The organism is Streptomyces sp. NPDC020597 (genome assembly GCF_044335095.1).
In the GTDB taxonomy this organism is placed as follows: domain Bacteria; phylum Actinomycetota; class Actinomycetes; order Streptomycetales; family Streptomycetaceae; genus Streptomyces.
In genome coordinates, this window is record NZ_JBIRUL010000023.1 from 57,531 (window position 1) to 112,757 (window position 55,227).

54 protein-coding genes (2 of these 54 running past the window's edge) are annotated in these 55,227 nt (G+C 73.0%); 32 read left to right on the forward strand and 22 right to left on the reverse strand.

Features of this window, described 5'->3' with window-relative positions:
- The 3 genes in view from pcaB to pcaH are tightly spaced (at most 6 nt apart) and all read right to left on the reverse strand, a layout consistent with a single transcriptional unit that may run on beyond the window.
- On the reverse strand, positions 1 to 11 hold the 5' portion of the coding sequence (gene pcaB, locus ACH4ZA_RS30400) for a 3-carboxy-cis,cis-muconate cycloisomerase (RefSeq protein WP_398432533.1). Its footprint begins 1,333 nt before the window's first position; the window shows 11 of its 1,344 coding nt (coding positions 1-11); its start codon is at positions 9 to 11; its stop codon lies off the left edge, out of view.
- Positions 8 to 613, reverse strand: coding sequence for a protocatechuate 3,4-dioxygenase subunit alpha (pcaG, locus tag ACH4ZA_RS30405; RefSeq protein WP_398432534.1), 606 nt, complete (start codon positions 611 to 613; stop codon positions 8 to 10). Before pcaG ends, pcaB begins: the two co-directional genes overlap by 4 nt.
- A gap of 6 nt (positions 614 to 619) precedes the next feature.
- On the reverse strand, positions 620 to 1,393 hold the full coding sequence (pcaH, locus tag ACH4ZA_RS30410; RefSeq protein WP_398432535.1) for a protocatechuate 3,4-dioxygenase subunit beta: 774 nt from the start codon (positions 1,391 to 1,393) through the stop codon (positions 620 to 622).
- 326 nt (positions 1,394 to 1,719) lie between these two features.
- Here pcaH and ACH4ZA_RS30415 point away from each other — a divergent pair, with 326 nt between their 5' ends.
- Positions 1,720 to 2,184 carry a MarR family winged helix-turn-helix transcriptional regulator gene (locus tag ACH4ZA_RS30415; protein ID WP_398432536.1) on the forward strand — a complete coding sequence of 155 codons (465 nt, stop codon included), beginning with the start codon at positions 1,720 to 1,722 and terminating at the stop codon, positions 2,182 to 2,184.
- Positions 2,185 to 2,354: 170 nt separating this feature from the next.
- On the opposite strand, the gene ACH4ZA_RS30420 is transcribed toward ACH4ZA_RS30415, so the two are convergent.
- Positions 2,355 to 3,506: a DUF3048 domain-containing protein gene (locus tag ACH4ZA_RS30420; RefSeq protein ID WP_398432537.1), complete on the reverse strand. Its 1,152-nt coding sequence runs from the start codon at positions 3,504 to 3,506 to the stop codon at positions 2,355 to 2,357.
- Positions 3,507 to 3,684: 178 nt separating this feature from the next.
- Between ACH4ZA_RS30420 and ACH4ZA_RS30425 the strand changes: the two genes are divergently transcribed.
- Positions 3,685 to 4,875, forward strand: a complete 1,191-nt coding sequence (locus tag ACH4ZA_RS30425) for a zinc-dependent alcohol dehydrogenase (RefSeq protein ID WP_319282183.1) — start codon at positions 3,685 to 3,687, stop codon at positions 4,873 to 4,875.
- Positions 4,876 to 4,984: 109 nt separating this feature from the next.
- Here ACH4ZA_RS30425 and ACH4ZA_RS30430 read toward each other — a convergent pair whose 3' ends face one another.
- The gene (locus tag ACH4ZA_RS30430; protein ID WP_319282186.1) at positions 4,985 to 6,061 is read right to left on the reverse strand and encodes an ATP-dependent DNA ligase; all 1,077 of its coding nucleotides are present in this window, start codon (positions 6,059 to 6,061) and stop codon (positions 4,985 to 4,987) included.
- A gap of 191 nt (positions 6,062 to 6,252) precedes the next feature.
- On the opposite strand from ACH4ZA_RS30430, the gene ligD reads away from it, so the two are divergent.
- The gene (gene ligD, locus ACH4ZA_RS30435) at positions 6,253 to 7,302 is read left to right on the forward strand and encodes a non-homologous end-joining DNA ligase (RefSeq protein ID WP_398432538.1); all 1,050 of its coding nucleotides are present in this window, start codon (positions 6,253 to 6,255) and stop codon (positions 7,300 to 7,302) included.
- A gap of 195 nt (positions 7,303 to 7,497) precedes the next feature.
- A complete protein-coding gene (locus ACH4ZA_RS30440) occupies positions 7,498 to 8,544 on the forward strand; it encodes a LacI family DNA-binding transcriptional regulator (protein ID WP_319282191.1) in 1,047 nt (348 codons plus the stop codon).
- A 144-nt stretch (positions 8,545 to 8,688) separates the two neighbouring features.
- On the opposite strand, the gene ACH4ZA_RS30445 is transcribed toward ACH4ZA_RS30440, so the two are convergent.
- The gene (locus tag ACH4ZA_RS30445; RefSeq protein ID WP_398432581.1) at positions 8,689 to 9,480 is read right to left on the reverse strand and encodes a VOC family protein; all 792 of its coding nucleotides are present in this window, start codon (positions 9,478 to 9,480) and stop codon (positions 8,689 to 8,691) included.
- 285 nt (positions 9,481 to 9,765) lie between these two features.
- Between ACH4ZA_RS30445 and ACH4ZA_RS30450 the strand changes: the two genes are divergently transcribed.
- Positions 9,766 to 10,011 carry a WhiB family transcriptional regulator gene (locus ACH4ZA_RS30450; RefSeq protein ID WP_173985792.1) on the forward strand — a complete coding sequence of 82 codons (246 nt, stop codon included), beginning with the start codon at positions 9,766 to 9,768 and terminating at the stop codon, positions 10,009 to 10,011.
- Between the two features lie 276 nt (positions 10,012 to 10,287).
- Complete coding sequence (locus ACH4ZA_RS30455) at positions 10,288 to 11,652, forward strand: SDR family oxidoreductase (RefSeq protein WP_319282194.1); 1,365 nt, start codon at positions 10,288 to 10,290, stop codon at positions 11,650 to 11,652.
- A gap of 145 nt (positions 11,653 to 11,797) precedes the next feature.
- Here ACH4ZA_RS30455 and ACH4ZA_RS30460 read toward each other — a convergent pair whose 3' ends face one another.
- From ACH4ZA_RS30460 to ACH4ZA_RS30475, 4 genes are all read right to left on the reverse strand, one after another.
- The gene (locus ACH4ZA_RS30460) at positions 11,798 to 12,772 is read right to left on the reverse strand and encodes an acyl-ACP desaturase (protein WP_319197257.1); all 975 of its coding nucleotides are present in this window, start codon (positions 12,770 to 12,772) and stop codon (positions 11,798 to 11,800) included.
- Positions 12,773 to 12,989: 217 nt separating this feature from the next.
- Positions 12,990 to 13,766: a dimethylargininase gene (ddaH, locus tag ACH4ZA_RS30465; protein WP_319282196.1), complete on the reverse strand. Its 777-nt coding sequence runs from the start codon at positions 13,764 to 13,766 to the stop codon at positions 12,990 to 12,992.
- Between the two features lie 139 nt (positions 13,767 to 13,905).
- The gene (locus ACH4ZA_RS30470) at positions 13,906 to 15,528 is read right to left on the reverse strand and encodes an ABC-F family ATP-binding cassette domain-containing protein (protein ID WP_398432539.1); all 1,623 of its coding nucleotides are present in this window, start codon (positions 15,526 to 15,528) and stop codon (positions 13,906 to 13,908) included.
- Between the two features lie 283 nt (positions 15,529 to 15,811).
- Positions 15,812 to 16,228, reverse strand: a complete 417-nt coding sequence (locus tag ACH4ZA_RS30475; RefSeq protein WP_398432540.1) for an SsgA family sporulation/cell division regulator — start codon at positions 16,226 to 16,228, stop codon at positions 15,812 to 15,814.
- A gap of 223 nt (positions 16,229 to 16,451) precedes the next feature.
- Between ACH4ZA_RS30475 and ACH4ZA_RS30480 the strand changes: the two genes are divergently transcribed.
- From ACH4ZA_RS30480 to ACH4ZA_RS30490, 3 genes are all read left to right on the forward strand, one after another.
- Positions 16,452 to 17,558: a WD40/YVTN/BNR-like repeat-containing protein gene (locus ACH4ZA_RS30480; protein ID WP_398432541.1), complete on the forward strand. Its 1,107-nt coding sequence runs from the start codon at positions 16,452 to 16,454 to the stop codon at positions 17,556 to 17,558.
- Between the two features lie 50 nt (positions 17,559 to 17,608).
- Positions 17,609 to 17,932 (forward strand): plasmid stabilization protein, encoded by a 324-nt coding sequence (locus ACH4ZA_RS30485; RefSeq protein WP_398432542.1) that lies wholly within the window; start codon positions 17,609 to 17,611, stop codon positions 17,930 to 17,932.
- A gap of 69 nt (positions 17,933 to 18,001) precedes the next feature.
- On the forward strand, positions 18,002 to 18,694 hold the full coding sequence (locus ACH4ZA_RS30490) for an endonuclease V (RefSeq protein ID WP_398432543.1): 693 nt from the start codon (positions 18,002 to 18,004) through the stop codon (positions 18,692 to 18,694).
- On the opposite strand, the gene ACH4ZA_RS30495 is transcribed toward ACH4ZA_RS30490, so the two are convergent.
- The gene (locus ACH4ZA_RS30495) at positions 18,670 to 18,858 is read right to left on the reverse strand and encodes a hypothetical protein (RefSeq protein ID WP_398432544.1); all 189 of its coding nucleotides are present in this window, start codon (positions 18,856 to 18,858) and stop codon (positions 18,670 to 18,672) included. The two genes, ACH4ZA_RS30490 and ACH4ZA_RS30495, sit on opposite strands and share 25 nt — an antisense overlap.
- 278 nt (positions 18,859 to 19,136) lie before the next feature.
- Between ACH4ZA_RS30495 and mmpA the strand changes: the two genes are divergently transcribed.
- On the forward strand, positions 19,137 to 19,283 hold the full coding sequence (gene mmpA, locus ACH4ZA_RS30500) for a morphogenic membrane protein MmpA (RefSeq protein WP_398432546.1): 147 nt from the start codon (positions 19,137 to 19,139) through the stop codon (positions 19,281 to 19,283).
- A 30-nt stretch (positions 19,284 to 19,313) separates the two neighbouring features.
- Here mmpA and ACH4ZA_RS30505 read toward each other — a convergent pair whose 3' ends face one another.
- Positions 19,314 to 20,486, reverse strand: a complete 1,173-nt coding sequence (locus ACH4ZA_RS30505) for a saccharopine dehydrogenase family protein (protein WP_398432547.1) — start codon at positions 20,484 to 20,486, stop codon at positions 19,314 to 19,316.
- A 91-nt stretch (positions 20,487 to 20,577) separates the two neighbouring features.
- Here ACH4ZA_RS30505 and ACH4ZA_RS30510 point away from each other — a divergent pair, with 91 nt between their 5' ends.
- The 4 genes from ACH4ZA_RS30510 to ACH4ZA_RS30525 all read left to right on the forward strand — a co-directional run bounded on the left by ACH4ZA_RS30510 (position 20,578) and on the right by ACH4ZA_RS30525 (position 25,720).
- Positions 20,578 to 20,958 (forward strand): MmcQ/YjbR family DNA-binding protein, encoded by a 381-nt coding sequence (locus tag ACH4ZA_RS30510; protein ID WP_398432549.1) that lies wholly within the window; start codon positions 20,578 to 20,580, stop codon positions 20,956 to 20,958.
- Positions 20,959 to 21,077: 119 nt separating this feature from the next.
- Complete coding sequence (locus tag ACH4ZA_RS30515) at positions 21,078 to 22,250, forward strand: CaiB/BaiF CoA transferase family protein (protein ID WP_398432550.1); 1,173 nt, start codon at positions 21,078 to 21,080, stop codon at positions 22,248 to 22,250.
- 37 nt (positions 22,251 to 22,287) lie between these two features.
- Positions 22,288 to 23,502 carry an acetyl-CoA C-acetyltransferase gene (locus ACH4ZA_RS30520; RefSeq protein WP_306947330.1) on the forward strand — a complete coding sequence of 405 codons (1,215 nt, stop codon included), beginning with the start codon at positions 22,288 to 22,290 and terminating at the stop codon, positions 23,500 to 23,502.
- Between the two features lie 40 nt (positions 23,503 to 23,542).
- Positions 23,543 to 25,720, forward strand: a complete 2,178-nt coding sequence (locus ACH4ZA_RS30525; protein WP_398432551.1) for a 3-hydroxyacyl-CoA dehydrogenase NAD-binding domain-containing protein — start codon at positions 23,543 to 23,545, stop codon at positions 25,718 to 25,720.
- Between the two features lie 12 nt (positions 25,721 to 25,732).
- On the opposite strand, the gene ACH4ZA_RS30530 is transcribed toward ACH4ZA_RS30525, so the two are convergent.
- Entirely contained in the window at positions 25,733 to 26,446 is a 714-nt protein-coding gene (locus ACH4ZA_RS30530) for a MerR family transcriptional regulator (protein WP_398432582.1), read from the reverse strand.
- Between the two features lie 127 nt (positions 26,447 to 26,573).
- Here ACH4ZA_RS30530 and ACH4ZA_RS30535 point away from each other — a divergent pair, with 127 nt between their 5' ends.
- Together ACH4ZA_RS30535 and ACH4ZA_RS30540 are read left to right on the forward strand one after the other, a co-directional pair.
- A complete protein-coding gene (locus tag ACH4ZA_RS30535; RefSeq protein WP_398432552.1) occupies positions 26,574 to 27,056 on the forward strand; it encodes a macro domain-containing protein in 483 nt (160 codons plus the stop codon).
- A 5-nt stretch (positions 27,057 to 27,061) separates the two neighbouring features.
- On the forward strand, positions 27,062 to 28,012 hold the full coding sequence (locus tag ACH4ZA_RS30540) for a PfkB family carbohydrate kinase (RefSeq protein ID WP_398432553.1): 951 nt from the start codon (positions 27,062 to 27,064) through the stop codon (positions 28,010 to 28,012).
- Between the two features lie 43 nt (positions 28,013 to 28,055).
- Here the strand turns inward: ACH4ZA_RS30540 and ACH4ZA_RS30545 are convergent, their stop codons facing one another.
- Entirely contained in the window at positions 28,056 to 28,235 is a 180-nt protein-coding gene (locus ACH4ZA_RS30545; protein WP_306947325.1) for a hypothetical protein, read from the reverse strand.
- Between the two features lie 115 nt (positions 28,236 to 28,350).
- A complete protein-coding gene (locus ACH4ZA_RS30550) occupies positions 28,351 to 29,844 on the reverse strand; it encodes a M1 family metallopeptidase (RefSeq protein WP_398432554.1) in 1,494 nt (497 codons plus the stop codon).
- Positions 29,845 to 30,077: 233 nt separating this feature from the next.
- On the opposite strand from ACH4ZA_RS30550, the gene ACH4ZA_RS30555 reads away from it, so the two are divergent.
- Positions 30,078 to 32,054, forward strand: coding sequence for a Xaa-Pro dipeptidyl-peptidase (locus ACH4ZA_RS30555; protein WP_398432555.1), 1,977 nt, complete (start codon positions 30,078 to 30,080; stop codon positions 32,052 to 32,054).
- 70 nt (positions 32,055 to 32,124) lie between these two features.
- On the opposite strand, the gene ACH4ZA_RS30560 is transcribed toward ACH4ZA_RS30555, so the two are convergent.
- A complete protein-coding gene (locus ACH4ZA_RS30560) occupies positions 32,125 to 33,081 on the reverse strand; it encodes an FAD-dependent oxidoreductase (protein WP_398432556.1) in 957 nt (318 codons plus the stop codon).
- A 122-nt stretch (positions 33,082 to 33,203) separates the two neighbouring features.
- Between ACH4ZA_RS30560 and ACH4ZA_RS30565 the strand changes: the two genes are divergently transcribed.
- Entirely contained in the window at positions 33,204 to 34,844 is a 1,641-nt protein-coding gene (locus ACH4ZA_RS30565; protein ID WP_398432557.1) for an ABC-F family ATP-binding cassette domain-containing protein, read from the forward strand.
- Between the two features lie 15 nt (positions 34,845 to 34,859).
- On the opposite strand, the gene ACH4ZA_RS30570 is transcribed toward ACH4ZA_RS30565, so the two are convergent.
- From ACH4ZA_RS30570 to ACH4ZA_RS30580, 3 genes are all read right to left on the reverse strand, one after another.
- Positions 34,860 to 35,426, reverse strand: a complete 567-nt coding sequence (locus tag ACH4ZA_RS30570; RefSeq protein WP_398432558.1) for a putative glycolipid-binding domain-containing protein — start codon at positions 35,424 to 35,426, stop codon at positions 34,860 to 34,862.
- Between the two features lie 72 nt (positions 35,427 to 35,498).
- Positions 35,499 to 37,898 carry a Tex family protein gene (locus ACH4ZA_RS30575; RefSeq protein ID WP_398432559.1) on the reverse strand — a complete coding sequence of 800 codons (2,400 nt, stop codon included), beginning with the start codon at positions 37,896 to 37,898 and terminating at the stop codon, positions 35,499 to 35,501.
- Positions 37,899 to 37,997: 99 nt separating this feature from the next.
- Complete coding sequence (locus ACH4ZA_RS30580; protein ID WP_398432560.1) at positions 37,998 to 38,747, reverse strand: enoyl-CoA hydratase/isomerase family protein; 750 nt, start codon at positions 38,745 to 38,747, stop codon at positions 37,998 to 38,000.
- A gap of 300 nt (positions 38,748 to 39,047) precedes the next feature.
- Between ACH4ZA_RS30580 and ACH4ZA_RS30585 the strand changes: the two genes are divergently transcribed.
- Entirely contained in the window at positions 39,048 to 39,566 is a 519-nt protein-coding gene (locus ACH4ZA_RS30585) for an ATP-binding protein (RefSeq protein ID WP_398432583.1), read from the forward strand.
- Positions 39,567 to 39,569: 3 nt separating this feature from the next.
- Here ACH4ZA_RS30585 and idi read toward each other — a convergent pair whose 3' ends face one another.
- From idi to galE, 3 genes are all read right to left on the reverse strand, one after another.
- Positions 39,570 to 40,163, reverse strand: a complete 594-nt coding sequence (idi, locus tag ACH4ZA_RS30590; RefSeq protein WP_351682360.1) for an isopentenyl-diphosphate Delta-isomerase — start codon at positions 40,161 to 40,163, stop codon at positions 39,570 to 39,572.
- A 201-nt stretch (positions 40,164 to 40,364) separates the two neighbouring features.
- Positions 40,365 to 41,306, reverse strand: a complete 942-nt coding sequence (locus ACH4ZA_RS30595) for a cation diffusion facilitator family transporter (protein ID WP_398432561.1) — start codon at positions 41,304 to 41,306, stop codon at positions 40,365 to 40,367.
- Between the two features lie 150 nt (positions 41,307 to 41,456).
- Positions 41,457 to 42,425, reverse strand: coding sequence for a UDP-glucose 4-epimerase GalE (galE, locus tag ACH4ZA_RS30600; RefSeq protein ID WP_398432562.1), 969 nt, complete (start codon positions 42,423 to 42,425; stop codon positions 41,457 to 41,459).
- 327 nt (positions 42,426 to 42,752) lie between these two features.
- Between galE and ACH4ZA_RS30605 the strand changes: the two genes are divergently transcribed.
- The 13 genes from ACH4ZA_RS30605 to shc form a co-directional block, all read left to right on the forward strand.
- Positions 42,753 to 44,555: a DUF5941 domain-containing protein gene (locus ACH4ZA_RS30605; RefSeq protein WP_398432563.1), complete on the forward strand. Its 1,803-nt coding sequence runs from the start codon at positions 42,753 to 42,755 to the stop codon at positions 44,553 to 44,555.
- Positions 44,552 to 45,304: a sugar phosphate nucleotidyltransferase gene (locus tag ACH4ZA_RS30610; RefSeq protein ID WP_398432564.1), complete on the forward strand. Its 753-nt coding sequence runs from the start codon at positions 44,552 to 44,554 to the stop codon at positions 45,302 to 45,304. Before ACH4ZA_RS30605 ends, ACH4ZA_RS30610 begins: the two co-directional genes overlap by 4 nt.
- Positions 45,292 to 46,353: an iron-containing alcohol dehydrogenase family protein gene (locus ACH4ZA_RS30615; RefSeq protein ID WP_398432565.1), complete on the forward strand. Its 1,062-nt coding sequence runs from the start codon at positions 45,292 to 45,294 to the stop codon at positions 46,351 to 46,353. The genes ACH4ZA_RS30610 and ACH4ZA_RS30615 overlap by 13 nt, the downstream gene beginning before the upstream one ends.
- Positions 46,331 to 47,110: a CDP-alcohol phosphatidyltransferase family protein gene (locus tag ACH4ZA_RS30620; RefSeq protein WP_398432566.1), complete on the forward strand. Its 780-nt coding sequence runs from the start codon at positions 46,331 to 46,333 to the stop codon at positions 47,108 to 47,110. The genes ACH4ZA_RS30615 and ACH4ZA_RS30620 overlap by 23 nt, the downstream gene beginning before the upstream one ends.
- Before the next feature lie 35 nt (positions 47,111 to 47,145).
- Positions 47,146 to 47,991, forward strand: coding sequence for a glycosyltransferase family 2 protein (locus ACH4ZA_RS30625; RefSeq protein ID WP_398432584.1), 846 nt, complete (start codon positions 47,146 to 47,148; stop codon positions 47,989 to 47,991).
- A gap of 95 nt (positions 47,992 to 48,086) precedes the next feature.
- Positions 48,087 to 49,016, forward strand: a complete 930-nt coding sequence (locus ACH4ZA_RS30630; protein WP_398432567.1) for an ABC transporter permease — start codon at positions 48,087 to 48,089, stop codon at positions 49,014 to 49,016.
- A complete protein-coding gene (locus tag ACH4ZA_RS30635) occupies positions 49,009 to 49,800 on the forward strand; it encodes an ABC transporter ATP-binding protein (protein ID WP_398432568.1) in 792 nt (263 codons plus the stop codon). The genes ACH4ZA_RS30630 and ACH4ZA_RS30635 overlap by 8 nt, the downstream gene beginning before the upstream one ends.
- 359 nt (positions 49,801 to 50,159) lie before the next feature.
- Positions 50,160 to 51,062: a squalene synthase HpnC gene (gene hpnC, locus ACH4ZA_RS30640; protein WP_398432569.1), complete on the forward strand. Its 903-nt coding sequence runs from the start codon at positions 50,160 to 50,162 to the stop codon at positions 51,060 to 51,062.
- Entirely contained in the window at positions 51,059 to 52,015 is a 957-nt protein-coding gene (gene hpnD, locus ACH4ZA_RS30645; RefSeq protein WP_398432571.1) for a presqualene diphosphate synthase HpnD, read from the forward strand. The genes hpnC and hpnD overlap by 4 nt, the downstream gene beginning before the upstream one ends.
- A complete protein-coding gene (locus tag ACH4ZA_RS30650; RefSeq protein WP_398432572.1) occupies positions 52,015 to 52,167 on the forward strand; it encodes a DUF6380 family protein in 153 nt (50 codons plus the stop codon). The genes hpnD and ACH4ZA_RS30650 overlap by 1 nt, the downstream gene beginning before the upstream one ends.
- A complete protein-coding gene (hpnE, locus tag ACH4ZA_RS30655) occupies positions 52,164 to 53,669 on the forward strand; it encodes a hydroxysqualene dehydroxylase HpnE (protein ID WP_398432573.1) in 1,506 nt (501 codons plus the stop codon). The genes ACH4ZA_RS30650 and hpnE overlap by 4 nt, the downstream gene beginning before the upstream one ends.
- A gap of 74 nt (positions 53,670 to 53,743) precedes the next feature.
- A complete protein-coding gene (locus ACH4ZA_RS30660; RefSeq protein WP_398432585.1) occupies positions 53,744 to 54,808 on the forward strand; it encodes a polyprenyl synthetase family protein in 1,065 nt (354 codons plus the stop codon).
- 119 nt (positions 54,809 to 54,927) lie between these two features.
- Positions 54,928 to 55,227, forward strand: partial view of a squalene--hopene cyclase gene (shc, locus tag ACH4ZA_RS30665; RefSeq protein WP_398432574.1) — the 5' portion only. It continues 1,725 nt past the right edge of the window; only the first 300 of its 2,025 coding nucleotides appear in the window; the start codon lies at positions 54,928 to 54,930; its stop codon lies off the right edge, out of view.

Consider the following 55,227-nt stretch of genomic DNA (forward strand, 5'->3'; position numbering starts at 1 on the left):
GCAGATGTCACTGGAACTCCAGGAAGACCGTCTCGCCCTCGCCCTGAAGGCGGATGTCGAAACGGTAGGCGCCGAGCGGGCCGTCCGTGGCGATCAGGGTGTCGCGCCGCGCCGGGTCCACCCGTCGCAGCAGCGGGTCGGCGGCCAGCGCGGCCTCGTCGCCGGGGAGGTAGATCCGGGTGTAGAGGTGCACGAGCAGGCCGCGCGCGAACACGCAGACGCTCAGGTACGGGGCGCTGAGCCCGCGCGCGCCGGGCCGCAGCGTGCGCGCCGACCAGTGGCCGTTCGCGTCCGTCTGGATCCGTCCCCAGCCGGTGAACTCCACGCCGTTGCGGCCGAGGAATCCGCCGCTCGACGGGTCGCGCCGCATCGAGCCGTCGACCTGCGGGACGTTGCCCTCGGGGTCCGCGCCCCACAGCTCGAGGAACGCGTCCGGCAACGGGTTGCCCTCACCGTCGTACACATACCCCTGGAGCGTGATGGTGTCCGGGTGGCCGGCCGGGGCGATGTCGCCGCCGCCGGGGAACGGCAGCGCGTGGCCGTAGAAGGGGCCGACCGTGTGCGACGGCGTGGGCAGCACGTTCTCCGGACGGCTCGTGTCGATCTTCGTCATGGCAGTTCAGCGTCCTTCTTCGATCCAGGTGGCGTGCGGCCCGTCGAGCACGATGTCCCAGTGGTAGCCCATGGAGAACTCGGGCACCGAGAGGCTGTGGTCGTAGGTGGCGACCAGTCGCTGCCGCGCCGCGTCGTCCGTGACCGACTGGATGATCGGGTCGTACGGGAACAGCGGGTCGCTCGGGAAGTACATCTGCGTCACGAGCCGCTGGGTGAACGCCGTGCCGAACAACGAGAAGTGGATGTGGGCCGGCCGCCACGCGTTGAGGTGCTGGCGCCACGGGTAGGGCCCGGGCTGGATCGTGGTGAAGCGGTAGAAACCGGTGTCGTCCGTCAGGGTGCGGCCGACGCCCGTGAAGTTCGGGTCCAGCGGCGCGTCGTGCTGCTCGCGCTGATGGGCGTACCGCCCCGCCGAGTTGGCCTGCCAGATCTCGACCAGCTGACCGCGGACCGGATGCCCGTCGCGGTCCAGCAACCGCCCGGAGACCGTGATCCGTTCGCCGACCGGTTCGCCGGTGTGCTGCCGGGTGAGGTCGTTGTCGATCTCCGTGATGTCCCGCTCGCCGAAGGCGGGGGAGGACAGCTCCACCAGCTCCGGGTCCTGCGTCACGTCGATGGTGACCGGCGGCTGCTGCGGGTGGCGCAGGACGGACGAGCGGTACGGCGCGTAGTCGCGCCGCGGCTGGTGCTCCACGGGCGCACCGTCGGCGAGCCGCTTCGCGTAGGCGGCATGCTCGGCCGCGATCTCCAGGTCGATGTCGGCTTGCGTGAGGGTCATGGCGTTCTTCCCGTGTTTCCTAGGGTGCGAGGACGACGACGAGGGCGGGGCCCCGGACCGCGCCGTTGCGCAGGAGGGCGACCACCTGGTCCATCCGGGAAGCCTCTCTCCGTGCGTCCGGGCCCTCAATTAATCAGGGTACTGATGATTATTTCGAGGATTCCCCTACGCTGCCATCGGGTGGTCACCTCGTCAAGAGGCCAGACGGGAGCGTTGAGTGGGAGCCGGCGGGATAGGAGATCCGGTCGACGAGGGCGGGTATTGTTCAGTGCACCGATGAATTCCCGGGACCGGGATGGACGTCGAACCCACGCAGAGGAGCGCACATGGCCGCGGTGGACCTCACCAGCCACCCCGGGCACCTGGCCCGGCGGCTGCAACAGGCGCACTACCTGTTGTGGAACACGATGGTCTCCGAGGAGATCACCTCCCCGCAGTTCGCGGTGCTCAACGCGCTCGTCGCCGAGCCCGGCCTCGACCAGCGCACGGTGGGGGAGCGGGTGGGGCTCGACCGCTCCACCGTCGCCGAGGTGATCAGCCGGCTCATCCGCCGGGGACTCCTCGACAAGGTCCGCGACCCGCAGGACGGCCGCCGCTACCTGCTGGGACTCACCGAGGAAGGGCTGCGCACCCACCGGAGACTCACCGTGCGCACGGCCCGGATGAACCAGGTCTTCCTCTCGCCCCTCTCGGCCGAGGAGCAGACGGTGTTCCTGGAACTCATCCAGCGGGTGTCGGACGCGGCCGAGGGGCTGCGCAACCCGGGGGAGCAGCAGACCGCCCCGTCCTGATCGGCCGGCACGTCCGTCCACGGCGGCACGTCCGTCCACGGCGGCACGTCCGTCCACGGCGGCACGTCCGTCCATGGCGATACATCCGTCCCCTGTGGGCTGCTCCGGGCTCCGCGCCCGCGCGCGCCGCCGCTCCGGGCGCGCCGCCGCGTCCCGGTCCGGCCGGGCGGTCACGGCGCGTGCGCGGCGTGCGGGTCGTCCGGTGACGCGTGCGCGGCCGGTGACGCGTGCGGCGCCGAGGCCGCGGAGGCCGGGGAGGAGGACGAGGCCGCGGACGAGGCCGTGGAGGCGTTCGCGAAGACCACCCACACCTGACCCCGGGCGAAGGCGACCGGTGCGCCGTCCGCCGTGGTGAAGTCGGTGCCCGCCGTCGCCTTGGCGCGCTTCCAGTTCACGTCGTAGGCACGCCCGCCCCGCAGCACCTGCGCCTTTCCCGAACCCACCGTCTCGGTGTACGGCGTGTTGTTGCCCAGGAAGTCGTGGAAGCGCGACGCGCGCACCTTGACGTACTGCACGACCACCGTGGCCGGCGCCAGGGGATGTCCGTCGCTCGTGCGGGTCGCCGCGCCGTCCGTCGAGACCAGCCAGCCCGCCCTGCTCGCGGACCAGGTGAAGGTGAAGCGGGCGGCCGGGAAGCGCACGGTGCGCGAGGCCGCCGCCGTGCCGCCCGAGGGCGGTGATCCGTACCGGAACCCCGTGGTCAGCGCGGCGGCGCCGGGAGCGGAGTGCAGCAGACCCCCCGGGCGCAGAAACAGGTTGTGCGGCGCCGCGCGGTCCGCCCCGCGGACGTACGCGCCGGACGCGTCGGAGGGCGTGACGGCGTCCAGTGGCGCCCTGTCGATCAGCGGCAGCAGCCTGCCCTGCGCCCCGGAGAACGCCAGCACCGGCTGGTGGAACTGGCGCAGCAGCTCCAGATCGGACTCGCGGGCGCTGCGCACCGGACCGACCGCCTTCGGCAGTCGCGTGGCGTACACCGCCATCAGCCGGCTCAGTCCGCCCTCGACCTGTTCCACGTACACGACGTCGGCCGCGTCGAGACCGGTCTGCGGGCGGGCTGCCGGCGCGTTGTCGATCTTCACGGCGAGCACGGGGGCGATGACGGCGCTCGGGCGGTCCCCGCCGGGGCTCGGACGGTGCGACGCGCTGCGCCCGTCGTCCCCCGAGGGCTCCCGGGACGTCGTGCAGCCCGCCGTGAGCGAGACCGCCAGAGCGGCGGCCAGCGCCGAGGCCAGCAGCGCCGCCGCGGCCGGGGGGCGTCCCGCGCGCACCGCGCGCGCGGGACGTCCGGAGCGTTTCGGACGACTCGGATCTCTCGCGCTCATCGTGTCCACCCCGTTCGGTGTCTCGATTGTGCGCTCGTCCGGCGACGGCGGCCATCCGTGACCGTGGGCGGCCGTCGCCGCGGTTCGGGGACGGCGGCTCGGGTACCCGGGCGGCAGCCAGGACCCGGAGCCCCCGGACCCGCCGGGACGGACCGGCCGGCGGAGGGAGTGCGGCACGATGAAGGCTGTGACCTGGCAGGGCAAGCGGGACGTGCGGGTGGACACCGTGCCCGACCCGACCATTCAGGAACCGACGGACGCCGTCATCCGCATCACGTCCACCGGACTGTGCGGCTCCGACCTGCACCTGTACGAGGTGCTCACCCCGTTCATGACCCCGGGCGACATCCTGGGTCACGAGCCCATGGGAATCGTCGAGGAGGTCGGCGCGGCCGTGCCCGACCTGAAGGCCGGCGACCGGGTCGTGGTGCCGTTCCAGATCGCCTGCGGCGACTGCTGGATGTGCCTGAACTCCCTGCCCACCCAGTGCGAGACCACCCAGGTCAGCGGCGAGGGCATGGGCGCCGCCCTGTTCGGCTACACCCGGCTGTACGGCGCGGTGCCGGGCGCCCAGGCCGAGTACCTGCGCGTGCCCCAGGCCCAGTTCGGCCCCATCAAGGTGCCCGAGGGCCCGTCCGACGACCGCTTCGTCTACCTCTCCGACGTCCTGCCCACCGCCTGGCAGGCGGTCGAGTACGCGGACGTGCCGGAGGGCGGCAGCGTCGCCGTGCTGGGGCTCGGCCCCATCGGCGACATGGCCTGCCGGGTGGCCCAGGTGCGCGGTGCGGGCCGGGTCTTCGGGGTGGACCTGGTCGGCGACCGGCTGCGCCGGGCCCGCGCACGGGGCGTGGAGACGTACGACCTGCGCAACTTCGACAGCGAGAAGGAACTGGTCGCCGCCATCCGCGACGAGACCGACGGCCGCGGCCCGGACGCCGTGATCGACGCCGTCGGCACCGAAGCGCACGGCAGCGCGGCCGCCCGGATGGTCCAGAACGCCTCCGCACTGCTGCCGCGGAAACTCAGCGGCCCGCTTTCCGAGCGTTTCAGCATCGACCGGCTCGCCGCCCTGCACACCGCCATCGAACTGGTGCGCCGAGGCGGCACGCTCTCCCTGGTCGGCGTCTACGGCGGCATGGCCGATCCGCTGCCGATGCTCACCATGTTCGACAAGCAGCTCCAGATCCGCATGGGGCAGGCGAACGTGCGCCGCTGGACCGACCGGATCCTGCCCTATCTCACCGACGACGACCCGCTCGGCGTCGACGACTTCGCCACCCACCGGCTGCCGCTGGCGGATGCACCGCACGCGTACGACATGTTCCAGCGCAAGCAGGACGGCGCGGTGAAGGTCCTGATGACGCCGTAGGCCGGGCCGCGCGGGACACCGCATGACGTGGGAGCCGTACGAGCCGTGAATCCGTCACGCGCCGCGCCGGCGCTTCCCGTGCCGGAGGCCCGAGACCGGGGGAGGCCGGTCAGGTGCGCGGCGGGGTCCCGAGGATCTCCGCCAGGTCGTAGCGCACCGGTTCCTCCAGCTGCGCGTAGGTGCAGCTCTCCGGGGTGCGGTCCGGGCGCCAGCGGCGGAATCGCGCCGTGTGGCGAAAGCGCGCCCCGTTCTCCATGTGGTCGTACGCCACCTCGACCACCCGCTCGGGCCGCAGCGGCACCCAGGACAGGTCCTTCCCGCCCGACCAGCGGCTCGGCGCCCCGGGCAGCCGGGCCGTCTCGTGCGCCGTCTCGTCCCCCCAGGCCGCCCACGGGTGACCGGCGGCCTCCGCCATCCGCAGCGGCTCCAGCTCCTCGATCAGCTCCGCCCGGCGCTTCATGGTGAAGGCGGCGCAGACCCCCACGTGCTGGAGGACGCCCGCGTCGTCGTGCAGGCCCAGCAGCAGCGACCCCACCACGGGCCCGCTCTTGTGGAAGCGGTATCCGGCGACCACGACGTCCGCGGTGCGCTCGTGCTTGACCTTGAACATCGCGCGCTCGTTCTGCAGGTACGGCAGACCCGGCGGCTTCGCGATCACCCCGTCGAGGCCCGCGCCCTCGTACTCCTCGAACCACCGCCGGGCCACCTCGACGTCGGTCGTCGCGGGCGCCACGTGCACCGGCGCCGTCACCGAGGCCAGCGCCCCGGTCAGCAGGTCCCGCCGGTCGCTCTGCGGCACGTCCAGGACCGCCTCGTCGGCCAGCGCCAGCAGGTCGAAGGCGACGAACGACGCCGGCGTCCGCTCGGCGAGCGTGCGCACCCGGGAGTCCGCCGGGTGGATGCGCTCCGTCAGCGCGTCGAAGTCGAGCCGTCCCTCCCGGGCGATCACGATCTCGCCGTCCAGCACGCACCGCGTCGGCACCCGCTCCCGCAACGCCTCCACCAGCTCAGGGAAGTACCTGGTCAGGGGCTTTCCGGTGCGGCTGCCCAGTTCGATCTCGTCCCCGTCCCGGAAGACGATCGCGCGGAACCCGTCCCACTTCGCCTCGTACTGCATGCCCGGCGGGATCGCCGCCACCGACTTGGCGAGCATCGGCTTCACGGGCGGCATCACGGGCAGATCCATGGTGCGATTCTGCGCGCCGATCGCCCGGTCCGCCCGGCGGGCGGACCGAGGGGCGGACGGGCGGGCGGACCGACAGACGGGCGGCTGGGCGGACCGACAGGCGGGCCGCCGGGTGGACCGAGGGGCGGGCACGCGAGCCGGCGGGGTGCGCGCGCATGCGAGTCGTCATGGGTGTGTCTACCGTGGCTCGCATGGGCGATGCGGTGGAACTGGAAGCAGCCGGCCGGACGGTGCGCCTGTCCAGCCCGGACAAGGTGTTCTTCCCGGAGCGCGGCTTCACGAAGCTGGACCTCGCCCGCTACTACCAGGCGGTCGCCCCGGGCATCCTGCGCGCCCTGCGCAACCGCCCCACCACCCTCGAGCGCTACCCCGACGGAGTGGGCGGGGAGTCCTTCTTCCAGAAGCGGGCGCCCAAGAACATGCCCGACTGGATCCCGACCGCCCACATCACCTTCCCCAGCGGACGCAGCGCCGACGAGATGTGCCCGACGGAGGAGGCGGCCGTCCTGTGGGCCGCCCAGTACGGCACCCTCACCTTCCACCCGTGGCCGGTGCGGCGCACCGACGTGGACCGCCCCGACGAACTGCGCATCGACCTCGACCCGCAGCCCGGCACCGACTACGACGACGCCGTCCGCGCCGCCCACGAACTGCGTGCGGTGCTGGACGAGTTCGGCGGACTGCGTGGCTGGCCCAAGACCTCCGGCGGGCGCGGCCTGCACGTGTTCGTGCCGATCGAGCCGCGCTGGACCTTCACCCAGGTCCGGCGCGCCGCCATCGCGGTGGGCAGGGAGATGGAGCGGCGGATGCCGGAACGGGTGACCATCCGCTGGTGGAAGGAGGAACGCGGCGAGCGCATCTTCGTCGACTACAACCAGACCGCCCGCGACCGCACCATCGCCTCCGCCTACTCCGTACGCCCGCGCCCGCACGCCCCCGTCTCGGCGCCGCTGCGCTGGGAGGAGGTGGGCGAGGCGCACCCTCGCGACTTCGACATCGCGACCATGCCCGCCCGCTACGCCGAACTCGGCGACGTCCACGCCGACATGGACGACCACGCCTTCTCCCTCGACGCCCTGCTCGAGCTGGCCCGGCGCGACGAGCACGACCACGGGCTCGGCGACCTGCCGTATCCGCCGGAGTACCCGAAGATGCCCGGCGAGCCGAAGCGGGTGCAGCCGAGCAGGGCGAAGAGGACTCCCGACGCCGGAGAGCCCCCGGCGGACACCACCGCACCCTGATCCCCACCGCTCCGGCCCGGATCGAGGAGCGGCGGAGATCCGGGCCCCACGGGCACGGCGCACGCCGTCGGGACGCGGAACCCGCCGGTGCCGCGTGCGGGGCCGGAGACCGGGACGAGAGCGCTCTCATCCGCGCCCGGCCGACTCGTGGTCCGGAGCTATCCTGATCCGCAGTCGGCCAGGAGGAGCCCCGAAGTGACCGAGACAGCGTCGCGCCCCACGCTGGAGGCCGTGGCCGAGCGGGCCGGGGTCTCCCGGGCGACCGTGTCGAGAGTCGTCAACGGCGGGGACGGCGTCCGGGAACCGCTCGTCGAACGGGTCCGGCAGGCCGTTGAGGAGCTCGGCTACGTGCCGAACCAGGCCGCGCGCAGCCTCGTGACGAAACGGCACGACGCTGTGGCCGTCGTCATCGCCGAGCCGGAGACCAGGGTCTTCGCCGACCCCTTCTTCGCGCTCCAGCTCCGTGGCATCAGCAAGGAGCTCACCGCCCACGACAACCAGCTGGTGCTGCTGCTCACCGAGGGCCGGGACGACCACGCCCGAGTCGCCCGCTACCTCGCCGGCGGTCATGTCGACGGGGCGCTGGTCTTCTCCCTGCACCTGGACGACCCGCTGCCGGGCCTGATCCAGGGCGCGGGGGTGCCGACCGTGTTCGGCGGGCGGCCCGGCTGGAGCGACGGCACCCGCGACGTGGTCTACGTGGACAGCGACAACCGCGGCGGCGCCCGCGACGCCGTACGCCTGCTGGCCGGTCTCGGCCGCACCCGCATCGCGCACATCACCGGACCGCTCGACCAGACCTCCGCGGCGGACCGGCTCGACGGGTACCGGGAGGTCATGGGCGACGTCGACCCGGGGCTGGTCGTCGAGAGCGACTTCACGCCCGGCGGCGGCGAACGCGCCATGCGCGCCCTCCTGGAGCGCCGCCCCGACGTCGACGCCGTGTTCGCCGCCAACGACCTCTCCGCCTCGGGCGCCGTGCGCGTGCTGCGGGAAGTGGGCAGGCGTGTGCCCGAGGACGTGGCCGTGGTCGGCTTCGACGACATGATGCCCGTCGCCGAGCAGACCGATCCGCCGCTGACGACGGTCCGTCAGGACATCGAGGAGATGGGCCGGATCATGGCCCGTCTCCTGCTGCGCCGCCTGGAGAGGCGTGCCCCGGAAGGGGATCCGGGCGGTGTGGGCGGCCGCGACGCCCCGGTGGTGCTGCCGACCACGCTGGTGCGCCGCGCGTCGGCCTAGACCGACGCACCGACAGACACGCGGTCGCGCCGGACCGACCACCGTGCGCCGGGCCGTACGCCGGACCGGTGTGGCGCGCTCGAAGTCCCGCCCTCGACGCCGTGCTCGCCTCCGCTGCCTTCACCGTGCGGTCGGGCCCTCGCGTCAGGTCTCCCCCGGGATGCTCCTGATCACCGCGAAGCGAGCGCCGTAGGGGTCGGCGAGCTTGGCGATACGGCCGACGTCCGCCACGTCCGTGGCGGGCATCCGCACGCTTCCGCCCCGGTCCACGGCCTCGGCGACGACCGTGTCGACGTCGGTGACCTCGAAGTACGGCAGCCAGTACGGATCCGACCCGCTCTCCGCGGGATCGTCGGCCAGCGGGACGATCCCGCCGAACATCGCCTCCTCCCCGCCCTCGGCCGGGTTGACGCAGGTGTACGTGCCGCCGGGGAAGGCGGCGGCCGAGGTCTCCAGGCCGAGTGCGGTGTGGTAGAAAGCCGCCGCTGCGGCGACGTCGGGCGTGTACAGCTCGACCCAGCACAGGGAGCCGGGTTCGTCCGCCACGTCCACGCCCTTCGTCAGGGCCGGCTCCCAGAGGCCGAACGTGACGCCCGCCTGGTCGGCGAGGACCGCCATCGTGCCCTTGCCCATCACGTCCATCGGGGGCAGGAGCACTCTGCCGTGGGCCTGCTCGGCGGTCTTGACGGTGGCCTGCGCGTCGCTCGTCCGGAAGTAGACCGTCCAGGACGGCGGCCCCTGCGCGGGGGTGGTCTGCATGCCGCCCGCCACGGTCCTGCCGTCCAGCTGGAAGAAGCCGTAGCCGCCGGCGTCGGGTCCCGCCGACCGGAACCGCCAGCCGAAGAGCGCCCCGTAGAAGGAGGTGGCGCCGTCGATGTCGGGCGTGCCGACGTCGATCCAGTTCGGAGCGCCGTCGACGAAACGGGTGGTGAGCATCATCGCCCTCCTCGCAAGGGTCCCGTTCTCTGTTCTGCCGAGTCTGGCACCGCCCACTGACAACCGCTGCCCGAGCGGACCCGTCGTCCGCGGCGTCCGGCGGCGGCCCCCGTGGACACCGCGGGTCTGCGCCGGTCAGGCGGATGAGGGCGACGGCGACGCCGGCATCGGGACGACGGCGGGACGGCGCCGGGGCAGCGCGGCCGGCCGGTCACGGGGCCCGGCGCGCCGCACGTATACCCGGCGTTGATCGAACGTTTTGCGCCGCCGGGCACTGTTCGGGCCATGTACACCGACACGATTCCGACGCCCGACCTCTCCTGGCAGCGGGAGGCGCTGTGCGCGCAGACGGGGGCGGACTTCTTCTTCCCCGAACCAGGCAGCTCCGTGCGCGAGGCCAAGCGCATCTGCGGCATGTGCGAGATGCGCCCCGCGTGCCTGGACTACGCCCTGGCCCACGACGAGCGCTTCGGCGTCTGGGGCGGTCTCTCCGAGAAGGAGCGGCTGCAGATCAGGCGCACGGCCGACTGACCCGTGCCGTGGTGGCGCAACGACCCGTCGCCGTCCCGGAATTCGAACGACCGCGTCGCGGGGGTGCGGTTAGGATCCGGGGACGAGTTCGGGCGTGGCGCGGAGGCGGCGCAGCCCCCTACAGGCGAGCACGCCGGATCCCGTCCGGCCGTCCCGAACGCGTGCGCGGTCCCTCGGAGCGGAGCCCGACTCGACACCCGGTCAGGGTGCAGACGCCGGTCCGCGTCCCGTGGGACCACGGTACGGAGCACAGGGGCGGGCCGGGGGGCAGAGGCGATGGGCGAGGCGAAGACGAGGGCGGCGGAGACCCAGCAGGTCACCGAGACGGAATTGGCCGCCTTCCACCGGATCGTGGGCAAGCTGCGTGCGTTGCCGGTCGACGATCCCGTACGGCTGCACACCGAGCGGGTCGCCGCCTCCTTCGCGCGCGACGGGTGGCGGCGCAGGCGTCATCTGCGCGGCGCCGAGGTGGCGGCCGCCGACGCGGCGACGATGGCCGCCACCGCGACCGGCGCATTGGACCGGCGCGAGGACGCGCCGCTGGTGGACGGCGGCACGGGCGGCGTCCTCCGCCGGCAGCGGCCCTGCTACGTCTGCAAGTCGGGCTATCGGCAGGTCGACGCGTTCTACCACCGGCTGTGCCCTGCCTGCGCCGCCGACAACACCGCCCGCCGCGCTCTGAGCGCCGACCTGCGGGGGCGCCGCGTCCTGCTGACCGGCGGCAGGGTCAAGATCGGCTTCCAGCTGGCGCTGATGATGCTGCGGGACGGCGCGGATCTCGTGGTCACCTCCCGGTTCCCGCACGACACCGTCCGCCGTTTCCGGGCCGAGCCGGGCAGCGGGCGATGGCTGAGCAGGCTCACGGTCCTCGCCGTCGATCTGCGCGACCCGCGGCAGGTGCTGGGGCTGTGCGAGGAACTGCGCCGGGAGGGCGAGCCGTTCGACATCCTCGTCAACAACGCGGCGCAGACCGTGCGGCGGCCGCCCGAGTCGTACGCCCTGCTGGCCGCCGGGGAGCACGACGCCCTGCCCGAGGGCGTCCGGCGGGCACCGGGCTTCACGCCGATGCGGATGCTGGAGGGGCTCGGCGGCACGGTGTCGGCGCTCCCGGCCGCGCTGCGGGAGGCCGACGAGGCCGGGCTGCTGCCCGACCCCTCGCCGGAGAACTCCTGGTCGGTCCGGCTCGGCGCGCTCGACCCGGCCGAGGTCCTGGAGACCCAGCTGGTCAACGCGCTCGCCCCCGCTCTGCTGTGCGACCGGCTGCTGCCGCTGCTGCTGGCGTCCCCGCATCCACGGCGGTACGTGATCAACGTGACCGCCGTCGAGGGCCGGTTCGCGGTGCGCAACAAGATGCCCGGGCATCCGCACACCAACATGGCCAAGGCCGCCCTGAACATGCTCACCCGCACCAGCGCGGCCGCGCTCGCCGAGCAGGGCGTGCACATGTGCGCCGTCGACACCGGCTGGATCACGGACGAGAACCCGGCGCCGAAGAAGGCCCGGATAGCGGGCGCGGGATTCCGTACGCCGCTGGACGTCGTGGACGGCGCCGCGCGCGTGTACGACCCGATCGTGCGCGGCGAGGCAGGGCATCCGGTCTCGGGGGTGTTCCTCAAGGACTACCGGGAGGCGGACTGGTGAGCGTGACCGCGCCCGGCGCGGCACGGTGGCGCGGACGGCGGACGGCGGACGGCCCGCACGGGAAATCGTTTCCGCGTGCGGGCCGTTCGGCCGATCGGGCCTTGCGAGTCGTCAGAGTCCTGCGGGGTGAGCGTGCGGCGTGCCGTCAGCCCGCGGCGCGGGCCGCCATCCGGGCCTTGCGTGCCGCCAGCTTCTCGTCGAACTTCAGGGCCTCGGCGTCCAGGCCGCCCATGTACAGGCCGAGCTCCTCCTGCGCCTGCCGCCCCTCGGGGCCGAGGCCGTCGATTTCCATGACCTTCAGGAAGCGCAGCACGGGCTGGATGACGTCGTCGTGGTGGATGCGCAGGTTGTAGATCTCGCCGATCGCCATCTGCGCGGCGGCGCGCTCGAAGCCGGGCATGCCGTGGCCGGGCATGCGGAAGTTCACGATGACGTCGCGCACGGCCTGCATGGTGAGGTCGGGGGCGAGCTCGAAGGCGGCCTTCAGCAGGTTGCGGTAGAAGACCATGTGCAGGTTCTCGTCGGTGGCGATGCGCGCCAGCATGCGGTCGCAGACCGGGTCGCCGGACTGGTGGCCGGTGTTGCGGTGCGAGACACGGGTCGCGAGCTCCTGGAAGGACACGTACGCGACCGAGTGCAGCATCGAGTGACGGTTGTCCGACTCGAAGCCCTCGCCCATGTGGGCCATCCGGAACTGTTCGAGCTTGTCCGGGTCCACCGCGCGCGAGGCGAGGAGGTAGTCGCGCATCACGATGCCGTGCCGGCCCTCCTCGGCCGTCCAGCGGTGCACCCAGGTGCCCCAGGCGCCGTCCCGCCCGAAGAGCGAGGCGATCTCGTGGTGGTAGCTGGGCAGGTTGTCCTCGGTGAGCAGGTTCACGACCAGCGCGATCCGGCCGATCTCGGTGACCTTGGACTGCTCCTTGCCCCAGGCCTCGCCGTCCTCGAAGAAGCCGGGGAAGTTGCGGGCGTCGCTCCACGGCACGTACTCGTGGGGCATCCAGTCCTTGGTGACCTTCAGGTGCCGGTTCAGTTCGGTCTCGACCACTTCCTCCAGCGCGAACAGCAGCTTGGCGTCGGTCCAGACGGCCGGATTGCCGAGATGAGGGGAGGTGATCGACACGAGGGACTCCAGGGGACGTGAAGCGGAGCGGAACCGTCCGGCGAGCGGAACCGGAACTTACGGGATCGTAGGCTACGAACCCGTAGGTTATGAAGCCGCGGTCTGAGCAGGGCGTGAAGAATTGCTGATCAACCGGGTTCCCCGGGCAATTCGGGGCATGCCGAACAGCCCCGGGAAGCGCAGGTCCCAGGGCTGGACAGGCGATCGGTTCACCCGGTCAGGCGTACAGCTCCCGCAGTCGTACCGAGAGGCATGTCACACATCCCTCGAGCTTCTCGAACTCGCCGATGTCGACGAGGACGGGCTCGTGTCCGAGATCGGCGAGCAGGTCCGCCGTCTTCGGCGCGCTCGCCGCCATGAGCAGGTGGGGACCGCCGAGGAGCACCACGTGCGCACCGGCCTCCTCGGGCACCGACAGGAAGCGCGGGAAGAGCGAGGGCCGGTCGACCTGCGGAATGTGACCGATCACCGTGCCGTCGGGCAGCGCCGTGACCGCCGACTTCAGGTGCAGCACCTTGCTGACCGGCACCGCCACCACCGTCGCCCCGAGCGGTTCGAAGGCGGCGCGCAGCTGCTGGACGCCGGCCGCGTTGGTCCGCCCGCCCCGGCCGACGTAGATCGTGTCCCCCACCTTGAGCACGTCGCCGCCGTCCAGCGTGCCGGGCTCCCAGATCCAGTTCACCGAGCAGCCGAGGCGTGCCACGGCCTCCTCGACGCCGGCGGTCTCCCCGCGCCGGGACTCGGCGCCGGAGCGCGCGATCAGGGCGACGTTCCGGTACATCACCACCGTGTCCTCGACGAACACGGAGTCCGGGCAGTCGTCGGCCGGATCGACCTCGACGGTCTCCCAGCCGTGCGTGCGCAGCGCGTCGGCGTAGGCCTCCCACTGCTCCAGGGCGAGCTCCACATCGACCTTCTCCCGCTCGACGTGCGTCACCAGGCCTTCGGCGAGGCGCGGGCTGGGGCGGCGGATGAGGGCCTTCTTGCTGGGCACGTCCAGGTCTCCGAATCGGGTGGAAAAACCGGCGCCTCGGGCGCGGCGCCGGTCAGCCATCATGCAGCGCGGGACCACCAGGACAAAACCCCTCAGTAACAATGTGGCCCTCCCGAGACCCGCGCGGGCCGGCGAGGGACTACGCCGGGTCCGCCGTCTCCTCGGCCGTCGTCTCCCTCAGCGTGCCGTCCATCAGCAGCCAGCGCGTGATGCCGATCGACTCCAGGAACGGCAGGTCGTGTCCGGCCACGATCAGCGCCCCCTCGTACGACTCGAGCGCCGTCGTCAGCTGGCGCACGCTCGCCATGTCGAGGTTGTTGGTCGGTTCGTCGAGCAGCAGCAGCTGCGGCGCCGGCTCGGCCAGCATGAGGGCCGCCAGGGCCGCCCGGAAGCGCTCCCCGCCGGACAGGGTCGCCGCCTTCTGGTCGGCGCGGGCGCCCCGGAACAGGAAGCGGGCGAGTCGGGCCCGGATCCGGTTGTTGGTCGCTCCGGGCGCGAAGCGGGCCACGTTCTCGGCCACGGTGAGGTCGCCGTCGAGGACGTCGAGGCGTTGCGGCAGGAAGCGCAGCGGCACGTGCGCGTGCACCTCGCCGGACTCGGGCGTCAGCTCCCCGGCGATCGTGCGCAGCAGCGTCGTCTTCCCGGATCCGTTGCGCCCCACCAGCGCCACCCGCTCGGGACCGCGCAGATCGAGACCGCCCTCGACGCGCGCGCCGTGGGCGAGCCGCAGATCCATCAGGGTGAGGACCTCGCGCCCCGGGGGCACGGCCGTGTACGGCAGGTCGACGCGGATCTCGTCGTCGTCGCGTACCGCCTCCACGGCGTCGTCGAGCCGGTCCCTGGCCTCGGCGAGCTTCTCCTCGTGCATGATCCGGTGCTTGCCCGCCGACTCCTGCGCCGCGCGTTTGCGCGCCCCCATGACGATCTTCGGCTCGCGCTTGCTGTCCCACATCTTCTGCCCGTACCGCTTGCGGCGGGCGAGCTTGACCTGGGCGTCCGCCAGTTCGCGTTTCTGCTTGCGCAGGTCGGCCTCCGCGACGCGCACCATGCGCTCGGCGGCCTCCTGCTCGTTGGCCAGGGCCTCCTCGTAGGCGGTGAAGTTGCCGCCGTACCAGGTGATCTCCCCGGCGCGCAGGTCGGCGATCTGGTCGACGAGATCCAGCAGCTCCCGGTCGTGGCTGACCACGACCAGGACGCCCGGCCAGGACGCGACGGCCGCGTACAGCCGCCGTCGGGCGTACAGGTCGAGGTTGTTGGTCGGCTCGTCCAGCAGCAGGACGTCCGGCCGGCGCAGCAGCAGGGCGGCCAGCCGCAGCAGAACCGACTCGCCGCCGGAGACCTCGCCGGTGGTGCGGTCGAGGCCGACGTGGGCGAGCCCCAGCACGCCGAGGGTCGCCAGGGCGCGCTCCTCGACGTCCCAGTCGTCGCCGACGGTCTCGAAGTGCTCCTCGGACGCGTCGCCGGACTCGATGGCGTGCAGGGCGGCCCGCCGGTCGGCGATGCCGAGCGCCTGGTCGATCCGCAGGGACGTGTCCAGGGTGACGTTCTGCGGGAGGTAGCCGACCTCGCCCGCGACGCGCACGGCGCCGTCGGCGGGTGTCAGTTCTCCGGCGATCAGCTTCAGCAGGGTCGACTTGCCGGAGCCGTTGACGCCGACGAGCCCGGTGCGGCCGCTGCCGAACGCGACGTCCAGGTCGTCGAAGACGGGGGTGCCGTCGGGCCAGGAGAAGGCGAGGGAAGTACAGGTGATGGACTGATGCAAAGCGGGCCTCGTGGGTGCGTGTGCGGTCAGGGACGACACGTGTCGAGACACCGGAGGCGGCGACCACCGCGACGGGCGGGGGCATGCGGAGACAGCACGAAAAGCCCTGCTCCGCATGGGGACGGCTCGAGGCCGAGGTCGCACGCTGCGCGCACACCGGCATGGGGTGTGGCGCGGGTGTCTCGGGACCTCAGACGAGCAACGTCCTACTCCGATCGGCGGCAACAGAAGCGCTTCACACCGTAGGAGGGCCGGAAAGGGCTGTCAAAGGATTTACGACGGGTCAGCAGGCGTCCCGCATCAACTCGGCCAGATCGTGGTCCAGGTCGAGCTGACGGTGCTCCGTGCCGGCCGGCACCAGCTCGCCCGCCGCCTGCAGGAAGCGGCGGATGTCGGCCGAGTGGACGTGCACGACGGCGGTTCCCTCGGGCGCGTGGAACTCCAGGACGGTGCGGTCGTAGCCGTAGGGGCGCACCCGGACGTCGCCGTGGCCCTCGGCGTCGTGCAGGCCCGCGGCGAGCAGCTCGCGGGAGAACGTCCAGCAGACCTCGACGCCCTCCAGGGTGGCCGGAGCGGGGAAGGTCATCCGCACGGCGAACGGGTCCAGGCGGTCGTAGTGCAAGGTGGCGGGGATGTTGGGCATCCGAGGCGCGGCCGCGACCAGACGGGCCTCTACGAGCTGTTCGATGACGGTGGACAACGCCTTGCTCCCTCGTGACGGTGGGACGGAACTCCGGGCGGTGGGACCGGACACTGGAAGAGACGCCGGAACCGGTCGATCCGTGCACACCACTTTCGAGTGACCTCGGTCACCGCGTTTCATGCACGGGAGTGACTCAGCTCTCCTGCCGTGCCGGGCAAGGCGGTTGGGGCGGACGAGGGCCTCTGGACGCCGGCGGGAGCCTGCACTAGCTTCGCCCGCCATGAGGCGCTTGGGGAAGACGCGACGCACGGTACGGACAGCGCGGGGCGGCGGCCGGGTGGCGGCGGCGGCCTGTGGGGCGGCGCTCGCCGTGCTCACCGCCCTGCCCGCGCAGGCCCGCCCGGCACCGCCGGCGGCGCCGCACTGGGAGCTCAAGGACACCGGTGTCACGTCGCGTCTGCGCGGCCTGGCGGCGGTCGACCGGGAGACCGCCTGGGCCGCCGGCACGCAGGGCGTCGTCCTGCGCACCGCCGACGGCGGCGCGACCTGGCGGGACGTCTCCCCGGCCGGTGCGGCCGGCCTGCAGTTCCGCGACGTCGAGGCGTTCGACGCGCGCCGTGCCGTGGTGCTCGCCATCGGCGAGGGCGAGGCCTCACGCGTGTACCGCACCGAGGACGGCGGGACGACCTGGACGGAGTCCTTCCGCAACACCGACCCCCGCGCGTTCTACGACTGCATGACCTTCTTCGACCGCCGCCACGGACTCGCCGTGAGCGATCCCGTCGACGGGAGGTTCCGCGTCCTGGCGACCGGCGACGGCGGGCGCAGCTGGAAGGTGCTGCCCGACGCGGGGATGCCGGCCGCCCAGGACGGCGAGGCGGGGTTCGCCGCGAGCGGCCAGTGCCTGGTCGCCGCCGGGTCCCGGGACGTCTGGCTGGCGACCGGCGGGGCGGCACGCGCGCGGGTGCTGCACTCCTCCGACCGTGGGCTGACCTGGCGAGCCGCCGACGTCCCCGTCCCCGCCGGGGACCCCGCGCGCGGCGTCTTCGCCCTCGCCTTCCGCGACCGCGCCCACGGTCTGGCCGTGGGCGGCGACTACCGCCCCGACCAGGCCTCCCCGCGGGCCGCCGCCACGACCGCCGACGGCGGCCGCACCTGGCGGCCCGCGGCCGGGCCGCCGCCCGCCTACCGTTCCGGCGTCGCCTGGCTGCCGCACAGCCGCACCGCCGCCCTCGCGGTCGGCCCGGCCGGCACCGACCTGACCACCGACGCCGGCCGCACCTGGCGCACCCTCGACACCGGCTCGTACGACACCGTGGACTGCACGCCCGACCTCGGCTGCTGGGCCGCGGGCGAACAGGGGCGCGTGGCACGCCTGGAGAGGTGAGCCGTTTCACGGGTACCCGGCGGGGACGAACGCGAAGGGAGTGAGCGTCCATGCCACGTGGTTCCAGCCCCAAGCGGGAGCGCCAGTACGAGCACATCAAGGAGAGCGCGCAGGACCGGGGGGAGAGCGCAGGCCGCGCGAAGGAGATCGCCGCGCGCACGGTCAACAAGGAACGCGCCCGGTCCGGCGAGTCGAAGACCGCCAGCCGAACCTCCACCGAGGACATGTCGTCCGGCAGGCGCGGCGGTCAGCGTTCCGGCAAGGGCTCCCAGGGCCCCACCTACGACCAGCTGTACGAGGAGGCCAAGCGGCGGGGCGTCAAGGGACGTTCGGACATGAACAAGAGCCAGTTGCAGCGCGCGCTCGGCGACTGACGCCGCCGCCGGCCGCGACGCAAACTTGATCGCGGGCCCGCCCGCCGGAGCCGTACGCTCGTCCTCACCATGACGACCGTAAGCATTCCCGCGGGCTGGCCCGCGACCGAGGAAGAGGCCCGCGCCGTCCAGGACGAGCTGCGGGCGCGCGTCCTGCTCGAGCCGGGACCGCCCGTGGGCGCCGGGTACGTGACGGGCGTCGACGTCGCCTACGACGACGAACGCGACGTCGTCGCGGCGGCCGCCGTCGTGCTGGACGCGGCGAGCCTGGAGGTCGTCGCCGAGGCCACCGCCGTCGGGCGCATCTCCTTCCCCTACGTGCCCGGACTGCTCGCGTTCCGCGAGATCCCCACCGTGCTCGCCGCCCTGGACGCCCTGCCCCACGAGCCGGGCCTGGTGGTGTGCGACGGCTACGGCCTGGCCCACCCGCGAAGGTTCGGCCTCGCCAGCCATCTCGGGGTGCTCACCGGCCTGCCCGCCATCGGCGTCGCCAAGAACCCGTTCGTCTTCGCCCACGCCGAGCCGGACGCCCCGCGCGGATCGGCGACCCCGCTGCTGGCGGGCGACGAGGAGGTGGGGCGCGCGCTGCGCACCCGGGCGGACGTGAAGCCGGTGTTCGTCTCCGTCGGCCACCGCGTCACCCTGGACGACGCCTGCGCCCACACCCTCGCCCTCACCCCGCGGTTCCGGCTCCCGGAGACGACCCGCCGGGCCGACTCACTGTGCCGGCGGGCCCTTCACGAGGCCACCATCCGCCACTGACCCACCTCCCGGTGCTCCGAGTCGAGGATCGTCGAGCCGTCCCCTTCCTCGAGGGCGTAGTGCTTGAGGTTGCCGCCCCAGTACCGCAGGATCCGCTGCAGTTCACCCACCGGGTCCGCAGCGGCCGCGCCCTCGTCGACGGTGACCTCCAGAACGAACCTCATGCTGAACCCTTTCGCCGCTCCGACCGGACGCTTCCATCGTTTCATTGAAGTCCTTGTGGGGACTTCGGCGCGGAAGGCGCGGTGAGCAGCGGGAAAAGCCTCAAATGCAGGGTGAGGGGACTTGGGGAGCGCCGCCCGGGCCACGGGGGCCGGGCGGGCCGTTCGAGCACCGCGTCGGAGTGCACCGTCCGAGCACCCTGTCCGAGTACCACGTCCGAGTACCACGTCCGAGTACCCGTACGGATGTACGCCCGGCGTCGCGTCGGCAGGCCGGCCGCATGACTGCACACCGTGCCCCCGAGCCCCTCGCCGACCCCGACCGCCCGGTCGAGCGCGCCGTGAACGCCGCGCTGATCCTCGCCGTCCTGGCCGGCCTCGGCTGGATCGTCGGGATGATCTGCACGCTCGTCCGGTCGCCGGTCTGACGGCGGCGCCGGGGCGCGCCGAGGTTGCGCTCAGCGGCGCGCCGCGACGCGGAAGCGGACGCCCGCGCGGGTCAACCGCCCGGTCAGCGCGTCGCCCATCGCGACCGCCGTGGTGACCTGCCCGGCCGTCGGCGGGAGGTCGTCGCAGGACAGCGCCATCGCCGCCTCGGCGAACATCTTCGCCGTCTCGTCGTAACCGGGGTCCCCGCCCGCGACCTCGGTGTACACCCGCCGGCCGCCGCCCTCGCCGACGAACCGGACGGAGAACCAGCTCCGCGCCCGCTTCTGCTCGCTGGGCCCCTCGCCGGGCTTGAGCCGGTCCGACAGCCAGCGCCGGGCGGGCGGCAGCTGCGCCGCCGCGGCGAGTGCCCCGACCGCGGCGACGCCGCCCACGGCGACGGGCAGCCGCCGCACGGCCGCGTAGTGCCGGTAGCGGAAGTCGGGGCCGTAACGCTGCAGGGCCCGGGCCGACCGCAGCACGATCTGCGGGTCGATGGTGGGCAGCGGCAGCGCCCAGGCCCCGACCTCCGCGGCGAACCGGGGCGCGCCCACCGGGGCGACGGCCCGACGGCCCATGAGGCGCGGCTCGTGCCGCCCTCGTTCCCGTGCCGCGGCGAGCATCTGCCGGCCGCGCGCGAACTGGCCGAGGGCGGAGGCGAAGGTGCCGCCCGAGAAGGAGGCGTCGGCCGTCACGAAGCCGTCCACGGCCAGCGGCACGCCCTCCGGGAGCTGCCGGACGGTGAAGTACACGCCGAGGTCGTGCGGGACGGAGTCGAATCCGCACGCGTGGATCAGCCGTGCTCCCGTCTCCCGCGCGCGTGCGTCGTGCCGGACGTACATCAGGTCCACGAACTCCGGCTCGCCGGTGAGGTCGAGGTAGTCCGCGCCGGTGTCCGCGCAGGCGGCCACCAGTTCCTCGCCGTAGCGCACGTAGGGGCCCACCGTCGTGGCCACCACGCGCGCGTGCTCCGCGAGGGCGCGCAGGGACGCCGGGTCCGCGACGTCGGCGCGCAGCACGCCGACGTCCGCGCCGAGCCGTTCGCGCAGCCGCTCCAGCCTGCCCTCGTCCCGGCCGGCGATCGCCCAGCGCAGCCCCGCGGGCGCGTGGGCGGCGAGGTACTCCGCGGTGAGCGTTCCCACGAAGCCCGTCGCCCCGAAGAGCACGATGTCGTACGGACGGTCGCTCGTTTTCAGCCTGCTCATGACATCCCTTCGCGGTGCAGCCCGTGCCGCTGTCGGTGGCTGAGGCTAGCGTGAGGAGTGCGGAGGCCGACGACGAGCCCGGAGGCAGCAGGTGACCGTGGACCGCAATGCCCTGAAGAAGTGGGAGAAAGTGCGCGCGTTCGCGCTCGGACTGCCGGGTGCGGCCGAGGAGTTCCCCTGGGGCGAGAGTGTGGCCAAGGTGAACGGCAAGGTGTTCGTCTTCCTCGGCGTGGACGACGGCAGTCACCCGCTGGGCGTCACCCTCAAGCTCGTGGACGGGACCGCGCACGCCCACGCGCTGGCCGCGCCCGGCGCGGAGCCCGCCGGATACGGCCTCGGCCGGTCGGGCTGGGTGCGCCTCCCGCTGCAGGAGAAGGGCGCTCCCTCGGCCGGGCTGCTCTGCGACTGGGTGGAGGAGAGCTACCGCACCATCGCCCCCCGACGGCTCATATCGGAGCTGGAGACGCGCTGAGCCGTAGGCCGCCGCGCCGGGAACCGGCTAAGCGCTTGCTCGCCCCGCTCTTGTGTCCATGGCGACACGTTCTTAGCATCACTGGTGTTACATCGGTTGTGTCACAGCGAGGGGACCGGATGACGACGGCACGGACGACCGGGCACGGCCCGCTGGCCGGCGTGCGCGTGCTGGAGCTCGCCGGGATCGGGCCGGGCCCCTTCGCGGGCATGCTGCTGGCCGATCTCGGCGCCGACGTGGTCCGGGTGGACCGCCCCGGCGGCCAGGCTCTCGGCATCGACCCGGCCCACGACGTGACCAACCGCAACAAGCGCTCGGTCGTCGTGGACCTCAAGGCGCCGGACGGCCCCGCGCGCGTGCTCGACCTCGCCGCCCGCGCGGACGTGCTGATCGAGGGCAACCGCCCGGGCGTCGCCGAGCGGCTCGGCGTCGGCCCCGGGGACTGCCACGCCCGCAACCCCCGACTGGTCTACGGCCGGATGACCGGCTGGGGCCAGGAGGGCCCGCTCGCCCACCGCGCCGGGCACGACATCGCCTACATCGCCCTCACCGGCGCCCTGGGCCTGATCGGCCCCCCGGACGCACCCCCGCCGGCCCCCGCCAACCTGCTCGGCGACTACGCGGGCGGCTCCCTCTACCTCGTCGTCGGCGTCCTCGCGGCGCTGCACCACGCGCGCGAGAGCGGCGTCGGCCAGGTCGTCGACGCGGCCATCGTGGACGGCGCCGCCCACCTCTCCGCGATGATCCACGGCATGCTCGCGGCCGGCGGATGGCAGGACCGCCGCGGCGCCAACCTGCTCGACGGGGGCTGCCCCTACTACGGCGTCTACGAGACCGCCGACGGCGGCTACATGGCCGTCGGCGCGCTGGAGCCGCAGTTCTACGACGCGTTCGTGGACCTCCTGGGCCTCAGTGGGGATCTCCGTGACGCCCGCAAGGACTGGACGCGCTGGGCAGAGCTGCGCGAAGCCGTCGCCGCCCGCTTCCGCACCCGCACCCGCGACGCGTGGACGGCGGTCTTCGAGGGCTCCGACGCGTGCGTGGCGCCGGTGCTGTCGCTGCGCGAGGCACCGCACCACCCGCACCTGGCGGCCCGCGGCACCTTCATCGACCACGGCGGCATCACCCAGCCCGCCCCGGCGCCCCGGTTCTCCGCGACCCCGACGGCCGTCCGCACCGGCCCGGCACGGCCCGGCGCCGACACGCACCGGGTGGCCCGTGACTGGGACATACCGGAGCTCGCGCCCGACCCCGAGCAGCCCCTCCCCAACACCGTGGCACGGGGCGACTGACCCGCCCGGCCCGGCCCACCCTCCCGAAAGGCCCCCAGTGAGCACCGAAGCGTATGTGTACGACGCGATCCGCACCCCGCGCGGGCGCGGCAAGGCGAACGGCTCCCTGCACGGAACCAAGCCCATCGACCTGGTCGTCGGCCTCATCCACGAACTCCGCGACCGCTTCCCCGGCCTGGACCCGGCCGCGATCGACGACATCGTGCTCGGCGTGGTCAGCCCCGTGGGCGACCAGGGCTCCGACATCGCGCGCACCGCCGCGATCGCGGCCGGCCTGCCGGACACGGTGGCGGGCGTACAGGAGAACCGCTTCTGCGCCTCGGGTCTGGAAGCCGTCAACCTGGCCGCCATGAAAGTCCGCTCCGGCTGGGAGGACCTCGTCCTCGCGGGCGGCGTCGAGTCGATGTCCCGGGTGCCGATGGCCTCGGACGGCGGCGCCTGGTTCAACGACCCGATGACCAACCTGGGCGTCAACTTCGTACCGCAGGGCATCGGCGCCGACCTCATCGCCACGATCGAGGGCTTCTCCCGGCGCGACGTCGACGAGTACGCCGCCCTGTCGCAGGAGCGGGCGGCGACGGCCTGGAAGGAGGGCCGCTTCGACCGCTCCGTCGTCCCGGTGCGGGACCGCAGCGGGCTCGTCGTCCTCGACCACGACGAGCACCCCCGCCCCGGCACCACGGCGGATTCGCTCGCCAAGCTGAAGCCCTCCTTCGCCGACATCGGCGAACTGGGCGGGTTCGACGCCGTGGCGCTGCAGAAGTACCACTGGGTGGAGAAGATCGACCACGTCCACCACGCGGGCAACTCCTCCGGCATCGTCGACGGCGCCTCCCTGGTCGCCATCGGCACGCGGGAGGTCGGCGAGCGCCACGGGCTCACCCCGCGCGCGCGGATCGTCTCCGCGGCCGTCTCCGGCTCCGAGCCGACGATCATGCTCACCGGTCCCGCGCCCGCCACCCGCAAGGCCCTCGCCAAGGCCGGTCTGACCATCGACGACATCGACCTCGTCGAGATCAACGAGGCGTTCGCCGCGGTGGTCCTGCGCTTCGTCAAGGACATGGGCCTGTCCCTGGACAAGGTCAACGTCAACGGCGGCGCGATCGCGCTGGGCCACCCGCTCGGCGCCACCGGCGCGATGATCCTCGGCTCGCTCGTCGACGAACTGGAGCGCCAGGACAAGCGCTACGGCCTCGCCACCTTGTGCGTCGGCGGCGGCATGGGCATCGCCACCGTCGTCGAGCGCGTCTGACCACCCCAGCGGAACCCGAGACCTCTACGGAGAACCCGTCATGACACAGAGCACCACCATCCGCTGGGAACAGGACCGCACCGGCCTCGTCACCCTCGTCCTCGACGATCCCGACCAGTCGGCGAACACCATGAACGCGGCCTTCCGCGCCTCCCTGGCCGCGGTCGCCGATCGCCTGGAGGCCGAGAAGGACTCCGTCCGGGGCGTCATCCTCACCTCGGCGAAGAAGACCTTCTTCGCCGGCGGCGACCTGCGCGACCTCATCCGCGTCACCCCGGACACGGCCCAGGAGCTGCTGGACGGCGGACTGGAGATCAAGCGCAACCTCCGCCGCATCGAGACCCTCGGCAAGCCCGTCGTCGCCGCCCTGAACGGCGCGGCCCTCGGCGGCGGCTACGAACTCGCCCTCGCCTGCCACCACCGCATCGCGCTCGACGCGCCCGGGTCGAAGATCGGCTGCCCCGAGGTCACCCTCGGCCTGCTCCCCGGCGGCGGCGGCGTGGTGCGCACGGTCCGGCTGCTGGGCATCACCGACGCCCTCCTCAAGGTCCTCCTCAAGGGCACCCAGTACAGCCCGCGACGGGCCCTGGAGAACGGTCTGGTCGACGACGTCGCCACCACGCCCGAGGAACTGCTCGCCAAGGCGCGCGCCTTCATCGACGCGAACCCCGAGTCGCAGCAGCCGTGGGACAGGCCGGGCTACCGCATCCCGGGCGGCACCCCGTCGAACCCCCGGTTCGCCGCCAACCTGCCCGCGTTCCCGGCGAGCCTGCGCAAGGAGACCAACGGCGCCCCCTATCCCGCGCCGCGCAACATCCTCGCCGCGGCCGTCGAGGGCGCCCAGGTCGACTTCGAGACGGCGCAGGTCATCGAAGCCCGCTACTTCGTCGAGCTGGCCGCCGGGCAGACGTCGAAGAACATGATCCAGGCGTTCTTCTTCGACCTCCAGGCCGTCAACTCGGGCCTCAGCCGCCCCAAGGGCGTCGCACCCCGCCCGGTGCGCAGGGCGGCCGTCCTGGGCGCCGGGATGATGGGCGCCGGCATCGCCTACGCGTGCGCCCGCGCGGGCATCGACGTCGTCCTGAAGGACGTCTCCCTGGAGGCCGCCCTCAAGGGCAAGGCCTACTCGGAGAAGCTGTGCGCCAAGGCCGTCTCCCGCGGCCGCACGACCCAGGAGAAGGCGGACGCGCTCCTTACGCGCATCACGCCCACCGCGGACCCCGCCGACCTGGCCGGCTGCGACGCCGTCATCGAGGCCGTCTTCGAGGACACCGCCCTCAAGCACAAGGTGTTCCAGGAGATCGAGCAGGTCGTCGCCCCGGACGCCCTGCTGTGCTCCAACACCTCCACCCTGCCCATCACCGCCCTCGCCGAAGGGGTCGAGCGCCAGGAGGACTTCATCGGGCTGCACTTCTTCTCGCCCGTCGACAAGATGCCCCTGGTCGAGATCATCAAGGGCGGGCGCACCGGCGACGAGGCGCTCGCGCGCGCCTTCGACCTGGTGCGGCAGATCAAGAAGACGCCGATCGTCGTCAACGACTCGCGCGGTTTCTTCACCTCCCGGGTGATCGGCCACTTCATCAACGAGGGCGTCGCCATGGTCGGCGAGGGCATCGAGCCCGCCTCCGTGGAGCAGGCGGCCGCGCAGGCCGGCTACCCCGCCAAGGTGCTCTCCCTGATGGACGAGCTGACGCTCACCCTGCCGCAGAAGATCCGGCGGGAGTCGAGGCGGGCCGTCGAGGAGGCCGGCGGCGTCTGGACCGCGCACCCCGCCGAGGCCGTCATCGACCGTATGGTCGACGAGTTCGGCCGCACGGGGCGCAGCGGCGGCGCCGGCTTCTACGAGTACGGGGAGGACGGCGGGCGGGCCGGTCTGTGGCCGGGGCTGCGCGAGCACTTCACCCGCGCGGGCGCCGAGATCCCCTTCGAGGACATGCAGGAGCGCATGCTCTTCTCCGAGGCCCTCGACACCGTCAGGCTCGTCGAGGAGGGCGTCCTGACCTCCGTGGCCGACGCCAACATCGGGTCCCTCTTCGGCATCGGCTTCCCGGGCTGGACCGGAGGCGTGCTCCAGTACATCAACGGCTACGACGGCGGGCTGCCCGGCTTCGTGGCCCGCGCGCAGGAGCTCGCCGCACGCTACGGCGACCGCTTCACCCCGCCCGCGCTGCTGGTGGACAAGGCGCGACGGGGGGAGACCTTCACCGACGCGCGCTGAGCGCCCGGACCGTCACGGGGAGCCGTCCGCCGGCGGCTCCCCGAGCCACTCCCGCAGTTCCTCCGTGAGCGAGCGCTGGAAGGCCGTCAGCAGCGCCTGGACGACCAGCGGCTGCATGTGCGCCGACAGCGACCGCACCGCCTGTGCGTCGCGTTGCGGCGCCTCCTCGCGCAGCAGCCGCGACAGTTCGTGGGCCGCCGCGCGCGCGTGGTCGAGCAGGACGGTGCGCGCGGCGCGGATGGACTGCGGCGACAGCGGCACGTCGAGCAGCCGGACCCCCAGCCGCAGCAGGCCGGGGTCGACCCCGTACCCGTCGCCGTCGCGACGCACGACGTTCATCGCGACGAGCCGGTCCAGGTCCTCCTCGCCGAGCGTGCGTCCCGCCCGCCGCTGCAGTTCCTCCCGGGTCACCGTCTCCACCGCGTCCGGCGCCCAGGAGGCCACTACGGCCCGGTGCACGGCGAGGTCGTGTGCGTCGAGTCCGGGCGGCAGCCGGTCCAGGTAGCGCTCGATCGCCGCGAGCGTCAGCCCCTGCCCGCGCAACTCCTCGATCAGCGCCAGGCGTGCGAGGTGCGCGGCGCCGTAAAGCCCCACCCGGCGCGGTCCGAGGACCGGGGGCGGGAGCAGTCCCTTGGTGCCGTAGAAGCGCACCGTGCGCACCGTGACACCGGCGCGTGCGGCCAGCTCGTCGACCGTGAGGGCCGGCTCCTCGGTCTCGCTCGTCATGTGCAGCAGTATCGCTGTCACACCGGGACGGTCAAACCCGTGCACACCGCAGGGACCGCCGCGGCGAGCGCGTCGGGAGCAGCGAACGCCCTGCCTCGATGTCGGTGGCGTCGCCTACGGTGGCGTCATGGGGGAGATCACATATGTCCGGGGCGACGCCACCGTGCCGTCGGTGAAGGGCGTCAAGATCGTCGCGCATGTCTGCAACGACATCGGGGGGTGGGGGAAGGGCTTCGTCCTCGCGCTGTCCCGCCGCTGGCCCGAGCCGGAGGCGGCCTACCGCGCCTGGCACCGGGGCCGCGCCGCCAACGACTTCGCTCTGGGCGCTCTCCAGCTCGTCCAGGTGGAGCCGTACGTGTGGGTCGCCAACATGATCGGCCAGCGCGGCGTGCGCACGGGCAGCAAGGGCGTCCCCGTGCGGTACGAGGCCATCGACGCGGCGCTGGCCCGGCTGGCCGGCCCGGCACGGGAACTCCGGGCGTCCGTGCACATGCCGCGGATAGGCTGCGGCCTGGCCGGGGGCACCTGGTCCCGTGTCGAGCCGCTCGTCGTCGAGCGTCTCGTGCGGCGGGGCGTCGCGGTGACGGTGTACGACCACGGGGAGGGCTAGCGCACATGGGCGCATCGACCGACAGACACATCGACGGCGCCGACGGCGTCGAGGACATCGGCGCCATCGACGTGCTGGTTCTCGGCGGGGCCGGCGTGGACACGATCGTGTACGTGCCGGAGCTGCCGCTCCCGTACGCCGACAGCTACATGATCGACAGCGGGATCCGCGCCCGCGCCGGACAGACCGGCGACTTCGTCGCCCTGGGCCTCGCCGCCCTCGGCCTGCGCACCCACCATCTCGACTTCCTCGGCGACGACCCCGAGGGCGACCTGGTCCGCGCCCTGCACGACGAGCACGGCATCGCCCTCACCGCGATCCCGCAGCCCGCCGGCACCAAGCGCGCGGTCAACCTGGTCGGACCGGACGGCCGACGGCTTTCGCTGTACGACACCAGCCGTGGGCGAGCGGACGACCGCTTCCCGGAGGACGCCCTGCGCCGGCTCGCCGCGGCGAGCCGCCACGTGCACGTGTCCATCACGCAGCCCTGCGCCGAGGCGCTGCCGATCCTGCGCGAGACGGGCGTCGGCATCTCCACCGACCTGCACAACTGGGACGGCGAGAACCCCTACCAGGCGGCCTTCGCCCATGAGGCGGACGTCGTGTTCGTCTCCGCGACCGCCCTGCCGGACCCGCGGGCGACCATGCGCCGCATCGCCGAGCGCGGCCGCGCCGAAGCGGTCGTCGCCACCGCCGGAGCCGAGGGGGCGTACCTGCTGGCGGACGGCGAGCTGACGCACGTACCCGCCGCCGCCCCGCCCGGACCGGTGGTCGACTCCAACGGCGCGGGCGACGCCTTCGCCGCCGCCTTCCTCTTCGGTCGTCTGGCCGGCGAACCGCCCCGCCGGTGCGCCGAGTTCGGGGCCCTGGCGGGCGCGTACGCGTGCACGGTGCCGGCCACGGAGAGCGCCGCCCTGCCCCACGCCGAGCTGCTGGCACGGGCGGGCGGCCGCTGACCGCGATGGCGTCGCCGGCGTCAGGTCAGACGCAGGTCCTACGTCAGTTCTGCTTGCGTCTCGCAGCGCTGAGGCCGACCACCCCGACGAGGGCGACGATCGCGCCCAGCAGGGTCAGCACGGGGATGCCGCCGATGAGGCCGACGGCCATCACCACCGCCCCGATCAGCGGCACCACCCTCCACACGCCCAGACCCTCGTTGCCGTTCCGTGCAGCAGCCATGACCGCCCCCGCTCTCTTCGCAGTTCCTGCACGGCTTGATACCCACAGCCGCCGTGAATCAGACAGGAGTTCGCGGGTTTCCGGCATCGAGGGCAGAGCAGATGCCGACCGGCGCTCAGTGCGCGTGGACGTCGTTCGTCGCCGCGATCTTCTTCCAGGACTTCGGCTGCGCGGGAGCGGCCGCCGCCCTCGCGGCCGCCGCCGTCCGCGCCGTCGAGGCCGCCGGCTTCGACGGCTGGAACAGCCACGCGTCGAACAGGGCGCCCAGCTGCCTGCCCGAGACCCGCTCGGCGTATCGCACGAAATCGGAGACCGTCGCGTTGCCGTAGGCGTGCTCCCGAGGCCAGCCCTTGAGGACGGCGAAGAAGGAGTCGTCGCCGATCGCGTCGCGCAGCGCCTGCACCGCGAGCGCGCCCCGGTCGTACACGGCGATGTCGAACTGGTTCTGCGGACCCGGATCGCCGGGCTTCACCGTCCAGAACGCGTCGTCGGCCGGATGCGAGGCGTACACGTAGTCCGCGAGCTCACGGGCCGTGCCCTCGTCCTCGTGCTCGGACCACAGCCACTGCGCGTACCGCGCGAAGCCCTCGTTCAGCCAGATGTCCTTCCATCCGGCGACGGACACGAAGTCGCCGTACCACTGGTGGGCCAGTTCGTGCACCACCACCGAGGTGTTGGAACCGCCGGCGAACTGCCGCGGACTGTAGAAGGGCCGGGTCTGAGTCTCCAGGGCGTACCCGGTGGTCGTGTTCGGCACGTACCCGCCGAGCGCGTCGAAGGGGTAGGGCCCGAGGTACCCGCTCAGCCAGTCGGCGATCTCCCCGGTCCGCTCGACGCTCGCCCGCGCCGCGCCCGCGTTGGCGCCCAGATCCCTGCTGTACGCGTTGACGACCGGAATGCCGCTCTCGGTCGTGCCGGTGGTGAGGTCGAACCGGCCGACGGCGAGCGTGGCGAGGTAGGTGGCCTGCGGCTTGCCGGAGCGCCAGTTGAAGCGGGTCCAGCCGGCCCGTGAACTCGTCGACTGCAGCGTGCCGTTGGAGAGCGCCTGCGTGCCGTCGGGCACCTGCACGGACACGTCGTAGGTGGCCTTGTCGAGCGGGTGGTCGTTGCTCGGGAACCACCACCAGGCCGCCTCGGGCTCGTTCGCGCCGATCCCGCCGTCCGGGGTGCGGTGCCAGCTGGTGAAGCCGTACGCCTGCTTCGAGGACGGGACGCCGCGGTAGCGGACCACCACGGTGACCGCGGCCCCCTCGGCCAGCGGCTTCCTCGGCGTGATCTCCAGCTCGTGCTCGCCGGACGTCGCGAACGCCGCCACCGCGCCGTCGACCCTCACCTCGCTCACGTCGAGCAGGAAGTCCAGGTCGAACCGCGACAGTTCCTGCGTGGTCTTCGCCAGGATCGTCGCCGTGCCCTCCAGCTCGTCCGTGGCCGGCTGGTACTTCAGCCGCAGGTCGTAGTGGGAGACGTCGTAGCCGCCGTTGCCGTACGCCGGATAGTAGGGGTCGCCGATGCCCGGGGCGCCGGCGGAGCCGCTCGCGGCCGACGCCGGGATCGCCAGCAGGACGGAGGCGGCGGCGAGTGCGCCGGGCGCGGTGAGTCTGCGGTGCACGTGAACTCCAAGTCGTAGAGGAGCGCAGTCCGTTCGGAGCCTATGGACTCCCTGTGCCTCAGGACCTGCCCGACACCGCTCCTGTCACACGATCGCCATTCGGCCGTCACGAGCCGCCCGCCCCGGCGCGCACGGTCCCGGCGGGCGCGTCGGCGCGCACTTCCCTCACGCTGTGCACCGCCGCCTCATCTGCCCTCTTCTGCACGGGAGTTGACGCGAGTACCGTCCCGCGCATGTGGACACGCATGCGCTTCACGACCTGGAGACCGCTCGCCACCGCCGTCATCACCCTCCTGGTGGCCGCCTTCCTCACCCCGGCCGCGGCCCACGGCGCCCCCCGGGAGAGCCGCCCCGTCTACTCCTATGAGAACGCCGTGCGCGAGGCCGTCTGGGTCGACACCGGACTCGACGCCGACGGCGACGGCCGGCACGACCGCGTCGCCGTCGACATCGTCCGGCCCCGTGAACCCACCGCGCAGGGCCGCAAAGTGCCCGTGATCATGGAAGCCAGCCCCTACTACTCCTGCTGCGGACGCGGCAACGAGAGCCAACTCAAGACCTACGACGCCGAGGGCCGCGTCGTCCGGATGCCGCTGTTCTACGACAACTACTTCGTGCCGCGGGGCTACGCCTTCGTCGGCGTCGACCTGGCCGGAACCAATCGCTCCGACGGCTGCGAGGACGTCGGCGGCCGCGGCGAGGTCCGGTCCGCGAAGGCGGTCGTCGACTGGCTGAACGGCCGCGCCAAGGGCTACACCACCCGCACCGGCGGCACGACCGCCAAGGCGAGCTGGACCAACGGCCGCACCGGCATGATCGGCAAGAGCTGGGACGGCACCATCGCCAACGCCGTCGCCGCGACCGGAGTGAAGGGGCTGCGCACCATCGTCCCCATCGCCGCCATCTCCTCCTGGTACGACTACTACTTCGCCCAGGGCGCGCCCCTCTACGACTCCGGCCCCGACGCCCTCGCCGACTACGTGAGCAGCCCCGACGCCCGCGCCCGGTGCACCGCCGTCCAGCGCCGGCTCGTCGACGGGGCCCCGCGCACCGGCGACCGGACGCCGTTGTGGACCGAGCGCGACTACGTCAAGGACGCGCACAAGGTGCGGGCCAGCGTCTTCCTCGTGCACGGCATGCAGGACCTCAACGTCCGCACCAAGAACTTCGGCCAGTGGTGGGACGCCCTCGCCGAGAACGGCGTGCATCGCAAGATCTGGCTCTCCCAGACCGGCCACGTCGACCCCTTCGACTTCCGTCGCGCCGCCTGGGTCGACACCCTGCACCGCTGGTTCGACCACGAACTGCTCGGCTACGACAACGGCATCGACCGCGAGCCCATGGCCGACGTCGAACGCCACCCCGACCAGTGGGTCACCTCGACGTCCTGGCCGCCGCGCGGCACACAGCCCACGACCCTGCGCCCGGCCCCCGGCGACCGCCCGGGCGTCGGCACGCTGGGCCTGCGAAGGAGCAGCGGCGCCGCGGCCTTCACCGACGACCCGCAGCGCACCGAGACCGACTGGGCCGCACAGGCCGGCGCACCGACGCCCGACAAGGCGGGCTTCCTCACCGGCGCCCTCACCCGGGACCTGCGGCTGTCCGGCTCCTCGAAGGTCACCGTCACCGCCACGCCCACCACCGCGACGGCCCACCTGAGCGCCGTCCTCGTCGACCTCGGACCCGACACGATCCGCGACTACGCGGCGGCCGGCGAGGGGGTCACCACCCTCGCCGACCGCACCTGCTGGGGCGCGAGCACCGCCGGCGACAGCGCCTGCTTCAAGAGGACGAAGGCCGCGACGGTCGACGTCGGCGCCACCGTCGTCAGCCGGGGCTGGGCCGACCTCGGGACCTGGGCCGACCCCGGCAAGGGCGTGCCGCTGACCCCGGGCAGGGCCTACACCATCACCCTGGACCTCGCGGCCACCGACCACGTCGTACCGGCCGGCCACCGCCTCGCGCTGATCGTCGCGGGGACCGACAAGGATCTCATCGACCCGCCCGCCGACCGGCCGACCCTCACGCTGGACCTGGCCCGCACCTCGGCCCGGGTCCCCGTGGTGGGCGGCGCGAAGGCGTTCGCCGCAGCGACGGCGGGATCACGGGCGGCCGGCGCCCCGTACGCCGACCCGCACTCCGCGCCGCACGCCGTTCCGTCGGCCGAGGGAACCGCCGGCCCGCCGAGGAGCGCCGTCCGGATCCCGTGACGGTCCGGCCGCGGGGCGCTTCGGGATCCGGCCGTCGGGCCGGGGAGCGCGCACCGGCGTCCGTGATCCGTCAGGAGGAGGCGGCCAGCGCGGCCGCCTCCTGGGCGCATCCCCAGGCGACGGTGACGCCCGCACCGCCGTGGCCGTAGTTGTGGATCACCGCGCGGCCGTCGGGCAGCGTCTGCCGCTCCAGCCGTACCGCCGGCCGGGCAGGCCGCAGGCCCACCCGGTGCTCCAGGATCCGCGCGCCCGCCACCTCGGGCCGCAGCGCGGCGCACCGCCGCACGATCGCCTCCGCCTCCGCCGGGTCCGGCTCCAGGGACCACACGCCGTCCTCGGCCGTGCCGCCCAGCAGCAGCCGCCCCGGCTGGGGGAAGAGGTAGGCCGTCGCCCCGTCCGGGGCGGTGGAGACCAGCCAGGTCCGCAGCCCCGGGTTCTCCACGACGACCAGCTGCCCGCGCACCGGCCGCACCGTGGGGTCCGCGACCAGGGCACGGGCGCCGAGGCCGGTGCAGTTGACGACGACCGGTGCGTCCACCGCCGTCAGATCGGACACGACCCGCTGCTCGACCGTGCCGCCCGCCCGCAGCAGCCGCTCCCGCAGCCACGGCAGGTGAGCCGCCATGTCGATGAGCGGCAGCCGCGTCCACAGGGCGCTCCCGGCCGGGTGCTCCCGCGCGGTGGCCCGCCGCAGCACGGACAGCCGGCCCGCCGCCCAGCGCTCGACGTCCGCCGGGTCCGCCGGGCTCATGGCCCCCTCGACCAGCCGCACCCCGTTCTCCTCGGGCCGCCCGGCCAGCTCCTCGTACACCTCCAGCGAGCGCAGCGCCCACGCGCGCGCCGACGCCATCGGCTCGATGTGGTACGGCCACCACAGCGCGCCCGCGACAGCCGAGGTGGTCCGCTCCACGGGGTCCCGCGTCCACACCCGGACCCGGCGGCCCCGCTCGGCGAGGACGACCGCCGTCGCCAGCCCGATGACCCCGCCGCCGACCACGACGACCTCGCCGCTCACCTGAGTGCCCACGCGCGGACGGTAACCGATCGGGCCCCGCCGCGGCGACCGGACCGACCGCGTGGACCGGACCGACTCCGGCGGCCGGACACCGGCGTCCCGGCCGGCGCACGCGCACTAGGATCTGCTGTCTGATGACTGCCACTCTCGTCGCCAAGAACCTCGCCGCCGGGCACGGCGACCGCTCCCTCTTCTCCGGGCTCGACCTCGTGGTCGCCCCCGGGGACGTGATCGGGCTGGTCGGCGCCAACGGCGCGGGCAAGTCCACCCTGCTGAAGCTGCTCGCCGGGCTCACCGCGCCCGAGCAGGGCGAGCTCAGGCTGTCCCCGCCGACCGCGACCGTCGGCCATCTTCCCCAGGAACCGGAGCGCCGCCCCGGCGAGAGCGTGCGCGAGTTCCTCGCCCGCCGCACCGGCGTCGCCGAGGCGCAGCGCACGATGGACGAGGCGACCCAGGCCCTGGTCGACGGGGCGCCCGGCGCCGACGACGCCTACGCGACGAGCCTGGAGCGCTGGCTCGACCTCGGCGGCGCCGACCTCGACGAGCGTGCCGAGGAGGTCGCCGACTCGCTGGGGCTCGGCGTGGACCTCGACCAGCCGATGACGTCCCTGTCCGGCGGCCAGGCCGCCCGCGCGGGACTCGCCTCCCTCCTCCTGTCCCGCTACGACGTCTTCCTGCTCGACGAGCCGACCAACGACCTCGACCTGGACGGGCTGGAGCGCCTCGAACGATTCGTGACCGGTCTGCGCGCCGGCACCGTCGTCGTCAGCCACGACCGCGAGTTCCTCACCCGCACGGTCACCAAGGTCCTCGAACTGGACCTGGCGCAGCAGCAGATCAACCTCTACGGCGGCGGCTACGACGCCTATCTGGAGGAGCGGGACGTGTCCCGACGGCATGCCCGCGAGGACTTCGAGGAGTACGCCGACAAGAAGGCCGCCCTCCAGGACCGGGCGCAGACCCAGCGCTCCTGGATGGACAAGGGCGTGAAGAACGCGCGCCGCAAGGCGGGCAACGACAACGACAAGATCGGCCGCAAGTTCCGCAGCGAGGCCAGCGAGAAGCAGGCCGCGAAGGCGCGGCAGACCCAGCGCATGATCGAGCGTCTGGAGGTCGTCGAGGAGCCGCGCAAGGAGTGGGAGCTGCGCATGGAGATCGCGGCCGCCCCGCGCTCCGGAGCGGTGGTCGCCTCGCTGCGCGACGCCCAGGTGCTCCGCGGCGGCTTCACGTTCGGTCCGGTGACGCTGCAGATCGACTGGGCCGACCGGGTCGCGGTGACCGGCGCGAACGGCGCGGGCAAGTCCACCCTCCTCGGGGCGCTGCTCGGCCGGGTCCCGCTGGACGCCGGACACGCGGCCCTGGGTTCGGGCGTCCTGGTCGGCGAGGTCGACCAGGCGCGGGCGCTCTTCCACGGCACGGAGGCGCTGCTGGAGGCCTTCCGCGCCGCCGTCCCCGACACCGAGCCGGTCGAGGTGCGCACCCTGCTCGCCAAGTTCGGCCTGAAGTCGGACCATGTCATGCGCCCGGCGGCGACCCTGTCGCCCGGCGAGCGCACCCGTGCCGCTCTTGCGCTGCTCCAGGGGCGGGGCGTCAACCTCCTGGTCCTCGATGAGCCGACCAACCACCTCGACCTGCCGGCCATCGAACAGCTGGAGTCGGCCCTCGACGCCTACGAGGGCACCCTCCTGCTCGTCACCCACGACCGGCGCATGCTGGACGCGGTCCACGTCACGCGCCGCCTGGAGGTCGCGGACGGCAAGGTGACCGAGCGGTAGCCGCCGGGAGGTCCGTCACCCCAGCCGGGTGGCGATCCCCGGGTAGTCCAGGACGTACCCGTCCGGGTCGAAGACGATGTCGCTGCGGAAGCTCCCCGAGGCGTACCGGACCACCGCGCCGCCGTCCCCGGCCGCTCCGAGACGCGTGTACGTCTGCCACGACGGCCGCACGGTCAGCGCGGGCACCGAGACCCAGGCCATCAGGAACCGGCGCTCGCCCGCCTGCCGGTGCAGCCCGTGCCGCAGCACCGGCATGGTGTTGGTGAGCGGGCACAGGCCCAGGTCGCAGTCGAGGGCCTCCCCGAAGCCGGGGAGGCGCTCCCCGGCGGCCGTCCAGCCGCCCCGTCCGTCGTGCCGCAGGTCGAGGGACCGGGTGCGCGCGGCCGTCTCGACCGTGACCCGCAGCCGGCGGGTCACGAACCCGTCGGCCGCGTCGAGCTCGTAGGACACCCAGTAGGGCTGCGGCGTCGTGCCGACCGCACGCCCCCGGGCCCGTAGCGAGCCGTCGCCCTGCTCGGCCCACGCGGTCTCGTAGCCGCGGCTCGCCGACACGCTCCAGCTGAGGACCCGGGAAGCACCCATGCGGCCACTGTACGAGCGGGCCGGGACCTGGGCGTCCGCCCGCGGTCCCGGCCCGCTCGTATCACCGCGTCGTCAGCGTGTGCCCTTCTTCGGGTCGGCCAGACCCGCCCGGCGCAGTGCGTCCGCCATCGCGCTGTTGGCCGGCGGCGGAGCCTGGCGCGAACCGCCGCCACCGCCGCCGCGCTGCCCGCCCTGCTGCCTCTGCTGCGGCGGTCGCCCGCCGCCGCGCTGCGCACGGCCGCCGCCCGAGGACTGCCCCTGACCGCCCTGCGGGGCCGCCTCGTCGTCGAGCCGGAGCGTCAGCGAGATCCGCTTGCGCGGGATGTCGACGTCGAGCACCTTCACCTTGACGATGTCGCCGGGCTTGACGACGTCCCGGGGGTCCTTGACGAACGTCTTCGACAGCGCGGAGACATGGGCCAGCCCGTCCTGGTGGACGCCGATGTCGATGAACGCCCCGAAGGCCGCCACGTTCGTCACCACGCCCTCCAGGACCATCCCGGAGGCCAGGTCGGAGATCTTCTCGACGCCCTCCTTGAAGGTCGCCGTCTTGAAGGCGGGCCGCGGGTCGCGCCCGGGCTTCTCCAGCTCCCTGAGGATGTCGGTGACGGTCGGCAGCCCGAACGTGTCGTCCACGAAGTCCGTGGGCCGCAGCGAGCGCAGGACGCCCGTGTTGCCGATCAGGGCCGCCACCTCCTGGCCGGAGGTCTTCACCATGCGCCGCACCACCGGGTACGCCTCGGGGTGCACGCTGGAGGAGTCGAGCGGGTCGGAGCCGCCGCGGATCCGCAGGAAGCCGGCGCACTGCTCGTACGCCTTGGGGCCGAGCCGGGCCACCTTCTTCAGCTCGGAGCGGGAGGTGAAGGGCCCGTTGGCGTCCCGGTGCGCCACGATGTTCTCGGCGAGACCCGAGGAGATGCCCGACACCCGCGACAGAAGCGGCGCCGAGGCCGTGTTGACGTCCACGCCGACGCCGTTCACACAGTCCTCCACCACCGCGTCCAGCGAACGCGACAGCTTCACCTCGGACAGGTCGTGCTGGTACTGGCCGACGCCGATCGACTTGGGGTCGATCTTCACCAGCTCGGCGAGCGGGTCCTGGAGCCGGCGGGCGATCGACACGGCGCCGCGCAGCGACACGTCCATGTCGGGCAGCTCCTGGGAGGCGAAGGCGGAGGCCGAGTACACGGACGCGCCCGCCTCGGACACCATCACCTTGGTGAGCTGCAGCTCCGGGTGCTTCGCGATGAGCTCACCGGCCAGCTTGTCGGTCTCGCGGGACGCGGTGCCGTTGCCGATGGCGACCAGGTCGACCGCGTGCTCCTTCGCCAGCCGCGCGAGCTTGGCGATCGCCTCGTCCCACTTGTTCGCCGGGACGTGCGGATAGATCACGTCCGTGGCGACGACCTTGCCGGTCGCGTCGACCACGGCGACCTTCACACCGGTGCGGAAGCCGGGGTCCAGGCCCAGCGTCGCGCGCGTGCCGGCCGGGGCGGCGAGCAGCAGGTCGCGGAGGTTGGCGGCGAAGACGTTCACGGCCTCGTCCTCGGCGGCCGTGCGCAGCCGCAGCCGCAGGTCGATGCCGAGATGGACCAGGATGCGGGTGCGCCACGCCCAGCGGACCGTGTCCGCCAGCCACCTGTCGGCCGGCCGGCCCCGGTCGGCGATGCCGAACCGGGCGGCGACGATGCCCTCGTACGAGGACGGGCCGGGCTGCTCGGAGGGCTCCTCCGGCTCCAGGACGAGGTCGAGGACCTCCTCCTTCTCGCCCCGCAGCATCGCCAGGATCCGGTGCGAGGGCAGCGCGGTGAACGGCTCGGCGAAGTCGAAGTAGTCGGCGAACTTCGCGCCCGCCTCCTGCTTGCCCTCGCGCACCCTGGCCGCCAGCCGCCCACGCGCCCACATGCGTTCGCGCAGCTCGCCGATCAGGTCGGCGTCCTCCGAGAACCGCTCGGTGAGGATCGCCCGCGCGCCGTCCAGCGCGGCCTGCGGGTCGGCGACGCCCTTGCCGGCGTCGACGAACGCGGCGGCGGCCGCGAGCGGGTCGACCGAGGCGTCCCCGAGCAGTCCCTCGGCGAGCGGTTCGAGACCCGCCTCGCGCGCGATCTGCGCCTTGGTGCGCCGCTTGGGCTTGAACGGGAGGTAGACGTCCTCGAGGCGCGCCTTGGTCTGCGCGCCGCGGATCTGCGCCTCGAGGGCGTCGGTGAGCTTGCCCTGCTCGCGGACCGATTCCAGGACCGCCGACCGTCGCTCCTCCAGCTCCCGCAGGTAGCGCAGCCGCTCCTCGAGCGTGCGCAGCTGCGCGTCGTCGAGCATCTCGGTCGCTTCCTTGCGGTAGCGGGCGATGAAGGGCACCGTCGAGCCGCCGTCGAGCAGCTCCACGGCGGCCCTGACCTGCCGCTCCCGTACGCCGAGCTCCTCGGCGATCCTGCCTTCGATGGATCCTGCTTCGATGGACCCGGGTGTCGTCACGATCCCGTACCGCCTTCTCCACTGAGGTTGCGCGGCAATTGTGGCAGGTGGCGCCGACAATCGGGGATCAGGGCGCGGCCATCGGGCCCCCGGCCCGTCTCATTGCGACGTGTTCCAGGTGAAGTGCGGCTCCCGGCGCTGCAGGAACGCGGCGACGCCTTCCGCGGTGTCGCCGTTGCCGCGCGCCTGCGCGCTCCAGTGGGCGTCCCGGTCGGTGCGGCCGTTCGCGAACTCCTTGGCCGCGGCCTGGGTCAGCTGCGAGCGCGACGTCAGCAGGCGGGTGAACTCGCCGACCCGCTCGTCGAGCGCGTCCGCGGGGAGCACCTCGTCGACGAGCCCGGTGCGCAGGGCCCGCCCGGCGTCGATCAATTCGCCGGAGAACAGCAGGTACTTGGCGGTGGCGGGCCCCACCAGGGACACCAGCCGCCGGGTGGCGGAGGACGGGTAGACGATCCCGAGCCGGGCCGGCGTCACCCCGAACAGCGCGCCCTCCTCGGCGAACCGCAGGTCGCAGGCGGCGGCGAGCTGGGCGCCGCCGCCCACGCAGTGCCCCCGCACGGCCGCCAGCGTGGGCTTCGGGAACGCCGCCAGGGCCTCCTCGGCCCGCACGGCCAGCGCCTGCGCCTCGTCCGGCGAGTCCTGCAGGGTGGAGATGTCGGCGCCCGCGCAGAAGGTGCCGCCGGCGCCTGTCAGCACGAGCGCCCGGACGGCGGGGTCGGCGGCCAGGGCGTCCAGCAGCGGGGGCAGCCCCGCCCACATCGCGGCCGTCATGGCATTGCGCTTCGCGGGGTGGTGCAGGACGACGGTGGCGACCGCGTCCGTGACGCCGTGCAGCAGTTCGGGCTCCATGCCCGGATGCTAACCAGCCCGGTCGTTGCCATGATCGGGCCCCCCGACGGGGGCGGCGCCTGTGGTGGGGGCGAAAGGAGCCAAACCGGGAAGAGCGTCGCCGCCGGACCCGTACGACCCGAAGAGGGCGCGAAGGTGGCGTGAACGCGAAAGAAACGGTCCTGCGGTCGCCGCGGTCTCCCGGATGCGGTCGAAAACGCTCGATAATCGCTGACTTCTGTTCAGTCATCCGAAGGGGACCGCCTCGTTGCCAACATTCCGCCTGTGGTGACAATCGAGCGCGAGGGCGGCGACCGGACGATGGACGATCACGGGCGCGGGCCCGACCCACGCCCAGAGGGCGGACCAGGCGCACTTCCCGAGCCCCCCGCGGAGTCCGTGCCGCGCCCGCTGCCCTACGAAGGCGTCTGGCGGTTCACCGCCTCCGCCGTGGACGCCTCGGTCCCGCAGGCCCGGCACGCCGTGCGGGACCTGCTGTACCGCCAGGGGGTGCCGCTCTCCGACGACCTGACCCAGGGGCTCCTGCTGATCGTCTCCGAGCTGGTGACCAACGCCGTCCGGCACGCGGCCCTGCTGTCACCGGTGCTCGCGGTGGAGGTCGCCGTCGGCGCCGAGTGGGTGCGGGTCGCCGTGGAGGACGACCACCCCTACCGCCCGACCGCCCTGGAGGCCGACCACGGCCGTACCGGGGGCCGGGGACTGCTCCTGGTGCGGGAGATCGCCAGGGAGGCGGGCGGGGTGTGCGACGTCGAGCACACGGCGGGCGGCGGCAAGGTCATCTGGGCCGCCCTGCCGCTCAAGCCCGTGCGGACGCGCTGAGTCTCACCAGCCCGCCGAAGGGCCCGTCAGCTCGCGGACCGCGGGCCGTGCCGCGTCCAGGACGGTCATGAACCAGGAGGAGAACGGCTCTTTCGCGTGCCGTTCCGCCAGCTCGGCGGGGGTCACGAAGGCCGTGTCGCCGACCTCGGCCGCCTCCGGCCGCAGCGGGGACTGCACCAGCCCGACGAACAGGTGGTTGTACTCCTGCTCCACCAGGCCCGAGTCCGGGTCCGGGTGGTTGTAGCGGACCGTGCCCGCCTCGGCGAGCAGCGACGGGGAGACGCCCAGCTCCTCGTGGGTGCGCCGGGCGGCCGCCGCGAACGGCGCCTCGTTCGGGTAGGGGTGGCCGCAGCAGGTGTTGGACCACACGCCGGGGGAGTGGTACTTGCCGAGCGCGCGCTGCTGGATCAGCAGCCGGCCCCGCTCGTCGAAGAGGAACACGGAGAACGCGCGGTGCAGCTGCCCCGGGGGCTGATGGGCGGCGAGCTTCTCCGCGGTGCCGATCGTGACGCCGTTCTCGTCGACCAGCTCCAGCAGGATCGCTTCGGCGATCGCGTCCGACGAGTCGTGTGTCGCGGTGGCAGGTGTGATCGGCATACCCATCCTTAGCATCGGTCCTCGCGTCCCAGTCTGCCGCACGCGCCCGGCGCTCCCGGCCCTTCGCGGGAAAGCGCGCATGTCCCGCGCGCGTGTCCCGTTCGGCGCGGCGGGGGACCCCGGAGGTGATCTTGCCCGGCGACGGGTCCGCGGAATCGCTTCGGACGTGTGTCCGAATTCAGGGTGGTGCGGGCAGGGCGCTCAGTGGCAGAGCCGCGCCTCGTGCTCGGCGTGCCCGCTCGGCTCCAGCTGGAAGGTGCAGTGCTCCACGTCGAAATGGTCGCCGAGGCAGCCCTGGAGCTCGTGCAGCATCTTCTCGTGGCCGATGGCGTTCAGCGCCTCCGAGCTCACCACCACGTGCGCCGACAGCACCGGCATGCCGGAGGTGATCGTCCAGGCGTGCAGGTCGTGGACGTCCTCCACCCCGTCCAGGGCGAGGATGTGGGACCGCACCTCGGCCATGTCGACGTCCTTGGGGGCCGACTCCAGCAGCACGTCGAGCGTCTCGCGCAGCAGTTTCACGGTCCGCGGCACGATCATCAGGCCGATGACCAGCGAGGCGATCGGGTCGGCGGTCTGCCAGCCGGTGGTCAGGATCACCGCCGCCGAGATCAGCACCGCCACCGAGCCCAGCGCGTCGGCGGCCACCTCCAGGAACGCCCCGCGCACGTTCAGGCTCTCCGCCCGGCCGCGCATCAGCAGGGTCAGCGAGACCATGTTCGCCGCCAGACCGATCGCGCCGAACCAGATCATCAGGGCGCCCTCGGTGGCGGCCGGCGTGAAGAACCGCTGGACCGCCTCGTACAGGACGTAGCCGCCGACCCCGAGCAGCAGCAGACAGTTGGCGAGGGCGGCCAGGATCTCGGCGCGGGCGAGCCCGAAGGTGCGCTTCGCGCTCGGCGGCCGGGCCGCGAAGTGGATGGCGAGCAGCGCCATGCCCAGACCCAGCGCGTCCGTCGCCATGTGCGCCGCGTCCGCGACCAGCGCCAGGGAGTCCGCGAGCACCCCGCCGACGATCTCCACCACCATCACGCCGAGCGTGATCGCCAGAGCGCCGCGCAGCCTGCCGCGGTACGCCGCCGCGGCCGTGCCGGTGGGCGGCACGTGCGTGTGCGTGTGGCCGTGGTCGTGCCCAGCCCCCATGGATACAGCCTTCCTGTGGTCCGTGCGTGTGCTGCCCGGGCTCACAGTCAACTACGGGTGGGGGGTATCCGGCAACGCGGCACTGAACACCGTTGTCATGTGCCCTGACCTGCGGAAACGAAGCGGCAGGTCAGGACAGCTCCACCGGTGTCAGGGGCGGTGCAGCCGCCAGCCCTGCCACGCCGACTCGACCATCTCCCGCACCCCCAGCCGGGCCGTCCAGCCCAGCTCGCGGGCGGCCAGCCCCGCCGCGGCGACGGCGCGCGGCGCGTCCCCGGGCCTGCGCCCCTCGACGAGGGCCGGGCGGGCGTCCCCGGTGACCTCGCCGATGAGGGTGACCAACTCGCGCACCGACACGCCCTCGCCCCGGCCGATGTTGACCGTCAGGTCGCCCGTCGCGTCCGGCGCGCTCAGCCGCCGGGCCGCCGCGAGATGGGCCTCCGCCAGGTCCGCCACGTGGATGTAGTCCCGCACGCACGTGCCGTCCGGCGTGGGGTAGTCGGCGCCGAAGATCCGCGGCGCCTCGCCGCGGGTGAGCCGGTCGAAGACCATCGGGACCACGTTGAAGATCCCGGTGTCGGCCAGCTCGGGCGCCGCCGCCCCGGCCACGTTGAAGTAGCGCAGACACGTCGTCGCGATGCCGTGCGCCTGTCCCGCCGCCCGCACCAGCCACTCCCCGGCGAGCTTGGTCTCGCCGTACGGGTTCACCGGCGCGCACGGGGTGTCCTCGGTGATGAGGTCCACATCGGGATTGCCGTAGACGGCCGCGGAGGAGGAGAACAGGAACCGCCGGACCCCGGCCTCGGCGACCGCCTCGAGCAGCGTCGCCAGACCGCCCACGTTGTCCCGGTAGTAGCGGGTGGGATGCGCCACCGACTCGCCGACCTGCTTGTGCGCGGCCAGGTGCACCACACCGGTCACGGCGTGCTCCGCGAGGGTCTTCCTGACCAGGTCGGCGTCGAGCGCCGAGCCTCTGACGAGCGGGACGTCCGCCCCGAGCCGGGCGGTGACGCCGGACGAGAGGTCGTCCAGCACGACGGCCCTTTCCCCGGCCCCCGTCACGGCCCGCGCCACATGTGCCCCAATGTATCCGGCTCCGCCGGTGATCAGCCACGTCATGCCTGTGACCCTATGCCGACCGCGGTGAAGGCCCGGGCTCCGGGCGATGTCCCGGGCGTCGGCGCCGGGGCCGCGGTTTGTCGGCCGGGCCGCCGATCACCCATGATGATCTCGGCGAGGGCCGGTTCCACCGGGGGACGGTGGCGCCGGGGACCGTGTCGGCCGTGCCGCAACGGGCGGTGAACGCGGCCTTCCCGGCATCCGATAGCCTCTGCCGACATGCCGCCCGCCTGGTGCGGCGCCGGTGAGGTCGCCGGTGCAGCCAAGGGGCGCCCCCCATCGTTCATGACCGGCGTGAACCGCGCCGGACCCAGGGAGTGAGTTCGGTTGTCGACCGCCATCCTCACCGGCTCGCCGGTCCCCGGATCGTCGATCGAAGGCGACCTGCGGTCCCTCGGCTTCGACGTCCTGACCGCCTCCGACGCCGGTGACGCCGAGACACTCCTCGCCGCCGTCCCCGGCGACCAGCGCGTCGCCGTCGTGGACGCCCGTTTCGTCGGCCACGAGCACGCGCTGCGCCTCGGGCTCACCGATCCCCGCTTCCCGCTGGCCGCCATCCCGGGCGCGCTGACCGCGCAACCCGCCGGCCGGCAGGCCCTGACCCGCGCGATGGCCCGCGAGAACTCCGCGAGCGGCGGCACCCTGCTGGCCGTCGAGAGCCTCGCCGACCGCGTGGTCGCCGCCCTCGACGCCGACGGCGCCGGCGTGCACCGGCCCGACCTGGGCAGTCTGGTCGCGCAGGTCCCCGTCGACCCGCAGACCCGCAACGAGGCGCGGCAGGCCGTGGCCGCCCTGGACGACGAGGCGGTGCGCCTGAAGTCGGCGGTCAAGGCCCGCGACGGGTTCTTCACCACCTACTTCATCAGCCCCTACTCCCGCTACATCGCCCGCTGGTGCGCCCGCCGCGGCCTCACCCCGAACCAGGTCACGACCGCCTCGCTGATCACCGCGCTGATCGCGGCGGGCTGCGCGGCCACCGGCACCCGCGGCGGGTTCGTCGCGGCCGGCGTCCTGCTGATCGCCTCGTTCGTCCTGGACTGCACCGACGGCCAGCTCGCCCGCTACTCCCTGCAGTACTCCACCCTGGGCGCCTGGCTCGACGCCACCTTCGACCGGGCCAAGGAGTACGCCTACTACGCGGGCCTCGCCCTGGGAGCGGCCCGCGGCGGCGACGACGTGTGGGCTCTCGCGCTCGGCGCGATGGTCCTGCAGACCTGCCGGCACGTCGTGGACTTCTCCTTCAACGAGGCCAACCACGACGCCACCGCCAACACCAGCCCGACCGCGGCCCTCTCCGACAAGCTCGACAGCGTCGGCTGGACGGTCTGGGTGCGGCGGATGATAGTCCTGCCCATCGGCGAACGATGGGCCATGATCGCCGTGCTGACCGCGGCCACCACCCCCCGCATCACCTTCTACGCGCTGCTGATCGGCTGTGCCTTCGCGGCGACCTACACCACGGCGGGCCGCGTCCTGCGCTCGCTGACCCGCAAGGCCAGGCGGACGGACCGGGCGGCGCAGGCGCTGGCGGACCTCGCGGACAGCGGGCCGCTGACCGAGGCGCTGGTCCGCCTCCTTCCCGGCAAGCCCCGCCGCACGGCGCCCCTCAGCGCCGCCGTCGGCGCCGTCCTGGTCACCCTCGGGGCCTGGATGTGGGGGCCGAGCTGGTGGGTCGTCCTGATGGCCGGCGCGTACGTGCTGGCGTCCGCCGAGGCCGTCGCCCATCCCCTCAAGGGCGCCCTCGACTGGCTGATCCCCCCGCTGTTCCGCGCCGCCGAGTACGGCACGGTCCTGATCCTCGCGGCCCGCGCCGACGTGGACGGAGCGCTTCCCGCGGCTTTCGGGCTGGTCGCCGCCGTCGCCTACCATCACTACGACACGGTGTACCGCATCCGCGGCGACGCCGGAGCGCCGCCGGCCTGGCTGGTGCGCACCGTCGGGGGGCAGGAGGGGCGGACGCTGCTCGTGGCCGTGCTGGCCGCGCTGCTCACCGCTTCGCAGTTCACGGTCGCGCTCACGGTCCTCGCCGTGGTCGTCGCCGTGCTGGTGCTCGTCGAGAGCATCCGCTTCTGGGTGGCCGCCCACAAGGGCGGCGCTCCCGCCGTACACGACGAAGGAGAACCCGCATGATCGGCCTCGTGCTGGCGGCCGGCGCCGGACGGCGTCTGCGCCCCTACACCGACAGCCTGCCCAAGGCGCTGGTGCCGGTGGGGCCCGCGGGCATAGAAGGCGAGCCCACGGTCCTGGACCTGACGCTCGGCAACTTCGCCGAGATCGGGCTGACCGAGGTCGCGGTCATCGTCGGCTACCGCAAGGAGGCCGTGTACGCGCGCAAGGCTGCGCTGGAGGCGAAGTACGGCCTCAGGCTCACCCTCATCGACAACGACAAGGCCGAGGAGTGGAACAACGCCTACTCCCTGTGGTGCGGCCGTGACGCCCTCAAGGACGGCGTGATCCTCGCCAACGGCGACACCGTGCACCCGGTCTCCGTCGAGAAGACGCTGCTCGCCGCCCGCGGCGAGGGCAAGAAGATCATCCTCGCGCTGGACACCGTGAAGTCCCTCGCCGACGAGGAGATGAAGGTCGTCGTCGACCCCGAGCGGGGCATGACGAAGATCACCAAGCTGATGGACCCGGCCGAGGCCACCGGCGAGTACATCGGCGTCACCCTCATCGAGGGCGACGCGGCCCCCGAACTGGCCGACGCCCTCAAGACCGTGTGGGAGACCGACCCGCAGCAGTTCTACGAGCACGGCTACCAGGAGCTCGTGCGCCGCGGCTTCCGGATCGACGTGGCGCCGATCGGCGACGTCAAGTGGGTCGAGATCGACAACCACGACGACCTCGCCCGCGGACGGGAGATCGCGTGCCAGTACTGACCCGGCTGATCCCCTCGCCGGTCGTCGTCGACATCCGCCCGGGCGCCCTGGACGACCTGGTCGGGGTCCTCGCCGACGAGCGCATCTCGCACTCCGGCAAGCTCGCGATCGCCGTCAGCGGCGGCTCGGGCGCCCGGCTGCGCGAGCGCCTCACCCCGGCCCTGCCCGGCGCCACCTGGTACGAGGTGGGCGGCGGCACCCTCGACGACGCCGTCCAGCTGGCCGGCGACATAAAGGCCGGCCACTACGACGCCGTCGTGGGCCTGGGCGGCGGCAAGATCATCGACTGCGCCAAGTTCGCCGCGGCGCGGGTGGGCCTGCCGCTGGTCGCCGTGCCGACGAACCTCGCGCACGACGGCCTGTGCTCGCCGGTCGCCACCCTCGACAACGACGCGGGGCGCGGCTCCTACGGCGTGCCGAACCCGATCGCGGTCGTCATCGACCTGGACGTCATCCTCGAGGCGCCGGTGCGGTTCGTGCGCGCCGGCATCGGCGACGCGGTGTCCAACATCTCGGCGATCGCCGACTGGGAGCTCGCCCACCGCGTCAAGGGCGAGAAGATCGACGGCCTCGCCGCCGCCATCGCCCGCCAGGCCGGCGAGGCCGTGCTGCGCCACCCCGGCGGCATCGCGGACACCGGCTTCCTCCAGGTGCTGGCCGAGGCGCTGGTGCTCAGCGGCATCGCGATGTCGGTCTCGGGCGACTCCCGCCCCTCCTCCGGCGCGTGCCACGAGATCAACCACGCCTTCGACCTGCTCTTCCCCCGGCGGGCCGCCGCCCACGGGGAGCAGTGCGGACTCGGCGCGGCCTTCGCGATGTACCTGCGCGGAGCCCACGAGGAGTCGGCCGAGATGGCCCGGGTGCTGCGGCGGCACGGACTGCCCGTCCTGCCGGAGGAGATCGGCTTCACGGTGGACGAGTTCGTCCGCGTCGTGGGGTTCGCTCCCGAGACCAGGCCCGGCCGCTACACGATCCTCGAACACCTCGACCTCAAGCCCGACCAGATCAAGGACGTCTACACCGAATATGTCAAGGCCATCGGTAGCTGAACTCAGACCGGTCGTCCACCCCCCGGGGGTGAAGGACCGGCGCAGCGGTGAGCACTGGATGGGACGCCTCTACATGCGTGAGGTGTCCCTGCGGGTGGACCGCTACCTGGTGAACACCAGGGTCACGCCCAACCAGCTCACGTATCTGATGACCGTCTTCGGGGTGCTCGCGGCCCCGGCCCTGCTGGTGCCGGGGATCCTGGGCGCCGTGCTCGGCGTCGTCTGCGTCCAGATGTACCTGCTGCTGGACTGCGTGGACGGCGAGATCGCGCGCTGGAAGAAGCAGTACTCGCTGGCCGGGGTCTACCTGGACCGGGTCGGCGCGTACCTGACCGACGCGGCGGTGCTCGTCGGCTTCGGTCTGCGCGCCGCCGACCTGTGGGGCAGCGGGCGCATCGACTGGCTGTGGGCCTTCCTCGGCACGCTGGCCGCGCTCGGCGCGATCCTGATCAAGGCGGAGACCGACCTCGTCGGCGTGGCACGTCACCAGGGCGGGCTGCCGCCGGTCAAGGAGGCGGCGTCCGAGCCGCGCTCCTCCGGTATGGCGCTGGCCCGCCGGGCGGCCTCGGCGCTCCAGTTCCACCGGCTGATCCTCGGCATCGAGGCGTCCCTGCTCATCCTGGTCCTGGCCGTGGCCGACCAGGTGCGCGGCGACCTGTTCTTCACCCGGCTCGGCGTGGCCGTGCTGGCCGGCATCGCGCTCCTGCAGACGCTGCTGCACCTGGTGTCCATCCTCGCCTCGAGCAGGCTCAAGTGAGCGCCGCGACGAAGGTCGGCGCGGTCGTCATCACCATGGGCAACCGCCCCGACGAGCTGCGGGCCCTGCTCGACTCGGTGGCCGGGCAGGACGGCGACCGGGTGGAGGTGGTCGTGGTCGGCAACGGCGCGCCCGTCCCGGACGTCCCCGAGGGCGTCCGGACGATCGAGCTGCCCGAGAACCTCGGCATCCCCGGCGGCCGTAACGTCGGCATCGAGGCCTTCGGGCCCGGCGGCAGCGACGTCGACGTCCTGCTGTTCCTGGACGACGACGGCCTGCTGGCCCGCACGGACACGGCCGAGCTGTGCCGCCGGGCCTTCGACGCGGATCCGGAACTGGGCATCATCAGCTTCCGGATCGCCGACCCGGACACCGGCGTCACCCAGCGCCGCCACGTGCCCCGGCTGCGGGCCTCCGACCCGATGCGCTCGTCCCGGGTCACCACCTTCCTCGGCGGCGCGAACGCCGTCCGCACGAAGGTGCTCGCGCAGGTCGGCGGCCTGCCCGGCGAGTTCTTCTACGCGCACGAGGAGACCGACCTCGCGTGGCGGGCGCTCGACGCGGGCTGGATGATCGACTACCGGTCGGACATGGTGCTGCACCACCCGACCACCGCGCCCTCGCGGCACGCGGTGTACCACCGCATGGTGGCCCGCAACCGGGTGTGGCTGGCCCGCCGGAACCTTCCCGCCCTGCTGGTCCCGGTCTACCTCGGGGTCTGGATGCTGCTCACGCTGCTGCGCCGACCCTCGGCGCCGGCACTGAAGGCGTGGTTCGGCGGCTTCCGGGAGGGATGGAGCACTCCCTGCGGGCCGCGCAGGCCCATGAAGTGGCGTACGGTGTGGCGGCTGACCCGACTGGGCCGGCCTCCGGTGATCTGACAAGCTCGTCCCTGAGGGCCCCGGGACGTACCGCGGGCCCCCGGCTCATGCGCCCCCTCGGGGCTGCGCATCCCGAAGACGAAGGTTTCCTACCTGTGAGTGAGACAACGCATGACGTCGGAGTCGCCGTGAGCGCGCTTCCGTCGCCCGACGAGGGCCTCACGGCGGCGCAGCTGGCAGCCAGGTACGGGCTGGCCGTGAGCGGCGCCCGGCCTCCGCTGCGGGAGTACGTCCGCCAGCTGTGGGGGCGCCGTCACTTCATCCTGGCGTTCTCCCGGGCGAAGCTGGCCGCGCAGTACAGCCAGGCCAAGCTGGGCCAACTGTGGCAGGTGGCCACGCCCTTGCTGAACGCGGCCGTGTACTTCATGATCTTCGGCCTCCTCCTCAACGCCAGCCGCGGGATGCCGAAGGACGTGTACATCCCCTTCCTGGTCACGGGCGTCTTCGTGTTCACCTTCACGCAGACCTCCGTGATGAGCGGCGTCCGGGCGATCTCCGGCAACCTCGGCCTGGTGCGCGCGCTGCACTTCCCGCGCGCCTCGCTGCCGATCTCCTTCGCGCTGCAGCAGCTCCAGCAACTGCTGTACTCGATGCTGGTGCTGTTCGCCGTGGTGATCGGCATGGGCAGCTACCCGGACCTGTCCTGGACGCTCATCGTCCCGGTGCTGGTCCTGCAGTTCTGCTTCAACACCGGCCTGGCGCTGGTGTTCGCGCGGGCCGGCGCCAAGACCCCCGACCTCGCGCAGCTGATGCCGTTCGTGATGCGGACGTGGATGTACGCCTCCGGCGTGATGTTCTCCATCCCCGTCTTCCTCGCGGACAAGCCGCAGTGGGTGGCGAACGTGCTCCAGTGGAACCCCGCGGCCATCTACATGGACCTCATGCGCTTCGCGCTCATCGAGGAGTACGGCGCGGAGAACCTGCCCGACCACGTGTGGGCGGTCGCGGGCGGCTGGGCGGTCGTCATGGCCGTCGGCGGGTTCGTGTACTTCTGGAAGGCGGAGGAGAGGTACGGCCGTGGTTGATCCGCTTCCGGAGGACCGGGCGGGACGCAGGGTCCCGACGGTCATCGCCGACGAGGTCCACATCGTCTACCGCGTCAACGGCGCCAAGAGCGGGAAGGGCAGCGCCACCGCCGCCCTCAGCCGTATCGTCAAGCGCGGCGAGGAGCGCGGTGTGCGCAAGGTGCACGCGGTGCGCGGCGTCTCCTTCGTCGCCCACCGCGGCGAGGCCATCGGCCTGATCGGCTCCAACGGCTCGGGCAAGTCCACGCTGCTGCGCGCGATCGCCGGACTGCTGCCGCCGGAGAGCGGCAAGGTCTACACCGACGGACAGCCCTCGCTGCTCGGCGTCAACGCCGCGATGATGAACGACCTCACCGGCGAACGCAACGTCACCCTGGGCGGTCTGGCCATGGGCATGTCCCGTGAGGAGATCAAGGCGCGCTACCAGGGGATCGTCGACTTCTCGGGCATCAACGAGAAGGGCGACTTCATCAGCCTGCCGATGCGCACCTACTCCTCCGGCATGCAGGCCCGGCTGCGGTTCTCCATCGCCGCGGCCAAGGACCACGACGTCCTGATGATCGACGAGGCCCTCGCCACCGGCGACGCCAAGTTCCGCAGGCGCTCCGAGGCGCGGGTGCGCGAGCTGCGCGAGCAGGCCGGCACGGTGTTCCTGGTCAGCCACAGCAACCAGTCGATCAGGGACACCTGCGACCGGGTGCTCTGGCTGGAGCGCGGTGAACTGCGCCTGGACGGCCCGACCGAAGAGGTGCTGCGGGAGTACGAGAAGTTCTCGGGCAAGTAGGCCGTGCGAGCCGGGGCCCCGCCGGAACTGTCCGGCGGGGCCCCGCGTCTGCAAAGGAAGCGTCAACTCCGGCCCGCGCCAGGAATCTTGACGCCAATCGGTGTGTTGTTGTGATGTGCAGAACACCCCCTGCGTACCCCGCTGCGTTGTACAACGTAAGCTGGACCGGTCCCGAAACGCGTCAAGTGGGGCGATAACGCTCAGCGCCCATGGTCGAAGCCTCGCGCCGACGTGCGGGCGGCGTGTCCGAAATAGTGTGTATTGGGTCGGCAGTGTAGAACGGGAGATGTGACGGCATTGGCTACGGAAACTCCCCAGCTCAGCGCAGGCCGCGCCGTTTCCGCAGCGGGCGGCCGGGGATGACGGCGTCCGCCGCGCCACGCACCGGCGACCCGGTGGACGGCACGCTGGACAAGGCCGCGCACGAGAACTTCCCCGTGGCCCCCTTCTTCCTGCCCCGGGTCTGGCGCGACGACCTCATGGCGGTGTACGGCTTCGCCCGTCTCGTCGACGACATCGGCGACGGAGACCTGGCGCCGGGCGGCGCCGACGCCCGGCTGCTCGGCGTGGCGGCCGCCGACGCGGCGGACCGCATGGTCCTGCTGGACGCCTTCGAGGCCGATCTGCTGCGGGTCTTCGACGGCACGCCCCGGCACCCCCTGCTGCGCCGCCTTCAGCCGGCCGTGCGTCGCCGCGCGCTCGGCCCGCAGCCCTTCCTCGGCCTGATCGCCGCCAACCGGCAGGACCAGCTCGTCACCCGCTACGAGACGTACGACGACCTCCTCGCCTACTGCGAGCTGTCCGCCAATCCCGTGGGCCGCCTGGTCCTCGCCGTCACCGGCTCCTCGAGCCCCGAGCGCATCCGCCTCTCCGACGCGATCTGCACCGCACTGCAGATCGTCGAACACCTGCAGGACGTGACCGAGGACCTCGGCCGCGACCGTGTCTACCTGCCCGCCGCGGACATGAAGCGCTTTCACGTCCAGGAAGCGGACCTCGCAGAGCCCACCGCGGGCGCGTCGGTGCGCGCGCTGGTCGCGTACGAGGCGCAACGCGCCCGTGATCTCCTGAATGAAGGCGCCCCCCTGGTGGGTAGCGTCCACGGCAGGCTGAGACTGCTGCTCGCGGGATTCGTGGCGGGAGGAAGGGCCGCGATCGAAGCGATCGCCGCCGCCGAATACGACGTACTTCCCGGCCCGCCCAAGCCCGGCAAGCTCCGGTTGCTGCGCGAGGTGGGCGTGACCTTGCGAGGAGAGGGGTGATCCGGACCGTGGAGTCGTCTGTGTCTGTGCACGCGTCCGCACCGGTACTCGCCGCCTACGGCTACTGCGAGACCGTCACCGGACAGCAGGCCCGCAACTTCGCGTACGGGATCCGGCTGCTGCCCACGCCCGAACGCCGCGCGATGTCGGCGCTGTACGCCTTCTCGCGCCGCGTCGACGACATCGGCGACGGCGCGCTGGACGGCGACGTCAAGACCGCCCGGCTCGAGGACACCCGGGCGCTGCTCACCCGCATCCGTGCGGGCGAGATCGAGGAGGACGACACCGACCCCGTCGCGGTCGCCCTCGCGCACACCGCCCGGGTCTTCCCGGTCCCGCTGGGCGGCCTGGACGAGCTGATCGACGGCGTGCTGATGGACGTGCGCGGCGAGACGTACGAGACCTGGGACGACCTGAAGGTGTACTGCCGCTGTGTGGCGGGCGCCATCGGACGGCTCTCCCTCGGCGTGTTCGGCACCCAGCCGGGGGCGCGCGGCGTCGAACGCGCGCCAGAGTACGCCGACACGCTCGGCCTCGCACTCCAGCTCACGAACATCCTCAGAGACGTCCGCGAGGACGCGGCGGGCGGCCGGACCTATCTGCCCGCCGACGACCTCGCCAAGTTCGGCTGCTCGGCCGGGTTCGACGGGCCGAAGCCGCCGGAGGGCTCCGACTTCGCGGGTCTCGTCCACTTCGAGGTGCGGAGGGCCCGCACTCTGTTCGCCGAGGGCTACCGGCTGCTGCCGATGCTCGACCGGCGCAGCGGCGCCTGCGTCGCCGCCATGGCCGGCATCTACCGCAGGCTCCTCGACCGCATCGAGCGCGACCCCGAGGCCGTGCTGCGCGGGCGCGTCTCGCTGCCCGGCCGGGAGAAGGCCTATGTCGCCGTGCGCGGCCTGTCGGGCCTGGACGCCCGGCACGCGTCGCGACGGAGCGTCAGGAGGCACGTCTGATGGACGTGCCGGGCGACGACGTGGACCACGGTGACGCCACCGGGGAAAAGCGGTGCGCAACCCTCCGGTGCGGCGCGGCGTCCCTGACTGCGACGGCCTGCGGTGCAGCATTCAAGCACCAGGGCCGGCCTGCACGGGAGGGTGCACGATGAACGACGAGCAACTGGCGGACGCCGCGCGGGCGCACGAGCCCTCTGGGCGCACCGCCGTCGTCGTCGGAGGCGGGCTGGCCGGGGTCACCGCCGCGCTCGCGCTCGCCGACGAGGGCGTGCGCGTCACCCTGCTCGAGAGCCGGCCCCGGCTCGGCGGCCTCGCCTTCTCCTTCCGGCGCGGCGAGCTGACCGTCGACAACGGACAGCACGTCTACCTGCGCTGCTGCACCGCCTACCGGTGGTTCCTCGACCGCATCGGCGGCAGCAGGCTGGCACCGCTGCAGAATCGTCTCGACGTGCCCGTCGTCGACGTCGACAAGCCCGAGGGGCGGCGGCTCGGCAGACTGCGCCGTGACGCGCTGCCGGTGCCCCTGCATCTGGGGCGCAGCCTCGCCGCCTATCCGCACCTCTCGCTCGCCGAACGCGCCGGGGTGGGCCGCGCCGCGCTGGCCCTGCAGCGGCTCGACCTCGCCGATCCGGCGCTGGACGCCCAGGACTTCGGCAGCTGGCTGACCGCGCACGGACAGTCGGCGCGCGCCGTCGAGGCCCTGTGGGACCTGGTCGGGGTCGCCACCCTGAACGCGGTCGCGGGCGACTGCTCGCTGGGGCTCGCCGCGATGGTGTTCAAGACCGGGCTGCTGTCCGAACCCGGCGCGGCCGACATCGGCTGGGCGCACGTCCCGCTCGGCGAGCTGCACGACCGGCTGGCCCGCAAGGCGCTCGACTCCGCGGGCGTGCGCACCGAGGTCCGTGCCCGCGTCACCTCGCTCGCCCCCGACGACGACGGGACCTGGCGTGTGCAGGTTCCCGGCGAGACGCTCCGCACCGACGCCGTCGTGCTCGCCGTACCGCAGCGCGAGGCCTACGACCTGCTGCCCGACGGGGCCCTCCACGACGCCGGGCGACTGCTCGAGATCGGCACCGCGCCGATCCTCAACGTGCACGTCGTCTACGACCGCAAGGTGCTCGACGCACCGTTCCTCGCGGCCCTCGGCACCCCCGTGCAGTGGGTGTTCGACCGCACCCACGCCTCGGGACTGGGACAGGGCCAATACCTCGCCCTCTCCCAGTCCGCCGCACAGGACGAGATCGACGAGCCCGTCGCTGCCCTGCGCGAGCGCTATCTGCCCGAGCTGCGACGGCTGCTGCCGGGCACGCGCGGCGCCGAGGTCAGGGACTTCTTCGTGACCAGGGAGCGCACCGCCACGTTCGCCCCCGCCCCCGGCGTCGGGCGGCTGCGTCCCGGCGCCCGCACCGAAGCACCCGGCCTGTACCTGGCCGGAGCGTGGACCGCCACCGGGTGGCCCGCGACCATGGAGAGTGCGGTCCGCAGCGGCGTGAACGCGGCGGACGCCGCGCTCTGCGCCCTGGGCCGGCCCCGACCCCGCCGTCTTCTCTCCTTCGAGGAGGCGGCCCACTGCATCGTCCCGGGGGGCGACCCCCGCACCCCCGGCCGAAAGCCGGAGGGAACCGGCGTGCCCCTGCGAGGTGGGACCCGGTGACGTTCGATCAGCACGGCTCGGCACACCCCCGCACCCCCTCCGGTACCGCGACAAGAGGAGAATCTGTGCCCACTGTGCCCCCGGCCACGTCGGCCGCCCGGCGGACCGCGGTGGACGTGACCGCGCTCCTGGAGCGCGGCCGCACCCTTGCCACACCGGTGCTGCGGGCGGCCGTCGACCGTCTGGCGCCGCCCATGGACACGGTCGCCGCCTACCACTTCGGCTGGATCGACGCCCAGGGCAACCCGACCGACGGCGACGGCGGCAAGGCGGTGCGTCCCGCGCTCGCCGTGCTCTCCGCGGAGGTCGCCGGCGCCGCTCCCGAGGTCGGCGTCCCCGGCGCGGTCGCCGTGGAGCTGGTCCACAACTTCTCGCTCCTGCACGACGACCTGATGGACGGCGACGAGCAGCGCCGGCACCGCGACACCGTCTGGAAGGTGCACGGCCCCGCCCAGGCCATCCTGGTCGGCGACGCCCTGTTCGCCCTCGCCAACGAGATCCTGCTGGAACTCGGTACCGTCGAGGCGGGCCGCGCCACGCGACGGCTGACCACCGCCACCCGCGCCCTCATCGACGGCCAGGCCCAGGACATCTCCTACGAACACCGCGACCGGGTCACCGTGGAGGAGTGCCTGGAGATGGAGGGCAACAAGACCGGCGCCCTGCTGGCCTGCGCCAGCTCCATCGGCGCGGTGCTCGGCGGCGCCGACGAGCGCACCGCGGACACCCTGGAGAAGTACGGCCACCACCTCGGCCTCGCCTTCCAGGCCGTCGACGACCTCCTCGGCATCTGGGGCGACCCGGAGGCCACCGGCAAGCAGACCTGGAGCGACCTGCGCCAGCGCAAGAAGTCGCTGCCCGTGGTGGCCGCCCTCGCCGCGGGCGGCCCCGCCTCCGAGCGGCTCGGCGAGATCCTCGCCGCGGACGCCAAGAGCAGCGACTTCGACAACTTCTCCGAGGAGGAGTTCGCGGCCAGGGCCGCCCTGATCGAGGAGGCCGGCGGCCGTGAGTGGACCGCCGGGGAGGCGCGCCGGCAGCACGCCGTCGCCATCGAGGCCCTGAACGCCGTGGACATGCCCGAGCCGGTGCGGGAGCGGTTCACGGCGCTCGCCGACTTCGTCGTCGTACGAAAGAGATGATCACTATCGGTCGAATAGCCCTCGCGTAGTCGCCGGCCGGTGTGCGAGGAGAGAGAGCACCGGCCGACGGCGGACCCACAGCAGACGCAACGAGATGCACACTGCACGAAGGGGAAGCCATGACAGCGACGACCGACGGAAGCACCGGGGCGGCCCTGCCGCCCCGCGCTGCCGCGGCCAGCGAAACCGCCCTCACCATCCCCGTGGCGGCCGGGGTACAAGAAGCCGCCGCACGCGCCACCCAACGCGCCACCGACTTCCTGCTCGCCCGGCAGGACGCCGAGGGCTGGTGGAAGGGCGACCTCGAGACGAACGTCACGATGGACGCCGAGGATCTGCTCCTCCGCCAGTTCCTGGGCATCCGCGACGAGGCGACCACCCGGGCCACCGCGCTCTTCGTCCGCGGCGAGCAGCGCGAG

Bases quoted from the DNA above. Each gene is read 5' to 3' on its own strand.
- pcaG (WP_398432534.1), bottom strand. From the start codon at position 613: ATGACGAAGATCGACACGAGCCGTCCGGAGAACGTGCTGCCCACGCCG.
- pcaH (WP_398432535.1), bottom strand. From the start codon at position 1,393: ATGACCCTCACGCAAGCCGACATCGACCTGGAGATCGCGGCCGAGCAT.
- ACH4ZA_RS30415 (WP_398432536.1), top strand. From the start codon at position 1,720: ATGGCCGCGGTGGACCTCACCAGCCACCCCGGGCACCTGGCCCGGCGG.
- ACH4ZA_RS30420 (WP_398432537.1), bottom strand. From the start codon at position 3,506: ATGAGCGCGAGAGATCCGAGTCGTCCGAAACGCTCCGGACGTCCCGCG.
- ACH4ZA_RS30425 (WP_319282183.1), top strand. From the start codon at position 3,685: ATGAAGGCTGTGACCTGGCAGGGCAAGCGGGACGTGCGGGTGGACACC.
- ACH4ZA_RS30430 (WP_319282186.1), bottom strand. From the start codon at position 6,061: ATGGATCTGCCCGTGATGCCGCCCGTGAAGCCGATGCTCGCCAAGTCG.
- ligD (WP_398432538.1), top strand. From the start codon at position 6,253: ATGGGCGATGCGGTGGAACTGGAAGCAGCCGGCCGGACGGTGCGCCTG.
- ACH4ZA_RS30445 (WP_398432581.1), bottom strand. From the start codon at position 9,480: ATGCTCACCACCCGTTTCGTCGACGGCGCTCCGAACTGGATCGACGTC.
- ACH4ZA_RS30450 (WP_173985792.1), top strand. From the start codon at position 9,766: ATGTACACCGACACGATTCCGACGCCCGACCTCTCCTGGCAGCGGGAG.
- ACH4ZA_RS30455 (WP_319282194.1), top strand. From the start codon at position 10,288: ATGGGCGAGGCGAAGACGAGGGCGGCGGAGACCCAGCAGGTCACCGAG.
- ACH4ZA_RS30480 (WP_398432541.1), top strand. From the start codon at position 16,452: ATGAGGCGCTTGGGGAAGACGCGACGCACGGTACGGACAGCGCGGGGC.
- ACH4ZA_RS30485 (WP_398432542.1), top strand. From the start codon at position 17,609: ATGCCACGTGGTTCCAGCCCCAAGCGGGAGCGCCAGTACGAGCACATC.
- ACH4ZA_RS30490 (WP_398432543.1), top strand. From the start codon at position 18,002: ATGACGACCGTAAGCATTCCCGCGGGCTGGCCCGCGACCGAGGAAGAG.
- ACH4ZA_RS30495 (WP_398432544.1), bottom strand. From the start codon at position 18,858: ATGAGGTTCGTTCTGGAGGTCACCGTCGACGAGGGCGCGGCCGCTGCG.
- mmpA (WP_398432546.1), top strand. From the start codon at position 19,137: ATGACTGCACACCGTGCCCCCGAGCCCCTCGCCGACCCCGACCGCCCG.
- ACH4ZA_RS30505 (WP_398432547.1), bottom strand. From the start codon at position 20,486: ATGAGCAGGCTGAAAACGAGCGACCGTCCGTACGACATCGTGCTCTTC.
- ACH4ZA_RS30515 (WP_398432550.1), top strand. From the start codon at position 21,078: ATGACGACGGCACGGACGACCGGGCACGGCCCGCTGGCCGGCGTGCGC.
- ACH4ZA_RS30525 (WP_398432551.1), top strand. From the start codon at position 23,543: ATGACACAGAGCACCACCATCCGCTGGGAACAGGACCGCACCGGCCTC.
- ACH4ZA_RS30530 (WP_398432582.1), bottom strand. From the start codon at position 26,446: ATGACGAGCGAGACCGAGGAGCCGGCCCTCACGGTCGACGAGCTGGCC.
- ACH4ZA_RS30535 (WP_398432552.1), top strand. From the start codon at position 26,574: ATGGGGGAGATCACATATGTCCGGGGCGACGCCACCGTGCCGTCGGTG.
- ACH4ZA_RS30540 (WP_398432553.1), top strand. From the start codon at position 27,062: ATGGGCGCATCGACCGACAGACACATCGACGGCGCCGACGGCGTCGAG.
- ACH4ZA_RS30545 (WP_306947325.1), bottom strand. From the start codon at position 28,235: ATGGCTGCTGCACGGAACGGCAACGAGGGTCTGGGCGTGTGGAGGGTG.
- ACH4ZA_RS30555 (WP_398432555.1), top strand. From the start codon at position 30,078: ATGTGGACACGCATGCGCTTCACGACCTGGAGACCGCTCGCCACCGCC.
- ACH4ZA_RS30565 (WP_398432557.1), top strand. From the start codon at position 33,204: ATGACTGCCACTCTCGTCGCCAAGAACCTCGCCGCCGGGCACGGCGAC.
- ACH4ZA_RS30570 (WP_398432558.1), bottom strand. From the start codon at position 35,426: ATGGGTGCTTCCCGGGTCCTCAGCTGGAGCGTGTCGGCGAGCCGCGGC.
- ACH4ZA_RS30580 (WP_398432560.1), bottom strand. From the start codon at position 38,747: ATGGAGCCCGAACTGCTGCACGGCGTCACGGACGCGGTCGCCACCGTC.
- ACH4ZA_RS30585 (WP_398432583.1), top strand. From the start codon at position 39,048: ATGGACGATCACGGGCGCGGGCCCGACCCACGCCCAGAGGGCGGACCA.
- idi (WP_351682360.1), bottom strand. From the start codon at position 40,163: ATGCCGATCACACCTGCCACCGCGACACACGACTCGTCGGACGCGATC.
- ACH4ZA_RS30595 (WP_398432561.1), bottom strand. From the start codon at position 41,306: ATGGGGGCTGGGCACGACCACGGCCACACGCACACGCACGTGCCGCCC.
- galE (WP_398432562.1), bottom strand. From the start codon at position 42,425: ATGACGTGGCTGATCACCGGCGGAGCCGGATACATTGGGGCACATGTG.
- ACH4ZA_RS30610 (WP_398432564.1), top strand. From the start codon at position 44,552: ATGATCGGCCTCGTGCTGGCGGCCGGCGCCGGACGGCGTCTGCGCCCC.
- ACH4ZA_RS30620 (WP_398432566.1), top strand. From the start codon at position 46,331: ATGTCAAGGCCATCGGTAGCTGAACTCAGACCGGTCGTCCACCCCCCG.
- ACH4ZA_RS30625 (WP_398432584.1), top strand. From the start codon at position 47,146: ATGGGCAACCGCCCCGACGAGCTGCGGGCCCTGCTCGACTCGGTGGCC.
- hpnC (WP_398432569.1), top strand. From the start codon at position 50,160: ATGACGGCGTCCGCCGCGCCACGCACCGGCGACCCGGTGGACGGCACG.
- ACH4ZA_RS30650 (WP_398432572.1), top strand. From the start codon at position 52,015: ATGGACGTGCCGGGCGACGACGTGGACCACGGTGACGCCACCGGGGAA.
- hpnE (WP_398432573.1), top strand. From the start codon at position 52,164: ATGAACGACGAGCAACTGGCGGACGCCGCGCGGGCGCACGAGCCCTCT.